This window comes from Micromonospora sp. AB353, from assembly GCF_049538395.1.
Lineage (GTDB): Bacteria > Actinomycetota > Actinomycetes > Mycobacteriales > Micromonosporaceae > Micromonospora > Micromonospora aurantiaca.
Genome location: NZ_JBMVFV010000009.1, coordinates 55382 through 111102 on the forward strand (window position 1 = coordinate 55382; position 55721 = coordinate 111102).

General features: G+C 73.3%; 53 protein-coding genes, 1 tRNA gene and 1 pseudogene (1 of these 55 cut by a window edge). 28 read left to right on the forward strand and 27 right to left on the reverse strand.

The window, feature by feature from the left end; genetic code table 11:
• The 4 genes from ACPCK6_RS06980 to ACPCK6_RS06995 form a co-directional block, all read left to right on the forward strand.
• Positions 1–887, forward strand: the 3' portion of a protein-coding gene (locus ACPCK6_RS06980) for a fumarate hydratase (protein WP_013288918.1). Its footprint begins 781 nt before the window's first position; 887 of the gene's 1668 nt are visible here — the last part of the coding sequence; its start codon lies beyond the left edge, outside the window; the stop codon is at positions 885–887.
• A gap of 249 nt (positions 888–1136) precedes the next feature.
• A complete protein-coding gene (locus ACPCK6_RS06985; RefSeq protein WP_423480667.1) occupies positions 1137–4112 on the forward strand; it encodes an AfsR/SARP family transcriptional regulator in 2976 nt (991 codons plus the stop codon).
• A gap of 53 nt (positions 4113–4165) precedes the next feature.
• Complete coding sequence (locus tag ACPCK6_RS06990) at positions 4166–5566, forward strand: class II fumarate hydratase (RefSeq protein WP_396880912.1); 1401 nt, start codon at positions 4166–4168, stop codon at positions 5564–5566.
• A gap of 54 nt (positions 5567–5620) precedes the next feature.
• Entirely contained in the window at positions 5621–6220 is a 600-nt protein-coding gene (locus ACPCK6_RS06995) for a GNAT family N-acetyltransferase (RefSeq protein ID WP_396880913.1), read from the forward strand.
• Here the strand turns inward: ACPCK6_RS06995 and ACPCK6_RS07000 are convergent.
• The gene (locus ACPCK6_RS07000) at positions 6184–6732 is read right to left on the reverse strand and encodes a CGNR zinc finger domain-containing protein (RefSeq protein ID WP_135242298.1); all 549 of its coding nucleotides are present in this window, start codon (positions 6730–6732) and stop codon (positions 6184–6186) included. The genes ACPCK6_RS06995 and ACPCK6_RS07000 overlap by 37 nt on opposite strands.
• 72 nt (positions 6733–6804) lie before the next feature.
• Between ACPCK6_RS07000 and ACPCK6_RS07005 the strand changes: the two genes are divergently transcribed.
• The 3 genes from ACPCK6_RS07005 (at position 6805) to ACPCK6_RS07015 (ending at position 10239) form a co-directional block, all read left to right on the forward strand.
• Entirely contained in the window at positions 6805–7767 is a 963-nt protein-coding gene (locus ACPCK6_RS07005; protein ID WP_423480668.1) for an EamA family transporter, read from the forward strand.
• Positions 7764–8462: an HAD family hydrolase gene (locus ACPCK6_RS07010; protein ID WP_396880915.1), complete on the forward strand. Its 699-nt coding sequence runs from the start codon at positions 7764–7766 to the stop codon at positions 8460–8462. Before ACPCK6_RS07005 ends, ACPCK6_RS07010 begins: the two co-directional genes overlap by 4 nt.
• Positions 8463–8550: 88 nt before the next feature.
• Complete coding sequence (locus ACPCK6_RS07015; RefSeq protein ID WP_396880916.1) at positions 8551–10239, forward strand: S8 family serine peptidase; 1689 nt, start codon at positions 8551–8553, stop codon at positions 10237–10239.
• A 110-nt stretch (positions 10240–10349) separates the two neighbouring features.
• On the opposite strand, the gene ACPCK6_RS07020 is transcribed toward ACPCK6_RS07015, so the two are convergent.
• Together ACPCK6_RS07020 and ACPCK6_RS07025 are read right to left on the reverse strand one after the other, a co-directional pair.
• Complete coding sequence (locus tag ACPCK6_RS07020; RefSeq protein WP_423480669.1) at positions 10350–11366, reverse strand: hypothetical protein; 1017 nt, start codon at positions 11364–11366, stop codon at positions 10350–10352.
• A 248-nt stretch (positions 11367–11614) separates the two neighbouring features.
• Positions 11615–12262, reverse strand: a complete 648-nt coding sequence (locus ACPCK6_RS07025; RefSeq protein ID WP_423480670.1) for an IclR family transcriptional regulator — start codon at positions 12260–12262, stop codon at positions 11615–11617.
• Between the two features lie 63 nt (positions 12263–12325).
• On the opposite strand from ACPCK6_RS07025, the gene cysS reads away from it, so the two are divergent.
• Positions 12326–13741 (forward strand): cysteine--tRNA ligase, encoded by a 1416-nt coding sequence (cysS, locus tag ACPCK6_RS07030; RefSeq protein ID WP_423480671.1) that lies wholly within the window; start codon positions 12326–12328, stop codon positions 13739–13741.
• Positions 13741–14862 (forward strand): 23S rRNA (guanosine(2251)-2'-O)-methyltransferase RlmB, encoded by a 1122-nt coding sequence (gene rlmB / locus ACPCK6_RS07035; RefSeq protein WP_396880920.1) that lies wholly within the window; start codon positions 13741–13743, stop codon positions 14860–14862. Before cysS ends, rlmB begins: the two co-directional genes overlap by 1 nt.
• A gap of 57 nt (positions 14863–14919) precedes the next feature.
• On the opposite strand, the gene ACPCK6_RS07040 is transcribed toward rlmB, so the two are convergent.
• Positions 14920–16011 carry an ABC transporter ATP-binding protein gene (locus tag ACPCK6_RS07040; protein ID WP_166457737.1) on the reverse strand — a complete coding sequence of 364 codons (1092 nt, stop codon included), beginning with the start codon at positions 16009–16011 and terminating at the stop codon, positions 14920–14922.
• Positions 16012–16375: 364 nt separating this feature from the next.
• On the opposite strand from ACPCK6_RS07040, the gene ACPCK6_RS07045 reads away from it, so the two are divergent.
• Positions 16376–16452: transfer RNA gene (locus ACPCK6_RS07045), tRNA-Thr, on the forward strand.
• Positions 16453–16537: 85 nt separating this feature from the next.
• Here the strand turns inward: ACPCK6_RS07045 and ACPCK6_RS07050 are convergent.
• A complete protein-coding gene (locus tag ACPCK6_RS07050; protein ID WP_396880921.1) occupies positions 16538–16924 on the reverse strand; it encodes a VOC family protein in 387 nt (128 codons plus the stop codon).
• Positions 16925–17017: 93 nt separating this feature from the next.
• Entirely contained in the window at positions 17018–17464 is a 447-nt protein-coding gene (locus ACPCK6_RS07055; protein WP_423480672.1) for a hypothetical protein, read from the reverse strand.
• A 126-nt stretch (positions 17465–17590) separates the two neighbouring features.
• On the opposite strand from ACPCK6_RS07055, the gene ACPCK6_RS07060 reads away from it, so the two are divergent.
• Both ACPCK6_RS07060 and ACPCK6_RS07065 read left to right on the forward strand, forming a co-directional pair.
• The gene (locus ACPCK6_RS07060; protein ID WP_423480673.1) at positions 17591–18091 is read left to right on the forward strand and encodes a GNAT family N-acetyltransferase; all 501 of its coding nucleotides are present in this window, start codon (positions 17591–17593) and stop codon (positions 18089–18091) included.
• Between the two features lie 38 nt (positions 18092–18129).
• Complete coding sequence (locus ACPCK6_RS07065) at positions 18130–18600, forward strand: helix-turn-helix domain-containing protein (protein WP_423480674.1); 471 nt, start codon at positions 18130–18132, stop codon at positions 18598–18600.
• On the opposite strand, the gene ACPCK6_RS07070 is transcribed toward ACPCK6_RS07065, so the two are convergent.
• Entirely contained in the window at positions 18569–20446 is a 1878-nt protein-coding gene (locus ACPCK6_RS07070; protein WP_423480675.1) for an asparagine synthetase B family protein, read from the reverse strand. The two genes, ACPCK6_RS07065 and ACPCK6_RS07070, sit on opposite strands and share 32 nt — an antisense overlap.
• A gap of 157 nt (positions 20447–20603) precedes the next feature.
• Between ACPCK6_RS07070 and ACPCK6_RS07075 the strand changes: the two genes are divergently transcribed.
• Both ACPCK6_RS07075 and ACPCK6_RS07080 read left to right on the forward strand, forming a co-directional pair.
• On the forward strand, positions 20604–21023 hold the full coding sequence (locus ACPCK6_RS07075; RefSeq protein ID WP_318335923.1) for a VOC family protein: 420 nt from the start codon (positions 20604–20606) through the stop codon (positions 21021–21023).
• A gap of 64 nt (positions 21024–21087) precedes the next feature.
• Positions 21088–21699 (forward strand): histidine phosphatase family protein, encoded by a 612-nt coding sequence (locus ACPCK6_RS07080; RefSeq protein ID WP_423480676.1) that lies wholly within the window; start codon positions 21088–21090, stop codon positions 21697–21699.
• Between the two features lie 8 nt (positions 21700–21707).
• On the opposite strand, the gene ACPCK6_RS07085 is transcribed toward ACPCK6_RS07080, so the two are convergent.
• Together ACPCK6_RS07085 and ACPCK6_RS07090 are read right to left on the reverse strand one after the other, a co-directional pair.
• Positions 21708–22364, reverse strand: a complete 657-nt coding sequence (locus tag ACPCK6_RS07085) for a type 1 glutamine amidotransferase domain-containing protein (protein ID WP_228532484.1) — start codon at positions 22362–22364, stop codon at positions 21708–21710.
• Positions 22365–22444: 80 nt separating this feature from the next.
• The gene (locus ACPCK6_RS07090) at positions 22445–22876 is read right to left on the reverse strand and encodes a hypothetical protein (RefSeq protein ID WP_423480677.1); all 432 of its coding nucleotides are present in this window, start codon (positions 22874–22876) and stop codon (positions 22445–22447) included.
• Between the two features lie 188 nt (positions 22877–23064).
• On the opposite strand from ACPCK6_RS07090, the gene ACPCK6_RS07095 reads away from it, so the two are divergent.
• The 3 genes from ACPCK6_RS07095 (at position 23065) to ACPCK6_RS07105 (ending at position 26978) form a co-directional block, all read left to right on the forward strand.
• Entirely contained in the window at positions 23065–25464 is a 2400-nt protein-coding gene (locus tag ACPCK6_RS07095) for a M4 family metallopeptidase (RefSeq protein ID WP_396880928.1), read from the forward strand.
• 75 nt (positions 25465–25539) lie between these two features.
• On the forward strand, positions 25540–26307 hold the full coding sequence (locus tag ACPCK6_RS07100; protein ID WP_423480678.1) for an enoyl-CoA hydratase/isomerase family protein: 768 nt from the start codon (positions 25540–25542) through the stop codon (positions 26305–26307).
• 59 nt (positions 26308–26366) lie between these two features.
• Positions 26367–26978 carry a hypothetical protein gene (locus ACPCK6_RS07105; RefSeq protein ID WP_423480679.1) on the forward strand — a complete coding sequence of 204 codons (612 nt, stop codon included), beginning with the start codon at positions 26367–26369 and terminating at the stop codon, positions 26976–26978.
• On the opposite strand, the gene ACPCK6_RS07110 is transcribed toward ACPCK6_RS07105, so the two are convergent.
• On the reverse strand, positions 26953–27504 hold the full coding sequence (locus tag ACPCK6_RS07110; protein ID WP_423480680.1) for a peroxiredoxin-like family protein: 552 nt from the start codon (positions 27502–27504) through the stop codon (positions 26953–26955). The two genes, ACPCK6_RS07105 and ACPCK6_RS07110, sit on opposite strands and share 26 nt — an antisense overlap.
• 69 nt (positions 27505–27573) lie before the next feature.
• On the opposite strand from ACPCK6_RS07110, the gene ACPCK6_RS07115 reads away from it, so the two are divergent.
• Positions 27574–28197, forward strand: coding sequence for a TetR/AcrR family transcriptional regulator (locus tag ACPCK6_RS07115; protein WP_423480681.1), 624 nt, complete (start codon positions 27574–27576; stop codon positions 28195–28197).
• A gap of 74 nt (positions 28198–28271) precedes the next feature.
• Here ACPCK6_RS07115 and ACPCK6_RS07120 read toward each other — a convergent pair whose 3' ends face one another.
• From ACPCK6_RS07120 to ACPCK6_RS07135, 4 genes are all read right to left on the reverse strand, one after another.
• Positions 28272–28712, reverse strand: a complete 441-nt coding sequence (locus ACPCK6_RS07120; protein ID WP_269697747.1) for an HNH endonuclease — start codon at positions 28710–28712, stop codon at positions 28272–28274.
• Positions 28713–28892: 180 nt separating this feature from the next.
• On the reverse strand, positions 28893–30035 hold the full coding sequence (locus ACPCK6_RS07125; RefSeq protein ID WP_423480682.1) for a hypothetical protein: 1143 nt from the start codon (positions 30033–30035) through the stop codon (positions 28893–28895).
• Between the two features lie 54 nt (positions 30036–30089).
• Positions 30090–31634 carry an FAD-dependent oxidoreductase gene (locus tag ACPCK6_RS07130; RefSeq protein WP_423480683.1) on the reverse strand — a complete coding sequence of 515 codons (1545 nt, stop codon included), beginning with the start codon at positions 31632–31634 and terminating at the stop codon, positions 30090–30092.
• 198 nt (positions 31635–31832) lie between these two features.
• Positions 31833–32312: an MSMEG_6728 family protein gene (locus tag ACPCK6_RS07135; protein ID WP_396880935.1), complete on the reverse strand. Its 480-nt coding sequence runs from the start codon at positions 32310–32312 to the stop codon at positions 31833–31835.
• 87 nt (positions 32313–32399) lie between these two features.
• Between ACPCK6_RS07135 and ACPCK6_RS07140 the strand changes: the two genes are divergently transcribed.
• Positions 32400–34184, forward strand: a complete 1785-nt coding sequence (locus tag ACPCK6_RS07140; RefSeq protein ID WP_423480684.1) for a potassium channel family protein — start codon at positions 32400–32402, stop codon at positions 34182–34184.
• A 92-nt stretch (positions 34185–34276) separates the two neighbouring features.
• On the opposite strand, the gene ACPCK6_RS07145 is transcribed toward ACPCK6_RS07140, so the two are convergent.
• From ACPCK6_RS07145 to ACPCK6_RS07155, 3 genes are all read right to left on the reverse strand, one after another.
• Positions 34277–35518, reverse strand: coding sequence for an APC family permease (locus ACPCK6_RS07145; protein WP_396880937.1), 1242 nt, complete (start codon positions 35516–35518; stop codon positions 34277–34279).
• 349 nt (positions 35519–35867) lie between these two features.
• Positions 35868–38420: a glycosyl hydrolase family 18 protein gene (locus tag ACPCK6_RS07150; RefSeq protein ID WP_423480685.1), complete on the reverse strand. Its 2553-nt coding sequence runs from the start codon at positions 38418–38420 to the stop codon at positions 35868–35870.
• 85 nt (positions 38421–38505) lie between these two features.
• On the reverse strand, positions 38506–39273 hold the full coding sequence (locus ACPCK6_RS07155; RefSeq protein ID WP_396880939.1) for a phosphatase PAP2 family protein: 768 nt from the start codon (positions 39271–39273) through the stop codon (positions 38506–38508).
• A 111-nt stretch (positions 39274–39384) separates the two neighbouring features.
• Here ACPCK6_RS07155 and ACPCK6_RS07160 point away from each other — a divergent pair, with 111 nt between their 5' ends.
• Positions 39385–40593 (forward strand): DUF4032 domain-containing protein, encoded by a 1209-nt coding sequence (locus tag ACPCK6_RS07160; RefSeq protein WP_318335909.1) that lies wholly within the window; start codon positions 39385–39387, stop codon positions 40591–40593.
• A gap of 12 nt (positions 40594–40605) precedes the next feature.
• Here ACPCK6_RS07160 and nagA read toward each other — a convergent pair whose 3' ends face one another.
• Genes nagA through ACPCK6_RS07175 form a run of 3 tightly spaced genes read right to left on the reverse strand, consistent with a single transcriptional unit; the run spans position 40606 to position 43570 of the window.
• Positions 40606–41715: an N-acetylglucosamine-6-phosphate deacetylase gene (gene nagA, locus ACPCK6_RS07165; protein ID WP_423480686.1), complete on the reverse strand. Its 1110-nt coding sequence runs from the start codon at positions 41713–41715 to the stop codon at positions 40606–40608.
• The gene (locus tag ACPCK6_RS07170; RefSeq protein WP_396880941.1) at positions 41712–42644 is read right to left on the reverse strand and encodes an ROK family protein; all 933 of its coding nucleotides are present in this window, start codon (positions 42642–42644) and stop codon (positions 41712–41714) included. The genes nagA and ACPCK6_RS07170 overlap by 4 nt, the downstream gene beginning before the upstream one ends.
• Complete coding sequence (locus ACPCK6_RS07175) at positions 42641–43570, reverse strand: SIS domain-containing protein (RefSeq protein WP_318335905.1); 930 nt, start codon at positions 43568–43570, stop codon at positions 42641–42643. Before ACPCK6_RS07175 ends, ACPCK6_RS07170 begins: the two co-directional genes overlap by 4 nt.
• Before the next feature lie 199 nt (positions 43571–43769).
• On the opposite strand from ACPCK6_RS07175, the gene ACPCK6_RS07180 reads away from it, so the two are divergent.
• From ACPCK6_RS07180 to ACPCK6_RS07195, 4 genes are all read left to right on the forward strand, one after another.
• On the forward strand, positions 43770–44555 hold the full coding sequence (locus ACPCK6_RS07180) for a DeoR/GlpR family DNA-binding transcription regulator (RefSeq protein ID WP_013288879.1): 786 nt from the start codon (positions 43770–43772) through the stop codon (positions 44553–44555).
• Positions 44556–44696: 141 nt separating this feature from the next.
• Positions 44697–45695 carry an ATP-binding cassette domain-containing protein gene (locus tag ACPCK6_RS07185; protein ID WP_423480687.1) on the forward strand — a complete coding sequence of 333 codons (999 nt, stop codon included), beginning with the start codon at positions 44697–44699 and terminating at the stop codon, positions 45693–45695.
• Entirely contained in the window at positions 45692–46705 is a 1014-nt protein-coding gene (locus ACPCK6_RS07190) for an ABC transporter permease subunit (RefSeq protein WP_396880943.1), read from the forward strand. Before ACPCK6_RS07185 ends, ACPCK6_RS07190 begins: the two co-directional genes overlap by 4 nt.
• Before the next feature lie 136 nt (positions 46706–46841).
• Positions 46842–47330: a DUF3263 domain-containing protein gene (locus ACPCK6_RS07195; protein WP_423480688.1), complete on the forward strand. Its 489-nt coding sequence runs from the start codon at positions 46842–46844 to the stop codon at positions 47328–47330.
• 6 nt (positions 47331–47336) lie between these two features.
• Here the strand turns inward: ACPCK6_RS07195 and ACPCK6_RS07200 are convergent, their stop codons facing one another.
• Positions 47337–47549 (reverse strand): hypothetical protein, encoded by a 213-nt coding sequence (locus tag ACPCK6_RS07200; RefSeq protein WP_013288875.1) that lies wholly within the window; start codon positions 47547–47549, stop codon positions 47337–47339.
• A gap of 151 nt (positions 47550–47700) precedes the next feature.
• Between ACPCK6_RS07200 and ACPCK6_RS07205 the strand changes: the two genes are divergently transcribed.
• The 4 genes from ACPCK6_RS07205 (at position 47701) to ACPCK6_RS07220 (ending at position 50903) form a co-directional block, all read left to right on the forward strand.
• Positions 47701–48603 carry a hypothetical protein gene (locus ACPCK6_RS07205; RefSeq protein WP_423480689.1) on the forward strand — a complete coding sequence of 301 codons (903 nt, stop codon included), beginning with the start codon at positions 47701–47703 and terminating at the stop codon, positions 48601–48603.
• Between the two features lie 150 nt (positions 48604–48753).
• A complete protein-coding gene (locus tag ACPCK6_RS07210) occupies positions 48754–49263 on the forward strand; it encodes a GNAT family N-acetyltransferase (protein WP_396880946.1) in 510 nt (169 codons plus the stop codon).
• 149 nt (positions 49264–49412) lie between these two features.
• Positions 49413–49868, forward strand: a complete 456-nt coding sequence (locus tag ACPCK6_RS07215; RefSeq protein ID WP_423480690.1) for a hypothetical protein — start codon at positions 49413–49415, stop codon at positions 49866–49868.
• 3 nt (positions 49869–49871) lie between these two features.
• Positions 49872–50903, forward strand: a complete 1032-nt coding sequence (locus ACPCK6_RS07220; RefSeq protein ID WP_423480691.1) for an SRPBCC family protein — start codon at positions 49872–49874, stop codon at positions 50901–50903.
• An 18-nt stretch (positions 50904–50921) separates the two neighbouring features.
• Here the strand turns inward: ACPCK6_RS07220 and ACPCK6_RS07225 are convergent, their stop codons facing one another.
• The 6 genes and pseudogenes from ACPCK6_RS07225 to ACPCK6_RS07250 all read right to left on the reverse strand — a co-directional run.
• Entirely contained in the window at positions 50922–53162 is a 2241-nt protein-coding gene (locus ACPCK6_RS07225) for an AAA family ATPase (protein ID WP_423480692.1), read from the reverse strand.
• Positions 53163–53198: 36 nt separating this feature from the next.
• A complete protein-coding gene (locus ACPCK6_RS07230; RefSeq protein WP_423480693.1) occupies positions 53199–53693 on the reverse strand; it encodes a hypothetical protein in 495 nt (164 codons plus the stop codon).
• A gap of 45 nt (positions 53694–53738) precedes the next feature.
• The gene (locus ACPCK6_RS07235; RefSeq protein WP_013288868.1) at positions 53739–54500 is read right to left on the reverse strand and encodes a GTP-binding protein; all 762 of its coding nucleotides are present in this window, start codon (positions 54498–54500) and stop codon (positions 53739–53741) included.
• On the reverse strand, positions 54478–54927 hold the full coding sequence (locus tag ACPCK6_RS07240; protein WP_018787957.1) for a DUF742 domain-containing protein: 450 nt from the start codon (positions 54925–54927) through the stop codon (positions 54478–54480). The genes ACPCK6_RS07235 and ACPCK6_RS07240 overlap by 23 nt, the downstream gene beginning before the upstream one ends.
• Positions 54924–55388 (reverse strand): roadblock/LC7 domain-containing protein, encoded by a 465-nt coding sequence (locus ACPCK6_RS07245; RefSeq protein ID WP_013288866.1) that lies wholly within the window; start codon positions 55386–55388, stop codon positions 54924–54926. The genes ACPCK6_RS07240 and ACPCK6_RS07245 overlap by 4 nt, the downstream gene beginning before the upstream one ends.
• A pseudogene (locus ACPCK6_RS07250) lies at positions 55385–55721 on the reverse strand (histidine kinase); the annotation flags it as partial. The gene ACPCK6_RS07245 and the pseudogene ACPCK6_RS07250, both read right to left, overlap by 4 nt.

The following is a 55721-nucleotide window of genomic DNA, read 5'->3' on the forward strand; positions in this document are numbered from 1 at the left end:
CGCTGCCCACCGAGGGCTCGATGAGCGCGCACGGCTTCCGTGACCTGGAGCTGGAGGCCGAGGTGCTGGAGCTGACCCGCAACTTCGGCATCGGCGCGCAGTTCGGCGGGCGCTACTTCTGCCACGACGTACGGGTGGTCCGGCTGCCCCGGCACGGCGCGTCCTGCCCGGTGGCGATCGCGGTCTCCTGCTCGGCCGACCGGCAGGCGGTGGCGAAGATCACCCCGTCGGGCGTCTGGCTGGAACGACTCGAAACCGACCCGGCACGCTACCTGCCCGACGTGACCGACGAGACGCTGGAGACCGAGGAGGTCGTCCGCGTCGACCTGAACCGGCCGATGGACGAGATCCGGGCCGAGCTGTCGAAGTATCCGGTGAAGACCCGGCTGTCGCTGACCGGCCCGCTCGTCGTGGCCCGGGACATCGCACACGCGAAGATCGCCGAGCGGCTGGACGCGGGTGAGCCGATGCCGCAGTACCTGCGCGACCACGCGGTCTACTACGCCGGCCCGGCGAAGACCCCCGAGGGTTACGCCTCCGGTTCGTTCGGCCCCACCACGGCGGGCCGGATGGACGCGTACGTGGAGAAGTTCCAGGCGGCCGGCGGCTCGATGGTGATGCTCGCGAAGGGCAACCGGTCCGCCCAGGTCACCCGCTCCTGCCAGGCCCACGGCGGGTTCTACCTCGGCTCGATCGGCGGCCCGGCGGCCCGCCTCGCGCAGGACTGCATCAAGCACGTCGAGGTGCTCGAATACGCCGAGCTGGGCATGGAGGCGGTCTGGAAGATCGAGGTGGAGGACTTCCCCGCCTTCATCGTCGTCGACGACAAGGGCAACGACTTCTTCGCCGAGGTCACCAAGCCGGTCCTCACCGTCGGCCGGCGCTGACGGCAGACGTACACCGAGGGGCGCCCGGTTTGGTCCGGGCGCCCCTCGGTGTGTTCGTCATGCATCGACATCGGTGCGCCTGCCCGGCAGGGTGGCCGGGCAGGCGCACCGCCCCCGTCGGATGTCGTCACCGACAACCCGCAACGAGTCTGTGTGCCGTCGCTATCGGATCGCTATCGCCTCTCCGCGCCGCTCGGTGACCACCGGGCTACGCTGCTGGAAGTTGCATGGCGGCAGGCGGGGGCGCGGATGCGATTCGGGATCTTGGGGCCTTTGCGGGTCGGCGGCGGCGAAGCCACAGTCACCGCGGGCCGGGATCGCACCGTGCTCGCCATGCTGTTGCTGCGCCCCGGCCGGGTGGTGCCGGTGGAGGACCTGGTCGACGCCGTCTGGGAGGAGCGTCCCCCGGCCACCGCGCGCACGCAGCTCCAGATCTGCGTCTCGCGGCTGCGGCAACGGTTCGCGGTGCTCGGGCTGCCGGCCGGGACGATCGTCACCGACCCGGCGGGCTACGGCATCCGGATCGAGCCGGACGACCTCGACGCCGACATGTTCGCCCGCGCCGTGGAGGCGGCGCGCAACGAGGCCGCCGCCGGCCGGCTGGCCGAGGCGCGCCGCCACTACCGGGCCGCCCTGGCGCTGTGGCGCGGTCCGGCGCTCGCCGGCATCCCGGCCCGGGTGGTACGACTGCGGGCCCAGGCGCTCGACGAGCAGCGGCTCGCCGTGCTGGAGGACTGCGTCGACGTCGAGCTGCGGCTGCGCCGGGGCACCGGACTGGTCGACGAGCTCACCGAGGCGGTCGAGCACAATCCGCTGCGGGAACGGCTGCGGGGTCAGTTGATGCGGGCTCTCTCGGCGGTCGGCCGGCAGGCGGACGCGCTCGCCGTCTACCGGGAGGGCCGGCGGATCTACGCCGAGGAGCTGGGCATCGAGCCCGGCGCGGCGTTGCAGGAGCTGCACCAGCGCGTGCTGGCCGGTGACGAGGCGGCGGGCGCGCGCCCCGCGGCCCCGGTACGCACGTTGCCCCGGGCCATCCGGGACTTCACCGGCCGTCAGCAGACCATGGCGCGGCTGGTCAAGGACATCGTCGAGGAGGGCACGCGGCTGTACCTGATCGACGGCATGGCCGGCAGCGGCAAGACGACCCTCGCCGTCCAGGTCGCTACCGGGTTGCGCGAGCGGTTCCCCGACGCGGAACTCTTCATCGACCTGCACGGGTACAGCGAGCGCAGCCCGCTGACCCCCGCGGCGGCCGCGGCCACCCTGCTGCGGCAGCTCGGCGTGCCGGCCGAGCGGGTGCCGGTCGACGCGGAGGACCGGCTGGCGATGTGGCGCTCCGAGCTGGCCGACCGGCGGGCCGTGGTGGTGCTCGACAACGCGGCGAGCGCCGCCCAGGCCGCGGCGCTGCTGCCCAGCGGTCCGGACAATCTCGTGCTGGTGACCAGCCGGCGGCGGCTGGCCGGGCTGGACGAGGGGCGACCTCACTCGCTGCCGGTCCTGGACCCGGACGAGGCCGTGGAACTGCTCGGCCGGATCGTCGGCGCCGACCGGGTGGACGCCGAGCCGGCCGCCGCCGCCGAGGTGGTCCGGCGGTGCGGGCATCTGCCGCTCGCCATCCGGCTGGCCGGTTCCCGGCTTGCGCACCGTCCGCACTGGCGGGTCGCCGACCTGGCACGGCGGCTGGCCGAGGCGCAGGACTCGCTGGCCGAGCTGGCGGTCGGCGAGCGGTCCGTCGGGGACGCCTTCACGCTCTCGTACGCGCAGGTCTCGGCACCGGCCCGGCGGCTGTTCCGGTTGCTCGGACTCCACCCCGGCGTACGGTTCGACAACCGGGTGGCGGCGGCGCTCGCCGACGTGCCTCTGCCGGAGGCGCAGGACCTGCTGGACGAGCTGGTGGACGTGCACCTGGCCGAGGAGACGGCACCGGGCCGCTACCGCCTCCACGACCTGCTCCGGGAGTACGCCCGGCGGTTGCTGGCCGAGACCGAGGGGCCGGACGAGCGACGGGCCGCGGCGGCGCACCTGCTCGACCATCACCTTCAGGTGGCGCTCGGCCTGGCGCTCGCCGCCGAGACGAAGCTGAGCGCGCTGAGCCAGGTCGCCTTCCCGCCGCCGCGGCGCCCCGATCTGCTGCCGGCCCCGGGCAGGCCGGGTCAGTCCTGGTTCGACGAGAACCGGGCGGCTCTCGTCGGACTGGTGCACCTGGCCGAGTCGGAGGGTCTTTCGGCGTACTGCTGGCAGCTGACCCGGGCGTGCTGGTGGTCCAACTTCGTCGGTGGTCACCTCGACGAGCTGGTCGAGACGCATGAGGTGGCGCTGCGCGCCGCCGTCGGGTCGGGGGACGAGGAGGCCGTGGCGATCACCATGAACTACCTCGCCTCGGCGAAGTTCCGGCTCGGGGACTTTCCGGAGGCGATCCGGTTCCTGGAGGCGGGCGTCGACAGGTACCGCCGGCTCGGTCTGCGCCGGGAGCAGGTCCAGGCGCTCTGCAACCTCGCCGCCGTGTGTTTCGGGACGGACGACGCGGAACGCTGCATCAGGTACGTCGACGAGGCGCTGCGGATCAGCCGCTACCCGGACGACGCGGCGACCATCTCCAGCCTGTTCAACATGCTGTCGGTCGCCGAGCTGTTCCGGGGCCGGTACGACCTGGCCCTCGAAGCGGCCCGCCGGCACATCCTCCTGGCGCGGGTGGCGGGGGATCCGCGGCACACCTCGAACGCGCTCGGCCACCTCGGCATGATCCGGCACCGCCTGGGCCAGACCGGGCCGGCCCGCCGACTGCTCCGGGCGGCCCTGCGCCTGAAGCGGAGCACCGCGAACCGGTTCGGTGAGGGGGAGATCCTCAACGAGATCGGCGTGATGGAGCGTGAGGCGGGCCGCCCGGCCGAGGCCGCCGCCCAGCACCGGGCCGCCCTGATCGCGATGACCGACGCGGGGGACCGGATCGGGCAGTGCGCCTCCCGGAACCTCCTGGCCCGCGCCCTGCACGATCTGGGCGATGTCGACGCCGCTGCCGACCTGTACCGCCGGGTGCTGGACGACGCCACGCGCCTGAGCCTGCGCTACGAGCAGGCCCGCGCGCTCGACGGCATGGCCCGCTGCCTGCGGCACACCGACGCCGACCAGGCCCGCCGGTACGCCGGGCGCGCGCTGGCGTTGTTCCGCCAGGTCGAGTCGCCGGACCAGCGGGAGACCGAGGAGTTGCTGGCCGAGCTTGGCTGAGGGCCGCGCCACTTTCCCTGCACACCGCCGGGAGGCGCGGCAGGATGGAACGCGTGACGACTCCAGAGGCGACCGGCTACCGGATCGAACGCGACTCGATGGGCGAGGTGGAGGTGCCCACCGAGGCGCTGTGGCGGGCGCAGACCCAGCGCGCGGTGCAGAACTTCCCGATCTCGGGGCGCGGGCTGGAACCGGCCCAGATCAAGGCCCTGGCGCAGATCAAGGGGGCGGCGGCCCTGGTCAACGGTGAGCTGGGGGTGATCGACGCGGACGTGGCGCAGGCGATCGCCACCGCCGCCGCGCATGTGGCCGAGGGCGGCTACGACGACCAGTTCCCGGTGGACGTGTTCCAGACCGGTTCCGGCACCTCGTCCAACATGAACACCAACGAGGTGATCGCCACCCTGGCGAGCCGCGAGCTGGGCCGTGACGTGCACCCGAACGACCACGTCAACGCGTCGCAGTCCAGCAACGACGTCTTCCCCACCTCGATCCACCTGGCCGCCACCCAGTTCGTGGTGGAGGATCTGATCCCCTCGCTGAAGCAGCTCGCGGGCGCGCTGGAGGAGAAGGCGGCCGAGTTCGAGACGGTGGTCAAGGCCGGGCGTACCCACCTGATGGACGCCACGCCGGTCACGCTCGGGCAGGAGTTCGGCGGCTACGCCGCGCAGGTCCGCTACGGCGTCGAGCGGCTGGAGTCGGCGCTGCCCCGGCTGGCCGAGCTGCCGCTGGGCGGCACCGCCGTCGGCACCGGCATCAACACGCCGCTGGGCTTCGCCGACCGGGTGATCGGCAAGCTGCGGGAGTCGACAGGGCTGCCGCTGACCGAGGCGCGTAACCACTTCGAGGCGCAGGGCGCCCGGGACGCGCTGGTGGAGACGTCCGGCCAGCTCCGTACCGTCGCGGTCGGCCTCTACAAGATCGCCAACGACGTGCGCTGGATGGGCTCCGGCCCCCGTGCCGGGCTGCGTGAGCTGCGCATCCCCGACCTCCAGCCGGGTTCGTCGATCATGCCGGGCAAGGTGAACCCGGTGGTGGCCGAGGCGATGCGGCAGGTCTGCGCCCAGGTGATCGGCAACGATGCGGCGGTGGCCTTCGCCGGGTCGCAGGGTGACTTCGAGCTGAACGTGATGCTCCCGGTGATGGGCCGCAACCTGCTGGAGTCGATCAAGCTGATCGCCGCGTCCAGCCGGCTGTTCGCCGAGCGGCTGGTGGCCGGCCTGGTCGCTGACGCCGAGGTCTGCCTGGCGTACGCGGAGGGCTCGCCGTCGATCGTCACCCCGCTCAACCGCCACCTCGGGTACGACGAGGCCGCCTCGATCGCCAAGGAGGCGCTGGCCAAGCAGGTGTCCATCCGCGAGGTGGTGATCGCCCGGGGCCACGTCGACTCGGGCACGCTCACCGAGACCCAGCTGGACGAGGCGCTGGACCTGCTCCGGATGACCCACCCCTGAGCCGGCGCCGGTAATTGCCTCGACCCGTCACAGGGGGCGCGGCATGATCCGACGGTGCGTGACGACGGCGGGGTGTTGCTGGAGACCGCGCGGCTGACGCTGCGCCGGTTCACGATGGACGACGTGGATCGGCTGGTGGCGCTGGACGCCGATCCGGAGGTCATGCGCTTCCTGACCGGCGGCGCGCCGACCCCGGCCGCGACGTTCCGGGACGAGGTGCTGCCCCGGGTGCTCGCGCAGTACGTCCGGCATCCCGGGCTCGGCCGCTGGGCGACGCTCGACCGGTTCACCGGCGAGTTCCTCGGCTGGCACTCGCTCGACCCGTCCGACGACGGCGCCGAGGCGGAGCTGGGCTACCGGCTGCGCCGCGCCACGTGGGGGCACGGGCTGGCCACCGAGGGCGCGCGGGCGCTGGTGCGGCACGCGTTCGACACGGTCGGCGTCCGCCGGGTGTGGGCCCAGACGATGGCGGTCAACGACCGCTCGCGGGCGGTCATGGCCCGCGCCGGGTTGCGCTACGTCCGCACGTTCCACCTGGCCTTCGACGACCCGATCCCGGGTACGGAGCACGGCGAGGTGGAGTACGAGCTGCGCCGCGACGCGTGGCCCGCGACGCGTCAGGAGTGGGACGCGGCGGCCCTGCGGGCGCGGTAGGCGCTCACCGCGGCGCGGTTGCCGCAGCCGGCGTCGCAGAACCGGCGGGACCGGTTCCGGGACAGGTCGACGAGCACGTTGTCGCAGTCCGGATGGTCGCAGTGCCGCAGCCGGCTCAGCTCGCCCATCCGGACCAGGTCGGCCATCGCCATCGCGGCCTCGACCGCCATCCGGGTCGCCAGCGGCGCGTCCCGCGGCACGGCGTGCAGGTGGTACGGCTCGTCGTCGTGCCGGACGAGTTGCGGCAGCGCATGCGACTCGCGCAGCAGCGCGTTGACGATCGCGACCACCTCGTCGGTGTCGCCGTACCAGATGCGGCGCAGCCGGGGCCGCAGCGCGCGGACCTGGCGCAGTTCGGCGTCGGTGTGCTCGTGCCGGCCGCTCCACCCGTGTGCGGTGAAGAAGGCGTCCAGGGCGGCCACGTCGGGCAGCCCCTCCCGGTCGTCGCCGGCGGTGTTCACCAGCGCGGCGACGCTGACCAGCGCGCATTCGGTGTCATGGGCGAAAAGCAACTTGACTCCTGTCGGAGGCTACGCCTAGCGTCATCAGCATAACCTTCCTTGACTCATGACCAGGAGATGCCGATGCGTGAACGGTCCGGCGTCGGGCTCGGCCTGGCACTGCTCTCCGCGATCACGTTCGCCACCTCGGGCACCTTCGCCCGCCCGCTGATCACCGGCGAGTGGTCGGCGGTCGCCGTGGTGATCGCCCGGGTCGGCATCGCCGCGTTGGTGCTCGCCGTCCCCGCCGTGCTGGCGCTGCGCGGCAGGTGGAGCGTGCTGCGCCGCAACGCGGGAACCGTGGTGCTGTTCGGGCTGCTCGGCGTGGCCACGGCGCAGGCGTGCTTCTTCAACGCGGTCCGCTACCTGCCGGTCGGCGTGGCGCTCCTGCTCGAGTACCTCGGCATCGTGCTCGTGGTCGGATGGATGTGGCTGGTCCACGGGCAGCGCCCCCGGCTGCTCACTGTGGCCGGCTCGGTCATCGCCCTGTGCGGGCTGGTGCTCGTCCTCGACCTCACCGGCGCCGGACGACTCGACCCGGTGGGCGTGCTCTGGGGCCTCGGCGCGGGCGTGGGGCTCGCCGGATACTTCGTCATCGCCGGCCGGATCGACGCGGGCCTGCCCTCGGTGGTGATGGCCAGCGGTGGCATGGCCGTCGGCGCGGTGGCGCTGCTCCTGCTCGGCGGCCTCGGCGCGCTGCCGCTCGCGGCCGGCACCGCCGACGTCACCTTCGGCGGGCACCGGGTGAGCTGGCTGGTGCCGATCGCCGGGCTGTCGCTCATCGCCGCCGTGGTCGCGTACCTCGCCGGTGTCGCCGGCACCCGGCTGCTCGGGGCACGGCTGTCCTCCTTCGTGGGCCTGACCGAGGTGATGTTCGCGGTGCTGATCGCCTGGCTGGTGCTCGACGAACTGCCCAGCCTGATCCAGCTGGCCGGCGGCGTGCTCATCCTCGGCGGCGTCGCGCTGGTCCGGGCCGACGAGCTGCGCGGCACACCATCGGTGCCGGAGACGGCGCAGGCCGAGCCGGTGCTGACCGGCGACCGATGAGCGGACCGCGCGGCACCGTCGTCTTCGACGCCGACGAGACACTCGTCGACCTGCGCCCGGCGGTCACCGGCGCGCTCGTCGCCGTACTCGAGGAGATGCGGCGGCGGACCCCGGCGGCGGCCGGAGTGGCGCTCGCGGACCTGGAGGGGGACTGGGGTGCGGTCTTCGGCGCGCTCAGCGCCGCCCCGGTGCAGGAGATCCGGCGGGCCGCGCTGGCCCGTTCGCTGGCCCGGGCGGGGCTGGAGGCGGACCTGGACGAGTTCGCGGCGTTGTTCTTCGCCCGCCGGTACGCGCTGAGCCGCCCCTTCCCGGACGTGCTGCCCGCGCTGGCGGCGCTGCGCCCGCACCACGTGCTGGGCTTCGCCACGAACGGCAACAGCCGCGCCGAACGCTGCGGCCTCCCCGGGCAGTTCGCCTTCGAGGTGTACGCGCACGAGGGTGGCCTGCCCAAGAAACCGGCGCCGGAGTTCTTCGCGGCGGTGGTGGCCGCGTCCGGGCTGCCCGCCGCGCGCATCGTCCACGTGGGCGACTCGCCGGAGCACGACGTGGCCGCCGCCCAGCGGGCCGGGCTGCGCGCGGTCTGGCTCAACCGGGCCGGGCTGCCCCGCCCGCGCGGCCTCGAACCGGACGCCGAGGTGTCCACGCTCGCCGGACTGTCCACGGTGCTCGCCACCCTGACGAGCGCGAATGCCTAGTTGCCGCCGATAACGGACGTCGATCTGGCGAAACCCGCTCCCGTGATGTGGGATGACACCACGTCCCTCAACGAGAGGATCTGATGTGGTGAGCAAGCGCTTCACCGTCGGCGCGGTCGCGGCTGCGGCCTCGCTGGCACTCACGGTGACCGGCCTGAGCATCCCGGCGAACGCCGCGCCGTCGGAGTTCCGGACCTTCACCGTGCTGGCCGAGAGCGGCGTCTCCAGCGACGCCGCGGTCGCCGCGATCACCGCCGCCGGTGGCAAGGTCGTCGCCCGCACCGACGACGTCGGCCTGTTCCAGGTCAGAAGCGACCGGGCGGACTTCGCCAGCCGGGCCACCGCGGCCGGCGCGCTGGTCGGCGCGGCCGAGGAGAAGGCGATCGGCCGCAAGCCGAAGCTGGACCGGGTCGAGCAGGAGCACCTGCTGGCCGCCGCGGCGACCAAGGGCAAGGCCGCCAAGGGCAACGGCAAGAAGATGGACCCGCTCGACGACAAGCTCTGGGGTCTGGACATGATCCGGGCCGACAAGGCCCGCAAGATCGAGCCGGGCGACCGCCGGGTCACCGTCGGCATCCTGGACACCGGCGTCGACGCCAGCCAGCCCGATCTGGCGCCGAACTTCAACTGGGCGCTGTCGCGCAACTTCGCCCCGGACATCCCCGAGGTCGACGGCCCGTGCGAGGTGGCGAGCTGCCTCGACCCGGTCGGCACCGACGACGGCGGGCACGGCACGCACGTGGCCGGCACCATCGGCGCCGCCGCCAACGGCTTCGGCCTGTCCGGCGTGGCCCCGAACGTCTCCCTGGTCGAGCTGAAGGGTGGCCAGGACAGCGGCTACTTCTTCCTCAACCCGGTGGTGAACGCCCTGGTGCACGCGGGCCGGTCCGGGCTGGACGTGGTGAACATGTCCTTCTACGTCGACCCGTGGCTCTACAACTGCACCGCCAACCCGGCCGACTCGCCGGAGGCGCAGGCCGAGCAGCGCACCGTCATCGAGGCCATGAAGCGGGCGCTCAACTTCGCGCACCGCAAGGGCGTCACGCTCGTCGGCTCGCTCGGTAACAACCACGAGGACCTGGGCGCGCCGCGCACCGACGTGAGCAGCCCGGACTACGGCGCCGACCCGTACCCGCGCCCGATCGACAACGCGACCTGCTGGGATCTGCCGGTCGAGGGCCCGCACGTGATCGGCGTGTCGGCGGTCGGCCCGTCCGGCAAGAAGTCGGACTACTCGAACTACGGCACCGAGCAGATCTCGGTGGCGGCTCCGGGTGGCTGGTTCCGCGACGGCTTCGGCACCGACACGTACCGCACCGACGCCAACATGATCCTCTCCACGTACCCGAAGAAGGTGCTCCAGGAGGAGGGGTCGGTCGACGAGAACGGCGACATCGTCGCCGGCTTCGAGAACTCGGTGTTCAAGCAGTGCACCGCCAAGGGTGAGTGTGGCTACTACACCTACCTCCAGGGCACGTCGATGGCGTCCCCGCACGTCTCGGGCGTGGCGGCGCTGATCGTCAGCAAGCACGGCAAGAAGGAGGGCCGCAACGGCTACGGCATGGCGCCGAACCTGGTCGAGCAGCACCTCTACCGGACGGCGGCCGAGCACGCCTGCCCGGAGCCGCGGCTGCAGAGCTACACCAACGAGGGCCGGAGCGCCGAGTTCGACGCGTACTGCGCGGGCTCGCTGAACTTCAACGGCTTCTACGGCTACGGCATCGTCGACGCCTACGCCGCGGTGAAGACCCCGGTCAAGCCCAACGTTCGACCGTAACCACCGTTTCCCCGAGGTGGCGGTGTCCGGAGTTCCCGGACGCCGCCATTTCGGCGTTCCGGTGACCTGCGCGGCTGGTGGCGTGGCGGCTGGTGGGGCGGCGGCCGGTGTCACGGCCGCCACCCCCGGGCCACCAGCGCGGCGCGGATCTCCCGCACCAGGGCGGGGAACTCCTTGCGCAGACGGCGGCCGGTCACGTGCAGCACCAGCCAGCCGGCCGCGACGAACTGGTTGAGCCGCCGCCGGTCGAGGTGCATCCGGTCCGCGTCGGAGTGCCACTGACCGTCGTACTCGACAGCGACCCGGAACTCCGGCCAGGCCAGGTCAGGGTGCAGGATCAGCCCGGTCGACACCCGCACCGGATACTGGGCCACCGCGCGAGGCAGGCCGGCGAGGACGAGACGGACCCGCAGGTGGGACTCGGGCGGGGACTGCGCCAGCCCGTCGGTCAGGCCGAACACCCAGGCTGCCCGCCGCCCACCGGGGCGACAGGCGTTCCGGGCCGCCTCGCTCGCCAGCGCCGACCGGTTCACCGAACCGGTACGCAGCAGCCCGTCGATGATGCCGACCGCCTCCACCGGATCGGCCCAGACCGCAGTCTCCCAAGCGCAGGCGGCCGGCTCGGTGCGTGGCGGAGGCCCGGTCAGGATCATCACCGCGCCGGGGGACGAGCGGTCCGCCGCCAGGGGTGCCGCGACGAATGACCTCGTGCCGGCGGGTGGGCGCGTGCCGGCGGATGCGGCGCTGCCGACGGGGACCAGGAGACCGCTGCGTGTGCTCGACATCGGGGCGTGGTGCACCCGGACACCCGGCTGGGAGTCGGCCCGGACCGTGGCCGGCAGCAGGACGTGCACGTCGTCGGTGAAGCCCGCGGCGTGCTCGACCCCGTGCAGGTAGGCCGCCGACGGACCGGCGATCGCCGCGCCGGGTGGCAGGCGCAGCAGCGCCGCGCGGCAGGCCAGCGCGTGGTCGCGGTCGAGCCGAGCGTCGGCGTAGACGTCCTGCCGGAGCCGGATCCAGGACGCGCCGCGCAGATGATGCCGGGACAGCAGCCCGCGCCGGATCGCTTCCGAGCCCCGGAAGACCTGCCAGGCCAACTCCGGTGGTCGATGAGGATGAGGTGGCATGTGACGAGCGTGGCGGCGCACGGGTCGAGATCGGTACCCCTGTGGACAGTCGCAGCCGTGCCGCCCTACGCGCCCTGTGGACAACCCCCGCACCACCTTGTCCGCGTGCTATAGCCCTTCGGCCCGCGCATGATCCACTCCATCTCGGGGACGTGGTGGTATCCGGGCCGTTTGATGCAGCCACCTCGCCGATCTGGCGTGAGGACCCGCGACGTGAGGACCCGCGAGGACCGGCGAGGGCACGCGGGTCAGGAGAACGCGGCAGCCACCGCCTCGGCGGCGGCGGTGACCTGGGCGCCGACATCCGCCACGTCGAGCGGGGTCAGCGACACCACCCCGACGCTGCCCTCCAGACCCGGCACACCGAGCACCGGCGCGGCCACGCCGTACGCGCCCGACTGAAGCTCGCCGCTGGTGCTCACCGGCCCCGGATCGCCGGCCCGCCCGGCCAGCACCGCCCGGCCGGCGGCCCCCCGCTCCAGCGGGTGCCGGGTACCGGTGCGGTACGCCACGTGGAACGACGTCCAGCTCGGCTCGACCACCGCGAGCGCCACCCCCTCGCCGCCCTCGACCACGGTCAGGTGGGCGGTCGCCCCGGTGTCCTCGGCGAGCCGGCGCAGCGCCGGCAGCGCCCCCTCGGCCAGCAGCGGCTGGGCGCGGCGGGCCAGGTGCAGCACGCCCACGCCGATGCGCAGGCGGCCCTCGCCGTCGCGCCGGAGCATTCCGTGGCCGGTCAGCGCGCCGACCAGGCGGTAGACGGCCGCCCGTCCGATGCCCAGCCGGTGCGCCGCCTCGGTGACGGTGAGCCCGCCCGGCGCGTCCGCGACCAGGTGCAGCAGCCGCAGGCCCCGGTCCAGGGTCTGTGCCGTCTCTCCCGTGCGTGCCGCCGTGTCCACAGCACGCAGCGTACGACCCGGCTCCGGCCAACCCGGAAATGTGCGGACGGCTACCCTTGTGAGGTGACGCTACGCCTGTATGACACCGCCACCCGATCGGTGCGGGACTTCGTCCCGCGGGAAGCCGGCAAGGTGGGGGTCTACCTGTGTGGTCTCACGCTCCAGGCCCCGCCGCACATCGGTCACCTTCGCTCCGGCGTCAACTACGACGTGCTGCGCCGCTGGCTGCTCCGCAAGGGCTTCGAGGTCACGTTCATCCGCAACCTGACCGACATCGACGACAAGGTCCTGGCCAAGGCGATGGAGCAGGACCGGCCGTTCTGGTCGATCGCGTACGCCAACGAGCAGATCCTCACCACCTCCTACCGGGCGTTGAACGTGCTCCCGCCGACCTACGAGCCGCGGGCCACCGGGCACATCCCGGAGATGCACGAGCTGATCGCCCGGCTGATCGAGACCGGCCACGCCTACCCGGCCACCGACGGCTCCGGCGACGTCTACTTCGACGTGGCCTCCTGGCCCGCGTACGGGTCGCTGTCCGGCCAGTCCCCGGCGGACATGCAACCTGCCGGCGACGCCCCCGACCGGGGCAAGCGGGATCCGCGTGACTTCGCGCTCTGGAAGGGCGCCAAGCCGGGCGAACCGGCCGATGCCTACTGGCCGTCGCCGTGGGGCCGCGGCCGCCCCGGCTGGCACATCGAGTGCTCGGCCATGTGCTGGCGCTACCTGGGCCCCGAGTTCGACATCCACGGCGGCGGGCTCGACCTGACGTTCCCGCACCACGAGAACGAGATCGCCCAGTCGCAGGCCGCCGACCTGCCGTTCGCCCGCTACTGGGTGCACCACGGCCTGCTCGGCATCGGCGGCACCAAGATGGGCAAGTCGCTCGGCAACACGCTCGACCTCGACTACGTGGCCTCGCTCGGGGTGCGCCCGGTGGAGCTGCGCTACTACTACGTCGCCGCGCACTACCGGTCCCGCATCGACTACTCCGAGGACGCGCTGCGCGAGGCCGCCGTGGCGTACCGGCGGATCGAAGGTTTCGTGCAACGGGCGGCCGAGCGGGTCGGCGCGGGCCGGCCCGGCGACCTGCCGCCCGCCTTCGTGGCCGCGATGGACGACGACCTCAACACGTCGGCGGCGCTCGCGGCGCTGCACGAGGTGGTCCGCGACGGCAACACCGCGCTCACCGCCGCGGACGATGTGACCGTCCGCACGACGCTCGCCGCCACCCGGGCGATGCTGGATATCCTCGGCGTCGACCCTCTGGACCCGGCCTGGACCGGCGGCGGCCGCACGGACGACCTGCGCGGCGTGGTGGACTCCCTGATCGCGCTGGCCCTGGAGCAGCGCGCGCAGGCCCGCGGCCGCAAGGACTGGGCCGCCGCCGACGCCGTACGCGACCAGCTCAAGCAGGCCGGCGTGGTCGTCGAGGACACCCCCCAGGGCCCGCGTTGGACTATTGGAGAGCAGGACTGATGGCCGGCAACTCGCAGCGCCGTGGCCGGCGACTGACGCCGAAGGCGGGCGCCCCCAAGGGCACCGGTGGCAAGAACAAGGACTCCCTCGCTGGGCGGGGCCGCACGCTGCCCGCCGACGAGCGGCCGTGGCACAAGGCGTACTCGGGCACCGAGAAGCTGCCCCAGCGCACCGCCTGGAAGCAGGACAAGGAGCGCCGCGCCGCCGCCGAGGAGGGTCGCGCACCCAAGATCGGTCAGCCCGGCACCAAGGACACCACCTGGGGCAAGGGCGGTGGCCGAGGCACGCCCACGACCAAGGGCCGGGGCGGCAAGGCGGCTGCCGGCCGTGGCGGTCCCCGGGTCGCGCCGGGCCGCAAGGCCAACCCGGCGAAGGACAGCCCGGAGCTGCTGGTCGGGCGCAACCCGGTGCTGGAGTCGCTGCGCACCCAGGTGCCCGCGACCGCGCTCTACACCGCGCAGGGCATCGACATCGACGACCGGGTCAAGGAGATCGTCCGCACCGCCGCCGACCGGGGCATCGCGATCCTCGAGGTCAGCCGCGCCGAGCTGGACCGGATGACCGGCGGGGTGCTGCACCAGGGTGTCGGCCTCCAGGTGCCGCCGTTCGCCTACGAGCCCTTCGACGACCTGGTCGCCGCCGCGCTGGAACAGGCCGCCCCGCTGCTCGTCGCGCTGGACGGCGTCACCGACCCGCGTAACCTCGGCGCGGTCATCCGGTCGGCCGCCGCGTTCGGCGCGCAGGGTGTCTTCGTACCCGAGAGGCGTGCCGCCGGGATCACCGCGACCGCCTGGCGGACCAGCGCCGGCGCGGCCGCGCGCGTGCCCGTCGCCCAGGTCACCAACCTGACCCGGTCGCTCAAGGCGTGCAAGGAGGCCGGCTTCGTCGTGGTCGGCCTGGACGCCGACGGACAGACCGACCTGTACGACCTGGAGGCAGCCGTCGGCCCGCTCGTCGTGGTGGTCGGCTCGGAGGGGCGCGGGCTGTCCCGCCTGGTCGGCGAGACCTGCGACCTGACCGTCAGCATCCCGATGGTCTCCGACGTGGAGTCGCTCAACGCCAGCGTGGCCGCTGCGGTCACGCTCGCCGAGGTCGCCCGCCGCCGGTCCGTCGAGGCCTGATCGAGAGCAACGAAAAGGGGCGGTCCGCCGTGGCGGGCCGCCCCTTTCTCGCGTACGTCAGATCCGCTGGCCGGTGGCGGCGTGGAAGACGTGGCTGCGGCCGGTACGCGGCTTGACGAACACGGTGTCGCCCATGTTCGGCATGCTGCGCCGGTCGGTGCGGACCACGAACCGCTCGTTGTGGCCCTCCAGCGCGGCGTGGCCGTAGACGTTGGCGTCGGAGCCGAGGTCCTCGACCAGCTCGACCACGACCGGCATGCCGCCCTCGGACGGGCTGACCAGGTCGCAGTCCTCCGGCCGGAAGCCGACGGTGACCTTGCCGTCGCCGCCCTCGGCGCTGGCCGCCTGGACCTGCTCGCGGGTCAGCGGCACGATCATCTCGGCGAACGCGCCGCCCTGCTCGGTCAGCTTCACCGTCTTGATGTTCATGGCGGGGGAGCCCATGAATCCGGCGACGAAGACGTTGGCCGGGGTGTCGTAGAGCGCCCGCGGGGTGTCCACCTGCTGGAGCACGCCGTCGAGCATGACCGCCACCCGGTGACCCATGGTCATGGCCTCGACCTGGTCGTGGGTGACGTAGACCGTGGTGACGCCCAGCTTCGCCTGCAGCGAGGCGATCTGGGTACGGGTCTGGACACGCAGCTTGGCGTCGAGGTTCGACAGCGGCTCGTCCATGAGGAAGACCTGCGGCTCGCGGACGATCGCGCGGCCCATGGCGACACGCTGGCGCTGACCGCCGGAGAGCGCCTTCGGCTTGCGGCTGAGGAACTCCTCCAGCTGGAGCAGCCCGGCCGCCTCCTTGACCCGCCGGTCGATCTCCGACTTCGAGGTCTTGCGCAGCTTGAGCGCGAACGCCATGTTCTCGTACACCGTCATGTGCGGGTAGAGGGCGTAGTTCTGGAAGACCATCGCGATGTCGCGGGCCTTCGGCGGGAGGTGGGTGACGTCCCGGTCGTCGATGTAGATCGCGCCGTCGTCGACGTCCTCCAGGCCGGCGAGCATCCGGAGGCTGGTGGACTTGCCGCAGCCGGACGGGCCGACCAGGACGAGGAACTCCCCGTCACCGATCTGGAGGTCGAGCTGGTTGACGGCGGGGCGCTCGGTGCCCGGATAGATCCGGGACGCCTTCGCGTAGGTGACCGTAGCCATGATGGAGCGCTTCCTTTCACCGGCAGGAACGTGCCGGACGATCCGAGTGAAGGAGCGACCGGCGCCCAAGGCACCGGCCAACGGGGTCGTCGCTCAGGCAGCCGAGGCCGGCCGGAGTGTCGTCCGTGTCACTGCACGGTAAACGGCTTTCGCGATCGTGCCAAGACGTGTCGCTCCGGGTGGGATGGACGGCATACGCATAACGGTCAGTCGGGCACGGCGAGGCATCAATCTCCCGCCTGGGAGCGCGTCCCGACGATGATCCATCGGTCGTACCGGTCGGGATGCCGACGTTTTCCGTGCTCGGGAGCCCTGCGAGGCGGGATTTCCGGGGCCCAGTCGCTATGCTGAGCGCGACGCACGCGCCCCTGTAGCTCAGCTGGCCAGAGCACTCGCCTTGTAAGCGAGATGTCGCCGGTTCGATCCCGGCCGGGGGCTCCATTTTCACAAGGCGTTCCGGGGGCGATGTCGCCACGGGACGCCGGGCTCCCGTCAGCAGCGACACGACGGCGTGCCGCACGAGCGGTCAGGCAGGCCCACGGCTGTCGGCACCTGCGGGCTCCCAGAGCTGGACCATGTTGCCCTCCGGGTCTCGAAGGCTCGCGAACCTGCCGTTCGGATACTCCTCGGGGTCCACCTCGACGTCGATTCCCGCACCGCGCAGTTGGTCCACCATCGCGTTCAGGTCCGCGACGCGGAAGTTGAGCGACCAGGAGTGCTCGGGGCCGCCGAAGTGCTCGGAGTCCGCCGGCATGGCCGCCAGGACGGTAGGGCCGGGCTGCTGCCACCAGGAGGACACGTCGTAGGACTCCGGTGCCAGATCCACCCCGAGATGGGTGGCGTACCAGTGGTTGATCCGGTCCGGGTCGTGGGCGCGGAAGAAGACGCCACCGATGCCCGTCACGCGTTCCATGATCTTCTCCCCACTGGGCGCTGTCAGGCTGAGCCTGCCGGATTCAGGCTAGAGGACCGAGAGGCACTCGCCACGGCGCTCGGCCACTAGTGGTCAGTCCCAGAAGTTGAACAGCAGCTCGCCGACGGTGGCCGGTGTCCAGTAGCCGATCTGGTCGTGTTCGGCGCGGTCGAGGGCGCTCAGGTCGGCCTGCGACAGCGGCATCCCTAGCCGATCGACGGTGAGGACCCTGGCGTCGGTCAGGGTGGCGAGGACAGCGGCGAGGCCGGGATGGTCGACGAACGTCACGGTGGCGTCGCCGCCGGCTCGCGGGCGGGCGAAGGCGATGAACGGCACGGTGACGTGCCGCAGCACCGCGACGTGGTGCCGGGCAGCGGCGATGTCGACGGTGTGGAAGCTGGGTGTGACGCCGGCGGGGGTCACGCCGGTGACGGTGGCACCGAGGGCGCGGGCGGCGTGGTGACAGACGGCGGTGAAGGCCCTGACGTCCGCTCGTCCGCCGGGTGCGTGGAAGCCGGTGGCCCCGGGCGGCAGTCTCATGGTCGGGCTCCCTGGTCGTCGCGGCCGGTGCAGGCTATCCGGCGCCGGCGTGGAGGCCCGGCCACCCGACCCCGCCCACGCCGGATATCGATTGCCTGCTCGGGATGCCTGCGCCACCCTCTCCGCATGCTTGAGACGCGCATCCTCGGCGAGGACGACTGGAAGGTGTGGCGGGAGCTGCGGCTCGCCGCGCTCACCGAGGCCGGGTACGCCTTCGGTGCCCAGCTGGCGGACTGGCAGGGCGACGGTGACCGCGAGGAACGCTGGCGCGGGCGGCTGGCCGTCCCCGGCTCGTACAACATCGTGGTGCTGCTCGACGGGCAACCGGTCGGGATGGCCAGCGGGATGCCGACCGAGCACGACGGGGTCGTCGAGCTGATCTCGATGTACGTGGCACCCGGGGGACGCGGCCGGGGCGTGGGCGACCACCTCGTCCGGGCGGTCGAGCAGTGGGCCCGGCTGGCAGGCGCGCGGACGCTGCGGCTCGCCGTGGCGGAGGGCAACCCGAACGCGTGGGGCCTGTACCTGCGCAACGGCTTCCGGGACACCGGCGACGTCGGCGGCCTGATGCCCGACGGCGTGCGCCGCGAGCACATCATGACCAAGATCCTCGCGAACGAGCCGTAGGGGCGGAAGGCGCGGGCCGCGCAGTAGGCTGACCAGCGATGAGTCGCGCCGTCGAGGAGTCCAACCGGGCGATGCTGCGCGGCCGGGACGCGATGGACCGGGCGTACGCGCAGCCGCTGGACATCCCCGCGCTGGCCCGGATCGCGTACGTCTCGGAGGCGCACTTCATCCGTACCTTCCGGGCCACGTTCGGCGAGACGCCGCACCGTTACCTGCAACGCCGCCGGGTGGAACGCGCCATGTACCTGCTGGCGCGCACCGACGAGCCGGTCACCGAGATCTGCCACCTGGTCGGCTTCGGCAGTCTGGGCACGTTCAGCCGGACGTTCCACGGCATCGTCGGTGAGTCGCCGTCGGCCTACCGGCGCCGCAAGACCATGCCCGCCGGCGTCCCGGGCTGCTTCACCAAGGCCTGGATGCGCCCGAGCAGCACGGCTGGCGAGCCGGCCACGGAGGGCAAGAAGCAAGCCGCCGTGCTCAGCGCCCCCGCACCTGCCGCCGCACGATGACCCAGAGCCGGTCGCCGAGCCGGGTCCGCCGTACCCAGCGCAAGCCGCCCAGCCGGCTCTTCGCCGGCGTACGCGGGCGCGGCGGCGCAATGACCCGCGCGTAGGTGGCGCCTGTCGGCGGCCTGGTGAAGGCGGGTTCCAGCCGTTCGGAGGCGACCGCCAGCGCGGTGAACTGGGCGAGCACCCGGGGATCGGGCCGGCCGCCTCGGGCGGCGGTACGCAGATCCCGCTCCACGACCGGCCGCCGGATCAGCTCGGTGAGCGGCCCGTGGACGGTGTCCAGCAGGTCGGCCACGGCGGCGACGCCGTCGCCCTCCCAGATCCGGGTGGCCCGGGACGGCCCGGTGGCGGCGCTGACGAACGGCACGTCCGCCCACTCCGGTACGAGCCGGGCGATCAGCGCGGTGTGCGGCAGCCGCGCCCGCTTCTCGGCCGTGGTGAACGCGAAGCTGGCCGCGACGAAGCCCGGCGCCAGGAACGGGGTGACCATCCCGGTGGTGTACGCGGAGGTGCACCACCGGCGCATCCGCTCGACCAGGTAGAGGTAGTCGATCAGGTGCTCGTCGCGGAGGCCGATGTCGCGGGCGTGGGCCAGCAGGGCGGTGACGCGGTCCCGTTCGGTGGCCAGTGCCTCCGGTGCCACCGCGGCGTTCGGCACGCCCGCCAGCAGCTTGGTCAGGCCCGCCTGCTCCGGGGTGGGCGCCGGGTCGGCGTCGGCCCGCGGATACCAGTAGCCGACGACCAGTTCGCCTGCCGCGCCGGTGAGGCTCGGCGCGCGTACCACCTCGGGCAGCCGGGTACGCACGGCCGGCCGGGCCAGGTAGTTCGACGGGAACTGGTGGTCGTGCAGCGCGGCGAGCCGTCGCGCCCGGTCCCGGAGGCCGACGCCGAGGACGGTGGCCGGGGGAGCGGCCGGTACCAGGCGGTGCGGCAGCTCCAGCCCGCGCCGGTCCCGCACGAGCCGGACCAGCTCGCGGGCCACGTCGCCCTCGGCGGCGGTGTCGTCGTTCGTGGCCAGGTTCGGCGTACGGCTGGCGGCGACGAGCGTCGCGGCGATGAGCCGGGAGTCCTTCCCGCCGGAGAGGCCGAGCATGACCTCGCCGTCGTGCAGCCGGTGCAGACCGGCGACGGCCCGGGTCAGCGCGTCGGCGGCCCGGTCCAGCCGTTCGCCGAGCGGCCGGTCCCGGTCGGCGAGGCCGCTGCGGACCACGTCGTCGGTGGCGTACCGGATCTCGCTGGTGAGCTGCCATCCGCCGTCGGCGCGGCGGCGGCCGGTGATCCGCTCGCCCGGCCGCAGCAGCCGGATGTCGGCGAGCGGGGAGAGGTCGCCGCCGAAGTGGCCGGTGAGCAGGTACGACGACCAGCCGGCCGGGTCGGGGCGGGCCTCGCCGTGCAGGAAGGCGGCGAGCAGGCCGGGCCGGGTGCACCAGGCGGTGACGCCGTCGGCGGTGCCGGTGAAGACGCGGGCCATGCCGAGCCAGTCCTGTTGCAGGGTGAGGCGGTCGTGGTCGAGGGCGAGCAGCGCGAACGGCGGTACGACGTCGCGGTGCACGTCCGCGCCGGTGAGCAGGTGGCGGGCGAGCGTCACCGGGTCGTCGTCGACGCCGACCGGGATGCCCACCGAGACGGCGGTGACGTCGTCGTCGCCGGCGACGGGCGGCCACCGGTAGCCGCCCGGGTCGGCCGGGTGCAGCACCAGCACACCCCAGTCGGTGCCGCCGATGTGCCGGCGGTGCCAGCTCTCCGGCACCAGCCCGGCGGCGGCGCTGTCGAACCGGGCGACGGCGGCGTCACCACGGGACTCCGGAAGGGCACTCGTGGCGGCCCAGGCCAACATCAACTGCATCGACTTCCCCCGATGTCGTCGCGAAGACGTTAACAGCGGGTGACGAGACGGTGTCCCCGTGTGGACAAACGACGCAAGCCGGACCGGGTGCCGGGGGCGGCAGGACTGCGTGTTTTGGATAAGCAGCAGGCCGGGGCGCTGCTCTAGCGTCGTCGGCATGACGATGACTTCGACTTCCCGCTCCCAGATCTACGTGCTCGACCAGGACGAGGCGCTCGACTTCTACGTCGGCAAGCTCGGCCTGGAGGTCAGCCTCGACCAGGATCTCGGTTTCATGCGCTGGCTCACCGTGCACGTGCCGGGCGACCCGGGCCGGGAGATCCTGCTGGAGAAGCCGGGCCCGCCGGCGCTGGACCCGAAGACCGCCGAGCAGGTCCGGGAACTGCTCACCAAGGGCGCCGCGGGCGGGTTCCTGTTCTTCACCACGGACGACGCGCACAAGACGTACGCGGACCTGGTCGCGAAGGGCGTCGAGGTGACCGACGAGCCGACCGACCAGCCGTACGGCATCGACTTCGGCATCCGCGACCCGTTCGGCAACCGCATCCGGATCGGGCAGATGCGCCAGGGGCAGTGAACGGCGGGCCATCCGGACGGCGGGCGGCGGGCTAGTCTCGCGGTCCCCGACCGTGGAGGTGCCGATGCCCAGCCGCCTGCTCTACCTGGTCCGTCACGGCGAGCAGGCCCGGCCGGAGGAGGAGGCGGACACCGGGCTGTCGGAGCGAGGGCGGCGGCAGGCGACGCTGCTGGGCGAGCGGCTGCGCGGCACGCGCTTCGCCGCCGTACACCATGGGTCGGCCCGCCGGGCCGCGGAGACCGCCGCCCTGGTCGCGGCGTCGCTGCCAGGTGTTCCGGTACGCGAGGACGACCGCGCCGGCGACCACATGCCGCACGACACCGACCCGGCCGGCCTGCCGGAGTCGTACGCGGCGTTCCTGGCCGGCTTCTCCGAGCGGGAGCGGCGCGACGGACCGCGCGTGACCGCGGAGGCGGTGGCGCGGTTCGCCGCCGCTCCCGCGGAGGGTGACGTACGCGAGCTGGTCGTCACCCACAACTTCCTGGTCGCGTGGCTGGTGCTGCACGCGGTGGACGCACCGGCGCGCCGGTGGATCGGGCTGAACCAGCAGAACTGCGGGCTGACGGTGATCCGCTACAGCTCGGGCGGCCGGCCGGCGCTCATCGCGTTCAACGACGTCGCCCACCTGCCGCCCGAGCTGCGTGCCACCGGTCTGCCCGACGACTACCGGATCTGATCCGGCGCTCAGGCGATCAGCTTCACCACGGCGTCGGCCACGGCGCGGGCGGACTGCGGGTTCTGGCCGGTCACCAGCCGCCCGTCGACCACCACGTGCTCGGTGAAGTCCGGCGCCGGTACGTGCTGCGCGCCCGCCTCGCCGAGCTTGTCGGCGAGCAGGAACGGCACCTCGTCGGTGAGGCCGACGGCCGCCTCCTCGCTGTTGGTGAACCCGGCCACCCGCTTGCCGGCGATCAGCCGGGAGCCGTCGGTGAGGGTGAGGTTCACCAGCGCCGACGGGCCGTGGCAGACGGCGGCCACCACGCCGCCGCGCTCGTACACCGAGCGGGCGATCCGGGCCAGGTCGGGGTCGTCGGGGAAGTCCCACATGGTGCCGTGGCCGCCGGCGAAGAGGATCACGTCGTACCCGGCCGGGTCGACGTCGGCGGCCTTCGGGGTGTCGGTGACGCCGGCGGTGGCGAGGAAGTCGTTCTGGGTGCTGTCGTTCTCGTCCCGCCCGTCGACGGGCGGCTCCCCGCCGGCCACGGAGACGAGGTCGACGTCGTACCCGGCGGCCCGGAACACCTCCCACGGCTCGGCGGCCTCGCCGACGTAGTAGCCGGTCGAGCGGCCGGTGCGGCCCAGCTCGGAATGACTGGTCAGAGCGATGAGTGCGCGAGTCATGCCTTCCATGCTGGCCCGGCCGCCGGCCCGCCGGCCATAGGCCGATGTCACAGCCGGAACGGGTTTGGAATCGGGCCGGGTCAGCCGGTGGCGCCGTTGAGCAGGTCCACCACCTGCGCGGTGACGGCCGGCGGCGTGGTCTCCGGCGGGCAGTCCACGTAGCCGACCTGGTTCGGCCCGATGGTGAGCCGGTAGGTGAACGCGTCGGCGCACATGGTCGGCGGGACGGTGGCGGCGGCCTCGGTGGCCAGCCGGGGGTCGGCCGCGAGTTGCCGCAGCCGGGTGAGCTTCTCCGCGCCGAGCTGTCCCTCGCGGGAGGCGCCGGCGCGGTCGGTCCTCGTCCAGTGGCCGTCCGGCCCGACCCGGACGGTGTCGGACAGCCCGGCGATGCCTCCCGACTTCTCGAGCACGACCTCGGAGACGAGCGGCGGGGGCCCGTCAGTGACGACGGGCGGCGCGTCGGTGCGGGCGCAGCCGGCGAGCGGGACGAGAAGGGCGGCGACGGCCGCCACGGCGGGGGCAGCTCTCATACCGGTTCGGACGCGCGACGGGACCACCCGGTTCCGGGTCACCGCTCCTCCTCCTCCGTTCGGTCAGTGTCTCCGGCGGGTTCTCGCCAGCCTCTTTCACGTTCTTCGATGTATCGCTATATCTACATCAGTGACTACCCCCGTCACAACTTCGCCTTCCAGGAGGGCCCGTGAAAAGATCCGTCGCCGCCGTCAGCGCAGCGCTGCTCACCAGCAGCGTGCTGGCCTGCGTCACCACCTCGGCGCAAGCGGCAGCGCCAACCGCCCCCAGCCCCGAGACCTCTGCCGCAGCCAAGGCCGCGAGCCTGCTGCGCGCCAACCCCGGCGTCGTCCAAGGCGCCGGCGGTGAGGCCTATCAGGCCGTCCGCACCAAGGTCGACCCCTCCGGGGCCGCGCATACCCGCTACAGCCGCACCTACCAGGGCCTGCGGGTGTACGGCGGTGACTTCGTCATCCACACCGCCCCGAACGGCACCCTGACCAGCGCCTCGGTCAGCCTCTCCGCTCCGCTGACCCTCAGCACCACCGCGAAGGTCGGCGCGGACGCGGCAAAGGCCAGCGCCCGCAAGACGTTCTCCGGGTCGCTCACCTCGGTCGGCGCGCCGGAGCTGTTCGTCGACGCCAGCAGCGGCAAGGGCCGCCTCGCCTGGGAGACCGTCGCGACCGGCTGGAAGGCGGACAAGCAGACGCCGTCGAAGCTGCACGTCATCACCGACGCCACCACCGGCAAGGTGATCGGCTCGTACGACGAGATCGAGTCGGTGGCCGGCACCGGCCAGGGCGTCTACACCGGCTCGGTCACCATCGACACCACGCTCTCCGGCAGCACGTACCAGATGATCGACCCGGTACGCGGCAACGGCCGTACCTGCGACATGAACAACGGAACCTCCACCTGCACCACGTTCACCGACGCGGACAACGCGTGGGGCAACGGCGCCACCTCGAACCGGCAGTCGGCCGCCGTGGACGCGCACTTCGGCGCCGCCAAGACGTTCGACTACTTCAAGAACGTGCACGGCCGCAACGGCATCTTCGGCAACGGCCAGGGTGTGCCGAGCCGGGTGCACTACGGCAACAACTACGTCAACGCGTTCTGGGACGGCTCCCAGATGACCTACGGCGACGGCTCGGGCAACTCCCGCCCGCTGGTCTCGCTGGACGTGGCCGGTCACGAGATGAGCCACGGCGTCACCGAGGCGCTGGCCGGGCTGGTCTACTCCGGTGAGTCCGGTGGCCTCAACGAGGCCACCAGCGACATCTTCGGCAACATGGTGGAGTTCTACGCCGCCGCGCCGAGCGACCCGGGTGACTACCAGGTCGGTGAGAAGATCAACATCAACGGCAACGGTACGCCGCTGCGGTACATGTACAACCCGTCGCTGGACGGCTCGTCCGACTCCTGCTGGTCCACCAGCACGAAGAACAAGGACGTGCACTACTCCTCCGGCGTCGGCAACCACTTCTTCTTCAACCTCGCCGAGGGCACCGGCGCCACCGCGTACGGCACCTCGCCGGTCTGCGGCTCGGCCCCGGCCGTGACCGGCATCGGCCGCGCCAAGGCGGAGAAGATCTGGTACCGGGCGCTCGACGTGTACTTCACCTCGAACACCTCGTACGTCAACACCAGCAACCCGGCCAACACCGCCCGCGCGTACACCCTGCGGGCCGCCACCGACCTGTACGGCAACTGCTCCACCGAGTACAAGACCGTCCAGGCCGCGTGGACCGCGGTGAACGTGGCCGGCAACGACGCGCCGTGCAGCTCGACCGGCAACGACTTCTCCGTCTCGCTCTCGCCGACCTCCGGGTCGGTCACCGCGGGCGGATCGGCCTCGGCCACCGTCGGCACGTCCACCACCAGCGGCACCGCGCAGACCGTGACGTTCTCCGCGTCCGGCCTGCCGACCGGCGCCACCGCGTCGTTCAGCCCCACCTCGGTGACCTCGGGCGGCTCGTCCACGCTCACCATCGCCACCAGCTCCAGCACCCCGGCCGGCACCTACTCGGTGACCGTCACCGGCAGCGCGGCGTCGGGCACGAAGACCGCCACGTACTCGCTGACCGTGAGCAGCGTCGGCGGCGGCTGCACCGGTGCCGGCCAGAAGCTCGGCAACCCCGGCTTCGAGTCCGGCAACACCGTCTGGGCCACCACGTCCGGCGTGATCGGCCAGTACGGCTCGCAGGGCCAGCCGACCCGCACCGGTACGTGGAACGCGTGGCTGAACGGCTACGGCAGCACCCGCACCGACACGCTGTCGCAGTCGGTGAGCCTGCCGAGCGGCTGCTCCGCGTACAGCCTTTCGTTCTGGCTGCACATCGACTCGGCCGAGAGCACCACCAGCGTCCAGTACGACAAGCTGAACGTGCAGGTGCTCAACTCGTCCGGCTCGGTGCTGGCCACGCTGGCGACCTACTCGAACCTGAACAAGGCCAGCGGCTACAGCCAGAAGTCGTTCAACCTGGCCGCGTACGCCGGGCAGACCGTCACGCTGAAGTTCACCGGCACCGAGGACAGCTCGCTGCAGACCTCGTTCGTGATCGACGACACCGCGCTCAACGTCTCCTGACCTGACCGCCGATCCCGGGGCCCGGCGGCCACCCCACGCGGGTGGCCGGCGGGCCCCGGCCGTTACGGTCGCACCATGTCCGACGCGGAACTGACAGTCACCCGGGACGGCCCGGTGGCCACTGTCGTCATCCACAACCCGGCCCGGCGCAACGCCATGACCCCGGCCATGTGGCGGCAGCTCCCGGTACTGCTCGACGGTCTGGAGGCGGACCCGGCGGTACGGGTGCTGGTGCTCACCGGTGCGGGCGGCACGTTCTGTGCCGGCGCCGACCTGGGCGACCTGGACGAGCTGCTGGCCGCCGGTGACGGCAGCATCGCGGTGGCCGCCGAGGAACGGCTCGCCGCGTTCGGCCGCCCCACTGTGGCCGCCATCGAGGGCGCCTGCGTGGGCGGCGGCTGCCAGCTCGCCGTCGCCTGCGACCTGCGGCTGGCCGCGGCGGACGCCCGGTTCGGCGTACCCCCGGCCCGGCTCGGCCTGGTCTACCCGGCGCCGACCACGCGGCGGCTGGCCGCGCTTGTCGGTCCGTCGGCGGCCAAGCACCTGCTGTTCACCAGCGAGCTGGTGAACGCCGAGCGGGCGCTGCGGATCGGCCTGGTGGACGAGGTGCTGCCGGCCGGCGAGCTGGCCGGGCGGGTGGCGGCGCTGACCGCCACCATCGCCGAGCGGTCCCGGCTCACCGTGACCGCCGCCAAGGAGATCGTGGACGGCCGTGCCGACGCCGACCGGCTCGCCTGGTGGCACGGCCAGGTGCGGGACAGCGGTGAGGCCCGCGAGGGCGTTGCGGCGATCAACGAGCGCCGCCCGCCGCGCTTCGGCTGGACCCCGCCGGCCGCCCGCTGACCGCCGTTTGCCCGGCACCCCTCGGCGGGTACGTCCCGATGGTCGAACGGGGGACCATCGTGGACGGTGATTCGGAACGTCGGGAGATCAAGCGGGGACGCCGTAGCGTGCGGCTGCTGCTGGTCGGCACGGTGCTGACATTCGCGCTGGCGTCGCTGCTGGTCGGGCTGATGGCGGACGGTGCGTTCCCGAGAAGCTGGCTGGAACGCGGCGACCCACCCGACTGGGTGGAGGTGACCGGCCTGGTCCTCGCGGTGCTGGGTATGGGGCTCGAAGTCGTCGCGCTGGTCCGCATGGTCCGCGGCGGTAGCTACCGGGCCGACCGCGAGTCGCGGCTCTGGGCGCTGAGCTTCCGCCGTCGCCGGGAACTGGCCCGGGCCGTCCGGCGCGGGGTCGTGGAATCCGCCGACGACCTGCCGTGGCTGCGCGTCACCGCCGCCCAGATGATCCGGCAACGGCGACTCGTGCCGTTGTTCGGGGGCCTGGTGACGATGAACCTCGGCCAGTTGCTGCTCAGCCTGGCGCCGATCTGGTTCGTCCTGTTCGGCGTCACCGGGGTGGCGTTCGGGCTCGCCTGCGGGCAGATCCTCCGGGACGCGCCGCGGGCCGAGACGTTCCTGCGGGAACACCCCGGCGATCCGGTGGTCACCGCGCCGACCGGCTCTGGCTGACCTGGGCCAGCAGGTCGTCCACCGACCACTGGTCGGAGGCGTGTTCGCCGTACTTCGCGGCGAGCACCCGCCCGTCCGGTGCGATCAGGAAGTCGGCCGGCAGGCCGAGCCGGCCGCCGTGCGGCGTGCGGGACGGCAGCTTCTCCCGGCCACGCAGGACGTGCCAGGTGCCGGTCACCACTGCTCGCAGGATCGGCAGCCAGGCGCGCGGGTCGAGCAGCGACCGCCGCGCCGACTCCACACCGAACTCCCGGTAGAGCCGCCGGTCCGGATCGGCCACCACGGCGAACGGCAGGTCGGCGACGTGCTCGCGCAACTCGTCGGCGGGGGAGTGGAAGAGCACCACCTCGCGTACGCCTGCCGCCTCGATCTCGGCGTGCCGGCGGACGATCGAGCGCAGGTGGAGGTTGCAGACCGGGCAGCCGGCGAAGCGCCGGAACTGGAGGTGGATCAGGCGGCCCGGATCCGGCAGGTCGATTCCGGTGCCGGTCACGCTGGTCAGGTGGCGGGGGGTGACGACGTCCATGCGCGCTCCCGTTGTAGGCGTACGACGTACTCCTACAACCGTAGGCGTATCTTGTACGCTGTCAAGGCCATGCCCCGTCCCCGTTCCCTGACCCCGGCCCAGCTCGCCGACGCGGCGCTCGCGGTGCTCGACCGGGACGGCCTCCCCGGCCTCACCATGCGTGCCGTCGGCGCGCAGCTCGGCACCAGCACGATGGGCCTCTACCGCTACGTCGCCGACCGCGACGAGTTGGAAGCGCTCGTCGTCGAGCGGGTCCTCGAACCGGTCGACACCCGCCCGCCGCCCGACGTCCCGTGGGCGGACGGCATCCGCGACCTGGCCGAGCGGGTACGCCGCGCGGTCGGTGTCCACCCGGCAGTGGTGCCGTTGCTCCCCGCGTACCGGCACCGCTCGCCGACGATCCTGCGCTGGGGCGAGGCGGTGCTCGCGATGCTGACAAGGGCCGGCTTCACTGGCACCGTACGGGTGATCGCGTTCCGCGCCCTGCTCGGCTACGTGGTCGGGGCGATCCAGATGGAGCACCTCGGCGCGCTGTCAGGCCCCGGAACGGCTGTCATCGCGGCGCTGCCCCGCGACGAGTTCCCCCTGCTCGCCGCGACCGCCCGTGAGGCCGGCGCGGTCGCACCGGAGGACGAGTTCGGCGGCGGGCTCGACCTCCTGCTCGACGGGCTGGCCCGGCGGCTCGACAGCTAGGCGCCCTGGTGGGACCGGCGGGCGCGGCGCCGGGGCATACCCCGACACCGCCCCCTGTGCCCGCCGGCCGTCGGTCACCGCGCCAGCGCGGCCCAGCTCGGCGTTACCGGCTCCCGCCGCAGCGGCATGCCCGCCTCGGCCGGGGTCCGGTCACCCTTGCGCTGGTTGCACGCGTAGCAGGCGGCGGTGGTGTTCCCCCAGGTGTTCCGGCCACCGCGCGAGCGGGGCAGGACGTGGTCGATCGTGCTCGCCGCGCCGTCGCAGTAGGCGCACTTCCGCCGGTCGCGCGCCAGCACCCCGGCCCGGGACCAGGCCGGGCCGGCGCTGAACCGCCAGCGGGTCACCACGTACCGGACGAGGCGGACCACCCGCGGCAGCGGGAAGACGCCGATCACCCGGTCGGGCTCGGCCTCGTGGATCTCGGCGACCCGGCGGCAGAGCATCCGGATCGCGTGTTTGACGGTGACCCGGTGCAGCGGGCCGAGGTCGGCGTTGATGACGAGGACGGCGTCCACCGGGCTCTCCCTTCACGATCGGCGGTACGGCGACGACGGGGACGCGCGAGGCGTGTCAGTCGTGCCCTCCGGGCCAGGGACCGTGTTCCCGGTAGCCGTCGCCGAGCAGCCACGACGTCATCGTGGTGGCGTATCGCAGCGACATCGACGGCTCCTGGAACGGTGGTTGACCTTGCGCGATCACGGTAGATCGATTCGGGAATCGCCTGCAACGTATTTCGATCCGTCGTCGGCGGGCCGCCGCTGCCGTCCGGCCCGCCCGGCACGTCTCGCGGCGATGAGCGGCCTGTCGATCCGGGCGGTCATCTGCACCACCAGCTCGCTGTCCAGCAGCGGGCGGTTCACCTCGGCCGCCACCGACAGCGTGGGTGTGGAGATCGACCGCCAGATCGCGGTGAGCCCGGCGCCGAGGCCGACGAGCGCCACCGCCGCCCGGGTGGTGGGGGAGCCCGCCGCGGCGGCGGCGCTCACCCCGACCACCGCCAGCAGCACGAGGAGCAGCGGTGCCAGCACCGGCCAGAAGATGCCCCGGGCGGCCTGCGCCACCAGCTTCCGGTCCCGGATGATGACGTTGCGGGCGACCACCGCCCAGTTCTCCTCGTCCAGCAGGTCACGCGGGTGCAGGCCGCCGGTCAGCACGTCCTGCCACAGGTCGCCCTGGTTGCGCAGCTCGCGTGCCAGCTCGGCGAGCCCGGCCTCGCCCGGGTCGCCCACCGTGGCGCGACCGACAGCAGTGGCCCAGGCGGCCAGTGAGCGGCGCACCACGGCGGCCGAGTACGGCGGCAGCACGCTCGCCAGCTCGTCCAGCCACCTGCTGATCTGGAGGTGCCGGCCACCGAAGCGCGCGGCGAGCTGGTCGGCGTCGCCGCGCCGGACGGTGTCGGCGAGCGAGCGTCCGAGCCGGTACGCCACCCCCACCCGGTGGTTCGTCGCCATCGTCCAGCGCAGCACGTCGATGTTGAGGTCGTCGAGCGCCCGCAGCAACGGTTCCCGGTCGGCTCCGGCTCCGGTGATGCGGCGGGCGGCGGCCGTGGACGGCACTGTACGGCCGAGCGGGGTCAGCGGCGCGATCTGGGCCAGCGCCACGTCCACGCCGTCGAGGTACATGCTGAGCCGGTGCCGCCCGGCCAGCTCGGTCAGGTTCGACAGCTTCGGCGGCGCCGGCACCTGCCGGTGCCCGTCCTCGGTCAGGTCGGCGGTCTGCGCGTGGTGGTAGGCGTCCGCCATGGACCAGCCGAGTCGCAGCGCGGTGACCACCGCGGTCCGTTCGTCCCGCGGTGTCCCGTGCTCCTCCTCGCGCCGCTCCCGTGTCGCGGTGCTCACCGCCCGACCTCCCGTGTCACCGGATCAGTCGAGCGTAGAGCCGTTTTTGTCCGCTTATAGCCGTTTCGATCCGGTCTTCCCCGCCAGCAGGCCGCGCGGCCGGATCGAGCGGACCGGCTCGGCCGCCGCCCCCTCGTCGCGCAGGATGTGGTTCGCCGCGATGATCCCGGTGGCCGCCGACCGTTCCATCAGCGCGCTCGGGAACTCGGTGCGGATGCCGTCCCCGGCCAGGTAGAGGCCCGGCGCGTCGGTGCGTACCCCCGGACGCCAGGCGTGGCTACCCGGCGTGAACGCCGGTGCCTGCGCCTCGACGCGGGCGCGCAGCTCGCGTACCCGCAGGTCGGCCACCTCCGGCCAGAGCGCGGTCAGCTCCCGCAGCATCCGCGCGGCCAGCTCGTCGGCCGGCACGTCCGGCTCGCAGGCGTACGCGTGCAGTTCCACCACCGAGCCGCCGGTCCGCTCGGCCCAGCGGCGCGGCTCGTCCTCCAGCCGGTGGTAGAGCGTCACCGAGTCCAGCGTGGGCTGCCGGGAGACGCCGCTGAACACCGCCCGGTCGGCCCGGACGTCCCCGTCCATCCAGTAACGCGCCACCGCGTACGGCGGCCCGGGCGTGCCGAAGGCGGGCATCCGCGCCACCAGCTCGGGTGCCGCCGCGACCAGGCCGGGCGAGGCGCCGACCAGCGCGGCGAGCGCCGGCGGGTCCACCGCCAGCACCACGTGCGGCGCCTCCCAGACGTCGCCGTCCGCGCCGGTCACCCGCCACCCCGCAGGGGTACGGTCCAGCCGCGCCGCCGCCGCGCCGGTCACCACCCGGCCGCCGTGCTTCTCCACGTACCGGGTCAGCGGCTCCCAGATCGCGGTGCCGTAGTCCCGGTCCGGGCAGTCGAAGGCCAGCCCCTCCGGGTTGCCGAGCAGGTAGAAGTGGAACTGCGCGATCATCTCGGCGGCCGACATCTCCGCCTCGTGGTTGAAGAACGAGTGGGAGAAGACCTCGAACAGCATGGCCCGCGCCCGGTCCGGCAGCCGCAGCGAGGTGAGCAACTCGTCGGCGGTCCGCTCGTCGAACTCCTCGTAGGTGCGTACCGGGTCGTAGGTGAGCAGCGGCAGCGCCGCGTCCCGGTCCATCGTGCGCAGGTCCGCCAGGCGCAGGCTCGGGCTGCGCAGCAGCAGCGCCAGTAGGTTCGCCGGCGGCGCGGGCGGCAGCTTGCCGAACTCCTCCGTGGGCCACTGCTCGGACAGGATCGGGTAGCCCGGGATCGGCTTGAGGAAGCCCAGCGCCGGGTCGACGCGGCGCAGGATCGACCGCCAGTTCCAGTACTGCCGGAAGAACGCGTGGAAGCCGTGCTCGTTGCGCTGGACGCCGTCGGACAGCTCCTCCGGCCAGGCGCCGAGCCGTCCGCCGAGGTGCGGCGCCGCCTCCAGCACCGTCACCGCCACGCCGCGCTCGGCCAGCACCACCGCCGCCGACATGCCGGCGATGCCGCCGCCGACCACCAGCGCCGGGACCGGTCGCGGCACACGGTCGGCGCCACCGCCGCCCGGGTCGACGAGGTGCTCGCGTACGCCGATCAGACGACCTACCACTTGCGACAGACTCACGGGGGCATCCTCCAGTCGGCGGTCCCCCCAGTCTGCCCGAGGTGAAAGGAAGGGGCCCCTTTTAACGCATACGGATGTGCGGGGCCCCTTCTTAACGCCGGGCGGTCCCCGCGCTGCGTGCGCCGCGGGGGTGGGCGGGGTGAGGTGTTAACAAGGGGCCCTTCCTCTACCGGAGGCGTTAACAAGGGGCCCTTCCTTTCACGGCAGGCAGCGGCGGGGGCGGTCGGACGGGGGCCAGACGTACTCCAGGTCGGGGGAGACGTCGGTGAACAACCGTGCATAGTGGGCGGGGTCCTTGCGCAGCAGCGACGAGCGGTGGCTGCGGTGCAGGTCGTCGCGGCCCAGCCAGGGCGGCAGCTCACCGGCGGCGGCCAGCTCGTCCTGGGTACGGATCAGCGTGATGCCGCAGGCGGCGGCGAGGTCGACGGCGAGCGTCCCGGCGCAGGTGTCGGCCCGGCCCGGCTCGCACCACACCGCGCACATGTCCAGCCCGTACCGGGTCAGCGCCTCCTCGTACCCGGCCCACATCTTCACCGCGGGGTGGTTGCGCCAGCCGTAGTCCGGCCGGGTCAGCCCGCGCAGCACCTGGATCGTCTCCACCCGCTGCTTGCCCAGCCGCTTCTGGTCCAGCGTGCGCGCGCTGGCCAGGAAGTCCGGATACGGCAGGAACGTCTGCATGCCGGTGCTCTACCCGTACCCGCCCCCGCCATGCGTCCATGATCGCCGGGGCTGCGCGGATCGCGAGCGGCTGACTACGATCCGGACATGGCCGAGCCTCTGCGCGACCGCGCGCGCCGCGCGACCGGCTGGCGGCTCCGGATGAACGGTGACGAACGCCCCCACTACGTGGTCTGCGGCTCCGACCCGCTCGCCTACTGGGTGGTCCGGTCGCTGCTCGCCACCGACAACGCCGACGGCCGGGTGCGGGTCACGCTCGTGGTGCCCGGTCGCCGCCGGTCCGAGGGCCCCGACGGCCGCGACGTGCCAGGGGTACGGGTGGTGACCGCCGAACGGCTCGACGAGGCCGCGTTCCGCCGGGCCGGGCTGGCCGGGGCGGCCGGGCTGGCCCTGTTGCACCAGGACGACGTGGGGAACATGCACGCCGCGCTCTGCGCCCAGGAGGTCGAGTCGCGGCTGCGACTTGTGGTGCGGATGTTCAACACCAACCTGGCGGACGGGCTGCGGCAGCTCTTCCCCGACTCGGCGGTGCTCTCCGACGCCTCGATGGCCGCGCCCGCCTTCGTGGCCGCCGCGCTGGGTGAGGTGGCGCCGACCCACTTCCGGCACGCGGGGCGCACGCTCTACGTGGCCCGCCGGGACGACGTACGCCCGCAGGACGTGGTCTGCGGCCTTGCCGTCACGACTGATCCGGATCTGGTCCGGGTGCTGCCCGCTGACGAGGCGGCGGCCGACGTGGTGCTGGCCGAGGCGACCGGGCGGCCGGCGGGCACCGAGGTCGCCGCGCGGCGGCTGGTCCGGGCGCGGCGGCGCCGGCAGCCGGTGGCGGTGCTGCTGCGCGCGGTCCGCCACTTCGCCACCCGCAAGATCGGCATCGCGGTGCTGGTGCTGCTCGGGGTGATCGCGGCGCTGGGCTGGCTCAACGCGCGGGCCGCCGACGTGAGCTGGAGCGAGGCGATCTACCTGACGCTGGTCACCACGCTCACCGGCCAGGATCCGGACGTCGGCAAGCCGGTCGCGGCCCAGGTGATGCAGGTCGTGCTCAACCTGGCCGGGCTGGCGCTGATCCCGCTGATCACGGCCGCGGTGGTCGACGGCGTCGTCAACGCCCGGCTGGCGTTGCACGCGGGCCGGGTCCAGCCGGACCGTTCCGGCCACGTGGTGATGGTCGGGCTGGGCAACATCGGCACCCGGGTGATGGCGCAGTTGCACGACTTCGGCGTCGAGGTGGTGGCGATCGACAAGAACCCGGACGCGCGCGGCGCCGCGCTGGCGCGCCGGCTGGGGGTGCCGCTGATCGTGGGCGACGCCGGCCGGGAGGAGACGCTCCGGTCCGCCTCGGTGGACACCTGCCAGGCGCTCGTGGTGGTGTCCACCGATGACGGGACGAACCTGCGAGCAGCGCTGATCGCCCGGTCCCTCGACCCGGACCTGCGCGTGGTGCTGCGGCTGTTCGACGGCGACTTCGCCGAGCGGATCCAGCAGGCGTTCGGCATCGGCATCTCGCGCAGCGTGTCCTATCTGGCCGCGCCGGCGTTCGCGGCGGCCCTGCTGGATCGCGCGGTGGTCGCCACCATCCCGGTCGACCGGCACGCGCTGCTGGTCACGGAGGTGCCGGTGGTGGCCGGTTCGCCGCTGGACGGGCGTCCGCTGAGCGCGGTGGCCCGGCCGGGCGAGGTGCGCCTGCTCGCGCACACCCGGCCGAACCAGAAGGCCGACTGGTCGGCCGATCCTCGCGTGGTGATCCAGGCCGGTGACCGGCTCACGGTGGTGGCCCGGCGGGCCGGGCTGACCGCGCTGCTCCGGGAGACCACGCCCGCGCCGCCGCCGGCGCCCACCGGTCCGCCCGCCGCGCGCCGCCCGCAGGAGTGACCGGACGCGCCGGCGGTCACTGCCGCTGGGCGCGTCGAGGGCCGCCGGGCGCGTCAAGGGCCGCCGGCCGCGCCTGGAGCGGCCGGGCCGCGTCAGGCAGGTCGGCGACGGCGGCGGACCGCGTATCCGAGCGCGCCGAGGGCGAGCACGCCGAACCCGGCGAGGACGCTGGGCAGCGGCAGGTTGACCGCCAGCACCAGGCAGCCGACGAGCCCGAGCGCGGCGAGCAGCCGTACCGGGAGGCGCCGGTCCGGGTCCGGGCCGAGCGTCAGCGCCGACGCGTTGGTGATCGCGTAGTAGACCAGCACCGTGCAGCTGGAGAAGCCGATCGCGCCCCGGACGTCGCCCACCGCGACGACGGCGATCACCACGGCAGCCACTGCCAGTTCGGCGCGGTGCGGCACCAGGTGGCGCGGGTGGACCGCCGCCAGCGCGCCCGGCAGATCGTGCCGCCGGGCCATCGCCAGCGTCGTGCGGCCGACGCCCGCCAGCAGCGACAGCAGTACGCCGGTCACCGCGACGGCGGCACCGGCCCGGACCAGCCAGGCCAGGCCCGGGTGCCCGGCGGCGGTCACCACCTCGACCAGCGGCGCGTCGGTGGACGCCAGCCGGTCGGCGCCGAGCACACCGAGCGCGACCACCGCGAGCGTCAGGTAGATCGCCAGTACCGCGCCGAGCGCCAGCGGCACCGCCCGGGGGATGGTGTGTTCCGGGTCGCGGACCTCCTCGCCCAGCGTGGCGATCCGCGCGTACCCGGCGAAGGCGAAGAACAGCAGGCCGGCGGCGGTCAGCACGCCGCCCACCCCGATGCCGGCGGGCGCGGTGAGCCGGTCGGCCGCCACCTGCGGCGCGCCGGTCACCGCCACCACGGCGAGCACCGCCAGCACCACCGCGACGAGGACCCGGGTGGCGGTGGCGGTCTTGCCGATGCCGCGCAGGTTCACCGCCGTCACCGCCACCACCGCGAGGACCGCGACGAGCCGCGCCCGCCCCGGCCACAGGTACGCCCCGACGGTCAGCGCCATGGCCGCGCAGCTCGCCGTCTTGCCGACCACGAATCCCCAGCCCGCGAGGAAACCGGCGAACGGGTGCAGTCGTTCCCGGCCGTAGACGTAGGTGCCGCCGGACTCGGGGTAGCGGGCGGCGAGCCGGGCCGAGCTGGTCGCGTTGCAGTAGGCGATGAAGCCGGCGACCGCCAGCGCGACCAGCAGGCCCGGACCGCCCGCTGCCGCCGCGGCCGGTGCGAAGACCACGAAGACGCCCGCGCCGAGCATCGAGCCCAGACCGACGACCACCGCATCGGGTACGCCGAGTCGGCGCGCCAACTGCTCCACACCGGCAGCCTAGGGCGTTCGGGTGAACGGAAGCTCCGGCAAGCAGACCCCCTGGTGGCGCACGTACGGGTTGCGGCGTGACGACCTGGTCCGGATACGCGCCGAGCACACCCGGCCCGGAGACGCGGAGAACGACACCCCCGCTGCTGCGGCAGGAGCGGGCGTCTGTCGACCCGGAGACCACCGGCGGGGTGTTCGTGGGGAGCACCCCGGAGAACGGTCGAGCTGCCGAAGGGCACCCGGATCCGCATCCAGGTGGCGCCGGCCGGTCCACACACCGGAGGCCCGGGTCCCCGGTGAACGGCCGGTGCCGCCGGCAGGATCCGCCGGCGGCACCGGGATCAGGGGTTCAGCAGGGCCCGTTGTCGGTCCACACGCCCTGGCTGTTGGTCCCCGGCACGTCTCCCTGGGTCCACCACCGGGAGGTCCACCGGTGTCCGCCGTAGGACACCACGGCACCTCCGGGGTACGCGGTGCCCGCGGCCCAGGCCGGCGCGGCACATGCACCGCCGGTGGGTGACGGCGAGCCGGTGGGCGTCGGGGTGGTGGTCGGCGTCGGGGAGCCCGTGCAGGCACCCTGGTCGGCCCAGACCGCGGCGCTGCCCGGCGTCTCGCCCTGGGTCCACCACTTCGCGCTCCAGGTCCGTCCGGCGTGCGAGACGGTCGCACCACCGGAGTACGCGGTGGCCGCCGACCAGGCCGGCGCGGTGCAGGTGCCCCCGCCGGGTGGGACGGAACCGGTCGGGCTGGGCGACGGCGTGACCACCTCGCCACCACGTGCCCAGTCCCCGGCCAGCGCGTACGTCTGGCCGCCGAAGGCGAGCGTGAAGTTGGCCGGGCCGGAGATCGGGAGCTGATAGTTGAGCGTCACCTCGGCGTACGAGCCGGGCGCGATCGCGGCCGGCACGGTGAGGCGTACCCGGTTGTGGTCGCCCTTCAGGCCGCCCACGTTGCTGCCGGTGTGGCCGGTGGTGACAGTGGTGAGCGCCCAGCCGGACTGCTGGCTGAGCGTGGCCGGGGTGGTGGTGGGATAGTCGAACTCCAGGTGCGCGCCGGCCGGGATCGGCGCGCCGGTGTTGTTGGTCAGCCGCAGCTCGGGGTTGATCGGGTAGTTGTTGTCGCCGAGCGCGAAACCACCCATGCCGACCGCCACGTCCAGCGTCCGGGTGGGCATGGTGATGCCCGCCTTGCGGGCGCCGTACGCCGGTGCGGCCTTCAGCCGGTCGTAGAGCAGCGTGGTCAGCGTGTCGCCCATGCCGTACTGGCCCGTGGCGGAGTCGTAGGCGTAGTCGCCGGCGAGCTCCCAGATCATCACGCCGCCGAGGCCCTTGGCCGCGACGTAGTCGGCCTTGGCGGCGAGCGACTGGTCGTCCTCGGTGGAGAGGAAGACCTTCTTCTCCGCGTTCCACAGCCAGGGCGCGACCAGCGCGGCCGAGTAGTGACGGGCGTAGCTGCCGCTGATCCGGTCGGTCGGGTCGGTGGCCGGGGTGAGGCCGTATCCGGCCAGGTAGTCGCCGGTGATGCCGGCCTGGAGGTTCTTCGCGTGCCACATCGGGTTGGCGCCGCCGGGCACCTCGTTGCCGGCGGCGTCGAGGTCGTGCCAGAGGTTGTCGATGCCGACCGCGCCGTTGCCGCAGGGGGTGGTGGAGCCGATCGAGCCGCCGGTGCCGGCCGGACACTTGGTCTGGTCGGGCAGTGCCGCCCGTCCCCACAGGCCGTTGGTGCCGCCGGTGACGCCCTGCCAGCCCCGGGTGTAGTAGGGCACGCCGATGTTCACCCTGCCGCTGGGCAGCGCGCCCCGGAAGTAGTGGTACGCCCAGTCGGTGTTCAGGTAGCCGATGCCGGAGTAGGCGCCGTACACGCCGCCCGCGGCCAGTTCGGCGTCGTCGCCGTTGTCGTAGAGCGCCGCGTTCGGTCCGACGAAGTGGTTCCACGCGCCGTGCAGGTCGTAGGACATCGCGTTGACGTAGTCGAGGTACTGCAACGCCTGGTAGGACTCCATCCCGCGCAGCAGCCAGCCGGACGCGGGCGCGGCCACGGTGAGCAGGTAGTGCCTGCCGTCTGTGGCGGCGGCCCGGTCGAGCTTCTCCCGCAGCGTGCGCATCAGCACCTGGTACGAGGCGTTGAGACCGGCCCGCTTGGCGTCGGCCTGGGCGAAGTCGAGCGGGTTGCCGGCCTTGTTGTTGGAGGTGGGGTACTCGTAGTCGATGTCCACCCCGTCGAAGCCGTACGTGCGCAGGAACGTCACCACCGAGTCGGCGAACGTGTTGATGCCGGCGGTGTTCACCGTGTTGGTGCCGGTGGTGGTCATCCGGTAGAAGCCGCCGGAGTCGATGCGGTTGCCGCTGTCGTCGATGAAGCCGCCGGTCTCGGCCCAGCCGCCGACGCTGATCAGCGTGCGGACTCCGGGGTTCTGCTTCTTGTACTTGTTGAGCAGGTTGAAGTGCCCGGTGTACGGCAGGGCCGGGTCCATCTCGGCACCGGCCACGCCGGGCCAGGTCATGTTCGTCGCCGGGTTGTTCGGGGCGCCGGGGTCGCCCACGGAGATGCGGTTGCCGCCGTCGACGTGGGCGAACGCGTAGTTGATGTGGGTGACCTTCTGCCAGGGGATCTGGTTCACCAGGTAGGCCGGGGCGCCGTTGCGGCCGGTCCGCCAGCTGGTGAAGTAGCCGATGATCCGGCGGGTGTGGTCCGCACCCATCTTCTCCCGGCCCGCGGTGTCGTAGACGGTGCAGTAGGGCACCGAGACCCCGGGCGTGCGGTAGAGCCCGTCGGGCCGGCAGGACTCGTCGTCGGCGGCCGCCGACCGGGCGTCCGGGGCGGCCACGACCACCGCCGTCATCGCGGTCAGCAGACCGGCGGCGCCGGCCGACAGCCAGCGGCTGATTCGTTTCGCCAGCACGCGCACCTCCTACATTTAACAAACTTAACTGTTAAGGTTGCTAAATGTATACCGGCGTCGATACGCCGAGACAAGAGGCGGACTGCTAGTCGAGATGCTCCGCCGGCCGGGCCCAGCCGTGGAGCCGCGCCGGCAGCGGCAGGCTGTTCCAGGGCACCCGGTGCAGCAGGCGGTCCAGCAGCAGGCCGAGCAGCAGCCCGGCGACCGAGTCGGTCAGCCAGTGCCAGCCCAGGTAGACGGTGGTGCAGAAGACCACCGCCGGGGGCACCACCCGGACCACTGTGACCAGCCGAGGCGGCACGGTACGGCCGAGCGTGCGCACGAGCGGGGCCAGCAGCAGGGCCAGGACGCCGTACCAGACGATGGAGTTGGCGACGTGCCCGGACGGGTACGACTGCGCGAAACGCACCGGCAGGTCGTGCTGGAACAGCGGCAGCGTCTGCTCGGGCGACAGGAACGGCTCCTTGACCGAGGCGCTCGGCGCCGGCCGGGCCGTCCACACCTTCAACGGGCCGACCGTGAAGAACGTGAGCACGAAACCGGCCACCGGCGGCAGCAGCGGCCGTACCGAGCGCAGCCGCCACGCCAGCAGAACGCCCAGCCCGGCCGCGAGCAGCGTCAGCGGCGTGCCCTGACCGAGCAGGTTCAGCGTCATCGCCACCCAGCGGGCGGCGGCCGGGCGGTTCTCGTCGGACCAGTCGGCGACCGCCCGGTCGAGGCCGAACAGGTGACCGGAGGCGAGCGCGACGGTCAGCGCCACCACTGCCGCGAGCAGCAGTCCGTCGAACCACCACCCGGCCGGCCGGACCGGCCGCAGCCGCAGGTCACCGCGTACCCCCGAGGTCTGACGCACGCGACCACGCTACCGGCCGCCGACGGCGGCCGGGCGGCGCGGGCATCGGCGGCTGTGTGCCCAACCACGAAGGGAAGCGCGGCGCGGGGGTCAGCGGTCACACTGGTTGCCGTGCGGATCACCTCGGCTCTCGTCGACCCGGCGCTGCTCGACCTCCCCTGGTCGACACCGCTGGAGCAGTGGCCTGCCGAACACCTGGTGGCGCTGCCGCAGGGCATCTCCCGGCACATCGTGCGGTTCGTCCGGCTCGGCGGGTACGTCTACGCGGTGAAGGAGACCGGCGAGCGGGTCGCCGAGCGCGAGTACGACCTGCTGCGGGCGCTGGAGCGGATCGACTTCCCGTCCGTCGAGGCGATCGCGATCGTCGCCGACCGGCAGACCGACGACGGGGAGCCGCTGGACCCGGTGCTCATCACCCGGCATCTCCAGTTCTCGCTGCCCTACCGGGCGCTGTTCTCCAACACGCTGCGCCCGGAGACGATGAACCGGCTGCTGGACGCGCTGGCCGCGCTGATCGTGCGGATGCACCTCACCGGGTTCTTCTGGGGCGACTGCTCGCTGTCCAACACGCTGTTCCGGCGCGACGCGGGCGCGTTCGCCGCCTACCTGGTCGACGCCGAGACCGGGGCGCTGTACCCGTCACTGTCGAACGGCCAGCGCGGCGAGGACCTGGAGATCGCCCGGGTCAACATCTTCGGCGAGGCGCTCGACCTCCAGGCCGCCGGCCTGCTGCACGAGTCGATCGACCCGGAGGTGGTCTGCGAGGAGGTCGTGCGGCGCTACGAGCGGCTCTGGCACGAGATCACCTACGAGCAGCAGGTCGAGCGCACGGCCCGGCACGACATCGAGGGGCGCATCCGCCGTCTCAACGAACTGGGCTTCGACGTGGCCGAGGTGGCCATGTCGACAGTCGACAACGGGCGCTACCTGGTCCGGCCGAAGGTGGTCGACGCCGGCTACCACACCCGGCGGCTGCTGCGCCTGACCGGTCTGGACGCCGAGGAGAACCAGGCCCGCAGGCTCCTCAACGACCTGGACGCCTACCGGCTGGAGAGCGACCTGACCGACGAGCAGCAGGCGGCGCACCGCTGGCTGACCGAGGTCTTCGAGCCGGTGGTCCGGGCGGTGCCGGCGCACCTGCGCCGCAAGCTGGAACCGCAGGAGTTGTTCGCCCAGATCATCGAGCACAAGTGGCTGCTCTCCGAGCAGGCCGGGCGCGACGTCGGGATGCGCCGGGCGGTGCAGTCGTACCTGGCCGACGTGCTGGTGCACCGCCCCGACGAGCAGGCGGTACTCGGCGTCGAGGTGCCCACCGTCTGACGCCCGGGCGGATCACTCCACCCAGTCGCCGCCGCGCATCACCCGCACCACGTCCAGGTCGTCGTCCAGCACCACCAGGTCGGCGCGCAGGCCGGTGCGCAGCGCGCCCACGCGGTCGCCCAGGCCGATCGCCCGGGCCGGCGTGGTGGCGACCATCCGGCAGGCGTCCGGCAGGGCCACGCCCGCGCCGACCGCGTGCCGCAGCGCCGCGTCCATGGTGAGCGTGCTGCCGGCGATCGCGCCGTCGCGGCTGAGCCGGGCGACCCCGCCGGACACGGTGACCGCCTGGCCGCCCAGCTCGTACTCGCCGTCCGGCATCCCGGCGGCGGCCATCGCGTCGGTGATCAGCGCGGCCCGCTCCGGCCCGGCCACCGAGGTGGCGAAGCCGAGCATGCCGTCGTGCAGGTGCACGCCGTCGGCGACCAGCTCGCACACCACGTTCGGGGCCTCCAGCAGCGCCACCACCGGGCCGGGCTCGCGGTGGTGCACCGGGCGCATCCCGTTGAACAGGTGGGTGCCGACCGTCGCGCCCGCCGCCACCGCCGCCCGGGTCTGCTCCCAGGTGGCGTCGGTGTGCCCGACCGCCGCGACCACGCCATGCGACACCAGCAGCTCGATCGCCTTGGTGGCGCCGTCACGCTCGGGAGCGATGGTGACCATGCGTACGGCGCCGCCGCCCAGCTCGATCAGCTCGGTCAGCTCGGCGGTCGACGGGTCGCGCAGGAACTCCGGGTTCTGCGCGCCGCAGCGGTCGGCGGACAGGTACGGGCCTTCGAAGTGGACGCCGGCGAGCACGCCGGACTCCACCAGCGGACGGTAGGCGGCGGTCGCGTCGCGCATCAGCTCGAACGGGGAACTGACCAGGCTCGCCAGCAGTGTGGTGGTGCCGTGCCCGAGGTGGAACGCGGCGGCCTGCCGGGCCGACTCCGCGTCGCCTGTGGTGAACGTGTGCCCGCCGCCGCCGTGGGTGTGCATGTCCACGAAGCCCGGCACGATCCAGTGGCCGTCGCGCACCGACGGATACTCGGCCACGGCGGTGATCCGCCCGTCCGCGATCTCCACGCAACCCTGCCGGATGACACCGGTCGGGGTCACCACCTTGCCGGTCACGCGCCGGGTCATCGACTCTCCTTCGCCAGGATGTCCAGGGCCAGCAGGGCGGCGCCCAGGCAGCCGGCCTCGTCACCGAGGTCGGCCGCGACCAGGCGCGGCTCGCGGTGGAACGTCAGCCGCTCCCGCAACGCCGTCCGCAGCGGGTCGAACAGCCGGGGACCGGCCTGGGCCAGCCCGCCGCCGACCACCACTGTCGACACATCGTAGAGCGCCTGCCCGGTGGCGAGTCCGTCGGCGAGCGCCTCGACCGCCTCCTGCCACACCTCCACGGCGAGCGGCTCACCGGCCGCCGCGCGGTCGGCCACCTGGGCGGCGGTGGTGGGCGCACCGGACAGCTCGGCGTACCGGCGCCCGATCGCCGACGCCGACGACACCGCCTCCAGACAGCCGGTCCGCCCGCATCCGCAGCGCGGGCCGCCGGGGCGTACCAGGATGTGGCCGATCTCCCCGGCGGCGCCGTGCGCGCCGGTGGCGGCCGACCCGTCGACCACGTGGGCGGCGGCGATGCCGGTGCCGATCGCGACGAACAGCACATGGCCGCCGTCCCGCCCGGCGCCGAGCCGGGCCTCGGCCAGGCCACCCGCCCGCACGTCGTGGCCGAGCGCCGCCGGCAGTCCCAGCCGCGTGCCCGCCAGCTCCCGCAGGGGTACGTCCCGGAAGCCCACGTTCGCCGACCAGACCGCGACGCCGCGCGCCTCGTCGACCACTCCGGGTACGGCGATGCCGCAGGCCACCGGCGTACGGCCGTCGGCGCGGGCCTTGCCGGCGAGCCCTTCGGCCACGTCGAGGATCGTGCCGACCACCGCCTCCGGGCCGCGCTCGGCACCGGTGGCGTGCCGTTCGGTGTGCACAGTCGTGCCGTCCGGCCGGACCAGGGCGCACTTCATCCCGGTGCCGCCCACGTCCAGCGCGACGACGACCTCGTCGCGTTCGCTCATGCCAGGACCACGGACCGGGTCAGGTGGCGGGGCGCGTCCGGGTCGAGACCGCGGCTGGTGGCGAGCGCGACCGCGAAGCGCTGGGCCAGGATCAGGTCGGCCATCGGGTCGACCGGGTTGCGGCCCGCCGACCAGCTCGTCAGCACCGTGCGCCAGCCGTGCGTGCGGCTGTGCACGAACGCGGCGCCGGTCGCGGCCACGTCCTCGGACAGGCCGTCCGGGATCTCGCCGAGCGCCCAGACCAGCCGGCCGGGCGCGGCGACCGAGATCGGGCCGTGCCGGTAGTCCATCGCCGGGTACGCCTCGGCCCAGAACGTGGCCGCCTCGCGGCACTTCAGCGCGGCCTCCTGGGCCAGCCCGACGGTCCAGCCGCGACCGAGGAAGGTGACCTGCTCGATGCCGGCCGGGTCGATCGGCAGCGGGGCGCGGACGGCGACCTCGGCGTCGGCGGCCAGCCGCCCGAGGTCCTCGCCGAGGTGGGCGCGCAGCAGCGCGAGCGCGGTGGTGGCGAAGCGGGTCTGCACCACCGACCGCTCGTCGGCGAAGGGCAGCGCGACTGTGGCGTCGGCGAGCGCGACGGCGGCCGAGTCCGGGTCGCCGACCAGGACCGTGGTGGGGATCCGCCCGCGCAGCGCGGTGAGCAGGTCGAGCACCTCGGTGGTGGTGCCGGAGCGGGTGATCGCGATGAGCCGGTCGTAGTGGCGGCCGGCCGGGAACTCGCTGGCCTGGAAGGCGTCGGTCTCGCCCTGGCCGGCGGCCTCGCGCAGCCCGGCGTACGCCATCGCCATGAACCACGACGTGCCGCAACCGACCACGGCGACCCGCTCGCCGGGGCGCGGCAGGTGCTCGGCGACGGTCGGGGCGAGTCGCGCCGCCTCCCGCCAGCAGTCGGGCTGGCTCGCGATCTCCGCGTGCACGTACGCCATGACAACTCCTCCCCAGGGGAGACCTTGCGCAATACGGCGCGATACGGCCGCCTTTCGCGCGTCATTCTGCGCGAAACCTGGTGGTCGTGGCAACCGTCTCCCTGTTCGCGCAGAGCAGGGTTTTGCGCGGACCCATTTTCGCGCACTAGTGTGCACGCAACCGATCACCGTTCACGCACAGTCTGGGGAGGGCCCCGCGGTGGACCGCTACGCGCGCTGGAACGCGCTGCTGGAGATGCTGACCGACAGCGGCCGCGTCAGCGTCGAGGAGGCGGCCGGGCGGCTCGACGTCTCCCAGGCCACCATCCGGCGCGACTTCGACCAGCTGGCCCAGCAGCAGATGATCACCCGTACCCGGGGTGGCGCGGTCGCCAACGGCGTCTCCTATGACCTGCCGCTGCGCTACAAGACCGCGAAACACTCGGCCGAGAAGCAGCGGATCGGCACCGCCGCCGCCGCGCTCGTGTCGCCGGGCACCGTCGTCGGTCTCAACGGCGGCACCACGAGCACCGAGGTGGCGCGGGCGCTCGCCGTCCGCCCGGATCTCAACACCAGCGCCGAGGGCGCCCAGCTCACAGTGGTCACGAACGCGCTGAACATCGCCAACGAGCTGCTGGTGCGCTCGCGGATGAAGGTGGTGGTGGCCGGCGGCGTGGTCCGGCCGAAGTCGTTCGAGCTGGTCGGCCCGCTCGGCGGGGCGCTGCTGCGCGAGGTCACGCTGGACGTGGCGCTGCTCGGCGTGGACGCGATCGACCCGCAGCTCGGCGCCGCCGCGCACCACGAGGGCGAGGCGGCCATGAACAGCCTCATGGTGGCCCGGGCCAAGCGGGTCGTCGTGATAGCCGACTCGTCGAAGCTCGGCGGGCACGCGTTCGCCCGGATCTGCCCGGTGGACCGGGTCGAGACGCTGGTGACCGACTCCGGCGCGTCGCCGGACGTGGTGGCGGCGTTCCGTGAGGCGGGCGTCCACGTCGTCTGCGCCTGACGCGCAAGGAAGGGCCCCTTCTTAACGCCTGCGGTAGAGGAGGGGCCCCTTTTAACGCGCCGACACTGCATACCGGGTATTGCCTTCCGGTGCATACCGCGTATGGTGTCGCTGACGCCTACTTATCGGGGGAGGTCAGCTGTGTCGGCTGTCCTGGAGATCGAAGGTCTCCGCAAGACGTACCGGAGCCGGAAACGCGGGGTTCGCCACGCGCTCGACGGCTTCGACATGCGAGTGGAAGCCGGTCAGGTGCACGGCTTCCTCGGCCCGAACGGTTCGGGCAAGACCACCACGCTGCGGACGCTGCTCGGCCTGATCAAGCCGAACGGCGGCCGGATGGCCATCCTCGGCCAGGAGTTGCCGCACGCGCTGCCGGCGGTCGCCGGTCAGGTGGGCGCCATCGTGGAGAGTCCGCAGTTCTTCCCGCACTTCACCGCCCGGGACACGCTCGGCCTGCTCGCCCAGGCCGGTGAGCTGCCCAAGCAGCGCGTGGACGAGGTGCTGGAGCTGGTCGGGCTGCGCGACCGGGCCGGCGAGCGGGTCAAGACCTACTCGCTCGGCATGAAGCAGCGCCTCGCGGTCGCCTCCGCGCTGCTCAAGAACCCCAAGCTGCTGATCCTCGACGAGCCGGCGAACGGCCTCGACCCGGGCGGCATCCGGGAGATGCGCGGGCTGATGCGGGAGCTGTCCGAGGCCGGGATGACAGTGGTGCTCTCCAGCCACATCCTGGGCGAGATCCAGCTCATCTGCGACTCGGTCACCATCATCTCGCTCGGCCGCCGGGTCGCGTTCGGGCCTGTCGACCAGGTGCTCGCCGCCCACTCCCAGGGCGCCGTGCGGGTACGCCTGGAGGCGGTCGACGACCTGCCGCAGGCCGCCGACGCGCTCACCCGGGCCGGGGTCCACGTGGCCGCCGAGCCGGACCACCTGATGCTGTCCGGCGTGGACAAGCCGGCCACCGTCAGCCGGTTGCTCGCCGAGCAGGGCCTGTACGTCAGCGAGCTCACCCCGGTCGCTGTCGACCTGGAGAGCGTCTTCCTCGAACTGACCGCCACCGCGCCGGTCCCCGGCCAGCACCGTCAGGTCGATCAGTCCGCCAAGGTCGACCAGACCGGCACCGCAGGAGGTTGGGGCGCATGAGCCTGTTCGTCACCGAGCTGCGCCGGCTCGGCAAGCGCCGGGTGACCCGGCTGATGCTCGTGCTGCTGGTGCTCGGCCTGGCCACCGTCGCGACCGCGTTCAGCTTCTCCAGCGAGAAGCTCTCGCCCGTCGTGGTGGCCGAGGCCGAGGCCAAGGCGAACAACGACTACCAGTCCGCGATGACGGACTGGAAGCGCACCATCGCGGAGTGCGAGGCGGCTCAGGCGCGCGGCGAGAAGACCGAGGAACGGTACGGCCCGAACTGCGGCAAGGACTACCAGCCGCAGCCCGACATGTTCGAGGCGAAGTGGTACCTGCCGTACCAGTTCGACTTCCGGGCCGAGTTCCCCCTGTTCATCGCCGTGTTCGCCGCCTCCGTGGCGCTGTTCGGCTTCATCGTCGGCGCCTCCTTCGTGGGCGCCGAGTGGAACACCGGCGGAATGATGAACCTGCTGCTCTGGCGGCCGAAACGGCTGACCGTGCTGGGCACGAAGCTGGCCGCCCTGCTCACCACCGTGTTCGGTTTGACAGTGGTGCTCGGCGCGCTCTGGACGGCGGCGTTCTGGCTGATCGCCAGCCAGCGCGGCAGCACCGCGAAGATGACCGCCGGAGTGTGGCAGTCGATCGGGCTGGACGGTCTGCGGGCGCTGGGGATGACGCTGCTCGTGGCGGCGGTCGGGTTCGCGCTGGCTTCGCTCGGCCGGCACACGGCGATGGCGCTCGGCGCGGCGGTGGGCATCTTCGCGGTGAGCGAGATCGGCATCCGGATCGCGGTGGCGGTGCTCGGCGTCCAGTTCGGTGACCGGTACGTGCTGTCCACGTACGCCCAGTCGTGGTTCCTGAAGCAGGCGGAGCTGTTCGACTACGACACCTGCCAGTTCTCCCAGGGCGCCTGCGAGCCTGCGACGTACGTCGTCACCTGGCAGCAGTCGGCGGTGGTGTTCGGCGTGGCGCTGGTGGGTGCGGTGGTGGCCGCGTTCTGGGCGATGCGGCGTCGGGACATCGCCTGACCTGGTCCGCGCCGCCGGCTCCCCCCGGCGGCGCGGACCCCGCGTCCGATGCGGCCGGGGGCGGCCCTGGTTACGCTGGGGCTCCCCCGGCCGGCGCGCTCCGCGTGCCGGTCACCCGCCGTCGGAGAGGAGCGCCATGTCCGCCGACGCCTCGCAGCGGGCCGCCGTCGACCGGTCCGGCCCGGCAGCGGGTACGCGCCACGCGGGCGGGACCGTTCCGCCGCCGCGCACCGCTCCGCCCGTCGAGTCCACGGCACCCTCGGAGCCGTCGGAGTCCGCTCGGCCCGCCGAACCTGTCACGGCCGTGCCCGCCTCGCCGCCCGTCGAGTCCGCCGCGCCCGTCGAGCAGGCCGGTCCGGATGCGGCGGACGCGGCCGGTGCGGGCCCGACGCCGGCCGGCCTCACCGAGCGGGAGCAGCGGATCCTCGCCTTCGAGGCGCAGTGGTGGAAGCACGCCGGCGCCAAGGAGCAGGCCATCCGGGACACCTTCGGGCTCTCCGCGACCCGCTACTACCAACTCCTCAACGCCCTGCTCGACCACCCGGCCGCGCTCGCCTCCGAGCCGGTGCTGATCGGCCGGCTGCGCCGGCTGCGGTCGTCGCGCGCCCGCAACCGGCGTCGTTGACCGGCGTCACTTCTCGTACGTGCGCAGCCCGTTGCCGATGGCGAAGAACGTGGGCGCCCACTCGCCGATGAAGATGCCCCAGCGGTCCGCCCGCGCCACCCCGGCGCGCTCCATGTGCTTGGAGAGGAACCAGCTGGTGACCGAGAGGCCGATGCTGACGAATCCGGCGAGGTAGGCGTGCTCCGCCCGGATGCCGCCCTCGTGCAACCGCTCCAACATCTCGTACCCCCTGTCACCGGGACCGACCCGGTCGCGTTCGACGCTACCGAAGGTGCGGGGAAGATGACGCACGGTTACCACGATCGGGGTCGGCGGCGGATGACCCGGCGCGGTCCGGGTAGGCGGCCGGAGACGAGAACGGAGGCCGACGATGGGGGCACCAGACCGCAGGTACGCGATCGGCAGCAGCCCGGCCCGCCCGGCCGCGCAGGCGCCGGTGATGCGGGTGCGTTCCGCCTCCGACCCGGCCCCCGGCCGGCCGGAGAACGAGGACGTGGTCTTCCGGTTCGGCCCGCTCGTGGGCGTCCTCGACGGGGCCACGGTGCCCGAGGGCTTCGACACCGGCTGCGCGCACGGCCCCGCCTGGTACGTCCGCCACCTGGCTGCCCGGATCGGCCTGGCGGTCGCGGCCCGTCCCGCCGCCACGCTGATGAGCAGCCTCGCGGCGGCGATCCTCGCGGTACGGGCCGACCACGGCGGGACGTGCGACCTCGACCATCCCGGCACCCCGTCGTCCACCGTCTGCCTGCTGCGGGCCGGCGGCGACCGGGTCGACTACCTGGTGCTCTGCGACAGCCCGCTGGTGCTCGACACCGACCGCGGGATCGAGGTGGTCACCGACGACCGGCTCGCGGACGCGGTGGCGGACCTGCGTCGCAGCGCCGCCGCGCTGCCCGACGGCGAGACCGACCCGGCGACCCGGTTCCGGCGCGCGACGACTGTGCAGCGGACCCGGATGAACCGCACCCACGGCTACTGGGCGGCGGCGAGCGACCCGGATGCGGCGTACCACGCGCTGACCGGGACGCTTCCGCTGCGCGGTCCGGGTGCGCTGCGGCGGGCCGCGCTGCTCAGCGACGGCGCTTCCTGCGCTGTCGACCAGTTCGGCCTGTTCGACTGGGCCGGGCTGCTGGAGGTGCTGACGGTGGAGGGCCCGGACGGGCTGATCGACCGGGTCCGGGTGGCCGAGCGGGACCACCCGGACCGGCTGCGGCGACGCAAGCGCACCGACGACGCGTCGGCCGTGCTCTGCGAGTTCGACAGCTGGCCGTGACCACGCTCACGCCGGAACGTCCGGTCGGATGACAACGCAGCGTGAGGCGGGAACACCCCCGGGGTACGACCGGACGAGGCGGTCGGCCATAGCGGCAATCCCTCCCCAAAGGGGTGGACGGCCCGGACCACGCGCGGCAGACTGCGCGACGTGACGGGTGCTGTACGGCTGGAGCCGGTGGACGAACGGAACCTGGAACCGTTGCTCTCCGTAGCGGCGGCTGAGGCGGAACCGGAGGACGTCATGCCTCCGGTGGACGCCCCGGCGGGCTGGTCGCTGGCCCGCCGTGACGCGTTCCGCGAGTTCCACCGCGCCAGCCTCGGCGGCCTGAACGGCCCGACCGGCACGGCCATGTACGCGATCGTCTCCGGCGGTGAGGTCGTCGGCATGGTGCGGATGACCCGCCGGGACGAGCCGGGGACCGTGGAGACCGGCATGTGGCTCGGCCGGTCGGCGCGGGGCCGGGGCCTCGGTGCCGCCGCGCTGCGGCAGCTGCTGCACGCCGCCGCCGCGGCCGGGATGCACACGGTGGTCGCGGACACCACGCCGGACAACGCGGGCGCGATCTCGGTGCTGCGCAAGTGCGGCGCGGAACTGCGTACGGAGGACGGCAGACTGCACGCCCGGATGTCCCTGGACTCGGCCCTGCCGATCCGCTGACCCGTTTCGTTCCCCGATCACGTTTCTCCTGCTCAGAGCTGTATCGGTGGTCGGTTTCGTGCTCCTGCGGAAGTGTTTTGCCGAGGGGGTGACGGGTACTGCCCGCGTCTCCGGGGCCCGACTTCCCCGGGGAGCGCGGAGGAGAGCGGATGAAGAGCGGATCACGTGTGGCGTTCGCCGTCGGGTTCGGTTACCTGCTGGGTCGCCGGAAGAAGATGCGTACCGCGTTGACGCTCGCGGCGGCGGTCGCCGCCGGGCGGGCCAGCCGGCGCCCGGGTGGCCTGAAGCAGCTCGGCGCGGACCTGATGGCCGCGAACCCGCAGCTGCGCAACCTCGGCGGGCTGGCACCGCCGCTGGTGGCCGCGGGCCGGGCGGCCGCGACCGCCGCCGCCGGCAACGGCATCGACGCGATCGGCGGGCGACTGCGCGAGGGCGCCGGCGCGTTGCGCCGCAAGACCGGCGCGGGCCGGCCCGACGCCGAGCGTGCCGCGCCGCACGGGAACGGTGCCAAGCCGGGCGCCGAGCGTTCCGCGCCGGATGAGGAGCAGGAGCTGGACGACCAGCCCGCCGCGCCGGTGCCGGCCCGAGCCGATCGGGGGCGGTGAGCCGTGGCGACGGGCAGCCTGGCCGATCGGGCCCGCGACCAGATCGGCGGCGAGCTGCACAATCTCGCCACCGCCCTCGGCGAACGGGCCGTGCAGGTGGTCACCGACCGGGTCACCGACGCCACCGGACGCCTGAGCGAGTACGCGAAGCGGGGCGGCGACCCGGGCCTGGTCGCCGCCGCCACCGGTGCGCAACGGCTCGCCGAGGGTGCCTCGCCGATGACTGCCATGGTCAAGGCCGGCCTGGCCGGCGGTAAGGAGAAGCTGATGGCGGCGTTCGGTCGCAGGCGTGGCCGGGACGGCGGCCAGAAGCTCAAGGTCACGAACATCGTCGAAACGGTCGAGGTCGGCGTGCCGGTCCGGGTCGCCTACAACCAGTGGACGACGTTCGGCGACTTCCCGAGCTTCATGAAGAAGGTCGAGCAGGCCGACTGCGGCGCCGACGAGAGGATGACCTGGAAGGCGCAGGTGCTCTGGTCGCACCGGAGCTGGGAGTCGACGATCGTCCGGCAGATCCCGGACCGGCTCATCCACTGGCGGTCGAAGGGCGAGAAGGGCTCGGTCGACGGCACGGTCAGCTTCCACGAGGTCGGCCCGGAGCTGACCCGCATCCTGGTCGTGCTGGAGTACCACCCGCAGGGTTTCTTCGAGCACACCGGCAACCTGTGGCGGGCCCAGGGCCGCCGGGTCCGGCTGGAGCTGAAGCACTTCGTCCGGCACGTGATGACCCGGACCGTGCTCGACCCGGACGCGGTCGAGGGCTGGCGCGGCGAGATCGAGGACTCCCAGGTGGTCAAGGACCACGAGACCGCGCTGCGGGAGGAACGGGGGAACGCCGGGCCGGCGGACGACGAGTACGCCGCCTACGACGAGGGCAACGACTTCGACGACGACGAGTACGCCGGCGAGCCGGTCCTGACCGAGCCGGAGCGAGCCCGCAGCCGGACGGCACGCGGGCAGGGCGAACCCGAGCGCCGCCGCCGTGTCCCGCAGCGGCCCCGCCGCCCGGCCGTCCGCCGCCGCGACGAGCGGTGACCGGAGGCGGCCGGTCCGTCAGGACCGGCCGGCGGCGTACGACTCCAGGTGCGCGAGCTGCACCGGGTCCAGGGACGGGCGGACGCGGTTCCGGGCCGCCTCGACGTGCGCGGCCGTCACGGTGCTCGCCTGCAGCGACTCCCGCATGGCTGCCAGCGCCGCCTCCCGGACCAGCGCGGCGCAGTCGGCGGCGGAGAAGCCGTCCAGCTCGGCGCCGAGCGCGTCGAGGTCCACGTCCGGCGCGAGCGGGACGTCCCGGGCCGAGGCGCGGAGGATCTCCGTGCGGGCCGGACCGTCCGGCGGCGGCACGTAGACCAGCCGTTCCAGCCGGCCGGGACGCAGCAGCGCCGGGTCGACCAGCTCGGGGCGGTTCGTGGCGCCGACCACCACCACGTTGCGCAGCGCCTCCACCCCGTCCAGTTCGGTCAGCAGCGCCGCCACCACCCGGTCGGTCGTACCGCCGTCGGTGGCCTGCCCGCGTACCGGGGCCAGCGCGTCCACCTCGTCGAGGAACACCAGCGTGGGCGCGGCCTGGCGGGCGCGGCGGAACAGCTCCCGGACCGCCCGCTCGCTCTCACCCACCCACTTCGAGAGCAGCTCCGCGCCCTTCACCGACAGCACGTTCGCCCGCCCGGAGCCGGCCAGCGCGGTCACCAGATAGGTCTTGCCGCAGCCGGGCGGACCGTAGAGCAGCACCCCGCGCGGCGGCGTCACGCCCAGCCGGGCGAACGTGTCCGGGTAGGTGAGCGGCCACAGCACCGACTCGGTGAGCGTCTGCTTGACCTCGTGCAGCCCGCCCACGTCGTCCAGCGTCACCGACGCCAGCTCCAGCGTGGACACGGACATCGTGGTCGGCCGGACCACCTCCAGCGCGGCGGTGAAGTCGGCCATCGCCACCGTCGGCGTCTCCGCCGTCTTCTGGCGCAGCGCCGCGCGTACCCCGGCTTCGCGGACCAGCGCCGCCAGGTCCGCCGCGACGAAACCGGGGGTACGGCCGGCCACCTCGTCCAGCCGGACGTCACCGGCGAGCGGCACCTCACGGGTCAGCACCGTCAACTGTTCCCGGCGCAGCGCCGCGTCGGGCAGCGGCACGGTGATCCGCAGCGCGAGCAGGTCCGGGCCGCGCAGCGCCGGATCGACCGCCTCGGGGCGTCCGCTGGTGCACACCACTGCGGCACCGGCCCGCAGCGTCTCGGCCACCACCTGCCGGAACACGGTGGCCAGCGGGCCCGGCTCGTCGGCCGGGGCGATCGACTCCACGTCGGTGACAAGCAGCACGGCGGGACCACCGGCGCGTACCGCCGAGGCCGCCTCGCGCAGCCGGCGGGCCGCCGCGTCGTTGCTGAGCGCGGCCAGCTCCGGCGCCCAGAGCGGCCGTACGCCCGCGCCGACCTTGGCGGCGACGGCACGCACCAGCGCCGACTTGCCCGAGCCCGCCGGGCCCTCCACGAGCACACCGAGCGAGACGGTGGTGCCGAGCCGGCCCAACACCTCACGGTGGTGGAAGCCCAGGTCCAGCAGCTCCGTCAGCTCCTCGGCCTGGGCGCGCAGGCCGGGCAGCTCGTCCACGTCGGGCGCGTCCTCCGGGCCGAGCAGATCCCCGTCGGGATCCGTCCCGGGCGGCGTGGCGGGGGCGGAGACGCGTGCGGTGGAGGCGGAGGACGCCGGGCCGGAGCCGCGGGTGGCGGAACCGTGTTCCCAGCCCACCACCGTGTCCATGGTGACGAGCGCGCCGACCGCCGGTTCGGCCGACACGACGGTGAGCAGCGTGCTCGTCCAGGCGTACCCGACGGAACTCGCCAGACTGCGCCGCGCGGCCTCGATCAGGCCGCGCACGGCGGCGTCCGGCAGCACGTCCTGCGGCAGCAGCGAGACGTCGTCCCCGGCGGTGACCACCTTGCCGAGCAGCGCGAGCCGCAGCATCTCCGGCGGGACCGCGGCGACCACAGCGGCCGGGCCGGACACGGTGAGCCGGCGTGCCGGGGCCACCGGCAGCGGGCTCACCGTGACCTGGCCGCCGGCCCGCAGGCCGAGATTGCCCAGCAGCAGGTCGTCGGCGTGCAGCAGGGCGCCGCTGGTGCTCGGCTCGGCGGCGGCAGCGATGCCGGCGGTGACCCGGCGGCCGGTCAGGCGGACCGGGTCGCCGGGGCGCAGCGCCAACGCGGTGAGCACCTCGGGATGCAGGCGCACCACGCCGCGGCGGGCGTCGAGCGCGGCCGGCCGCAGCGTCGCGGTCAGGGTCAGGTCGGGTTCGGCCACCCGCCGACAGTAGCCGCCCCGATCATCGGGTGCCGGTCAGCGCGGGCCCGGATCGTCCAGCAGCGAGGGGTCGCGCCGGATCATCTCGGCCAGCCGGGCCGCCGGGTCGGACTCCAGCGGATCGTGGCCAGGCGCCGGCACCGTCTTCACCGACATTGGCCACGCCGGCGGCGGCGCGGGCGGCGCCGCCGGCCCCACCGTCACCGCCGTGCCGGACCAGGAAACCCGCAGCGGGTACGCCTGCTCGCCCAGTTCCACCCGCAGCGTCACGGCCAGCCCCGGGTGCTCGGCCACCACCCGCCGGACCGCCTCGGCGACCTCCTCGACCGGGTCACGCCGCGCCGGCGTCTCACCACCGCGCAGCCGGTACGCGCCGTGCCCCGCCCGCCCGTCGCCCGGCTCGTCCGCCGCCTCCGCGGGTACGTCCCGCTCGGGCGTCCCGGCCGGCTCGCCGGGCATCGGTGCCCGGCGGCGTAGCGCTTCCTCGCGCCGTGCCATCCGGGCCAGTGTCTCGTCCAGATCACCTCTCATGGCGTCCACCCCTTCGCCAGACAACGGATCGAAACGACTGCCGGTTCAGCCTGCCCGGGATCGGGTGGCCCGGTCCAGCGCGCGGTCCAGGACGACGAGCAGGGCGTCCCGCACCGAGAGGCGGTCCCGGGCGTCGAACTGCACCAGCGGCACGTGCTCACCGATCGCCAGCGCCCAGCGGATCGACGGCAGGTCCAGGGCCAGCCGGCCGTCGAAGGCGTTGACGCCCACCGCGAACGGCAGCCCGGACCGCTCGAAGAAGTCGATCGCCGGGTAGCAGTCGTCGAGCCGGGCGCTGTCCACCACCACGAGCGCGCCGAGCGCGCCCCGGGCCAGGTCGTCCCACATGAACCCGAAGCGCGCCTGTCCGGGCGTACCGAAGAGGTAGAGCTTCAGGCTGCGGTCGATGGTCACGCAGCCGAAGTCCATGGCCACTGTGGTGGTGGTCTTGCCGGCGACCCCGCCCGGGTCGTCGATGCCGATGCCGGCGGTGGTCATCTCCGCCTCGGTGGTCAGCGGCGCGATCTCGGAGATCGCACCGACTGTGGTGGTCTTGCCGACCCCGAATCCGCCAGCGATGAGGATCTTGACCGGGATCGGCGGCCGGGGCGCCGGCACCCGGCTGACGATCGGGGCCGGCTCGGCCGGCGGCACACCCGGCGGCAGGTACGGCAGCGGCGGCGTGGGCGGGGGCGGCGTGGCCCGGCCGATCAGCGGCGCCGGGCCGCCGTAGCGGCTCGGGGCGCTGTTCGCGGCCGGCCCGCCCGTGGCGGCCGCCGGCCATTCAGGAGATCGCACGAAGTCCATCAATCACTCGCAGGATGATGTCGGGATCGAGGGCGTCGTCGACGTCCGCGACGTGCACGTCGAGATGGCCAGCGGCCCGGAGGTCGCCGACCAGCACCCGGGTCACCCCGAAGTGCATCCGGGTCCGGGCGGAGATCTCGGCCACCGAGACGGGCTCGGCGCAGATCGCGACGATCGCCGCCAGCTCCGGGGCCAACCGGGCGGTCACCGCCCACGAGGTGCTGCCCGGACGAGCGGTGACCTGGGTCTCCAGGCCGATCGCCGGGTCACCGTCCACCCGTCCGGAGGTCAGCACGAAGGGGCGTGGGCCGGTCGGCTCCCCGTCGCCCGCGTCCGGCTCCGGCACCGGAGCGGACGCGTTCAGGAAGGGGCGGATCCGGACGCCGGGCTCCGGCTCCGGGTCCGCGCCGGCGGCCCCTGGGATCATTGCTGTACGGCGTTCTTCAGCTCGGCGATCAGACGCGGACTCAGAGCCCCGCCGGCGCGTCCGGCGAACAGCGTCATCTCGTACGCCACGGTGCCCAGGTTCGCCGTGCGGTCGGCGACGACGCCGAGGACCGAGCCGCTGCTGATCGCGCTGATCAGCAGGTATCCCTCGGCCATGTCGACGATCACCCGGTTGAGCGCGCCGAGCGCGTACCAGCTCGCGGCGCCCCCGGCGAGGCTGGTCATGCCGGAGACCACGGCGGCGAGCCGTTCCGCGTTGGACCGGTCCTTGATCGCGGACATGGCCATCAGCAGCCCGTCCGAGGAGACCGCGATCGCCTCCATCACCCCGGCGGTGCTGGAGGTGAACGAGTCGAGCAGCCAGTTGAAGGTGCGTGCCTCGGGACTGAGGTCGCCGGTGGTGCTCTGTTCGACGTTCTCGTGGAGGAAGGGGCTGGTCACCGTGATGGGTCCTCTTCGTAGCGGCGGTCGGTACTGACTTCGCGCAGAGCACGGGCGACGCCCGCCTCGAATTCGCTGATCCGGTTGCGGACCTCGACGGGATCGCCGGGGTCGGAACTGGTGGGGGGCGCGGACTGTGCCGGGGAGACGGACAGGTTCGCGCCGGGCACCCGGCGGCTGAGCCGGGGCCGTTCCGTCGCCGGGGGCGTGGGATCGACAGCGCCCTCGGCCCGCCGTACCCCGTCCTGGAACGCCTCGACCAGGGCCCGGACGCTCGACGGATCCGCCGGGACGCCGATCAGCGGACCGCCGGTGGCCGGTCCGGCCGGTCCG

Bases quoted from the DNA above. Each gene is read 5' to 3' on its own strand.
- ACPCK6_RS07135 (WP_396880935.1), bottom strand. From the start codon at position 32,312: ATGCAGACGTTCCTGCCGTATCCGGACTTCCTGGCCAGCGCGCGCACG.
- ACPCK6_RS07100 (WP_423480678.1), top strand. From the start codon at position 25,540: ATGTCCGACGCGGAACTGACAGTCACCCGGGACGGCCCGGTGGCCACT.
- nagA (WP_423480686.1), bottom strand. From the start codon at position 41,715: ATGACCCGGCGCGTGACCGGCAAGGTGGTGACCCCGACCGGTGTCATC.
- ACPCK6_RS07205 (WP_423480689.1), top strand. From the start codon at position 47,701: ATGGGGGCACCAGACCGCAGGTACGCGATCGGCAGCAGCCCGGCCCGC.
- ACPCK6_RS07050 (WP_396880921.1), bottom strand. From the start codon at position 16,924: ATGGAACGCGTGACGGGCATCGGTGGCGTCTTCTTCCGCGCCCACGAC.
- ACPCK6_RS07005 (WP_423480668.1), top strand. From the start codon at position 6,805: ATGCGTGAACGGTCCGGCGTCGGGCTCGGCCTGGCACTGCTCTCCGCG.
- ACPCK6_RS07200 (WP_013288875.1), bottom strand. From the start codon at position 47,549: ATGTTGGAGCGGTTGCACGAGGGCGGCATCCGGGCGGAGCACGCCTAC.
- ACPCK6_RS07075 (WP_318335923.1), top strand. From the start codon at position 20,604: ATGACGATGACTTCGACTTCCCGCTCCCAGATCTACGTGCTCGACCAG.
- rlmB (WP_396880920.1), top strand. From the start codon at position 13,741: ATGGCCGGCAACTCGCAGCGCCGTGGCCGGCGACTGACGCCGAAGGCG.
- ACPCK6_RS07170 (WP_396880941.1), bottom strand. From the start codon at position 42,644: ATGAGCGAACGCGACGAGGTCGTCGTCGCGCTGGACGTGGGCGGCACC.
- ACPCK6_RS07195 (WP_423480688.1), top strand. From the start codon at position 46,842: ATGTCCGCCGACGCCTCGCAGCGGGCCGCCGTCGACCGGTCCGGCCCG.
- ACPCK6_RS07040 (WP_166457737.1), bottom strand. From the start codon at position 16,011: ATGGCTACGGTCACCTACGCGAAGGCGTCCCGGATCTATCCGGGCACC.
- ACPCK6_RS07055 (WP_423480672.1), bottom strand. From the start codon at position 17,464: ATGAGACTGCCGCCCGGGGCCACCGGCTTCCACGCACCCGGCGGACGA.
- ACPCK6_RS07085 (WP_228532484.1), bottom strand. From the start codon at position 22,364: ATGACTCGCGCACTCATCGCTCTGACCAGTCATTCCGAGCTGGGCCGC.
- ACPCK6_RS07240 (WP_018787957.1), bottom strand. From the start codon at position 54,927: ATGATCCCAGGGGCCGCCGGCGCGGACCCGGAGCCGGAGCCCGGCGTC.
- ACPCK6_RS07175 (WP_318335905.1), bottom strand. From the start codon at position 43,570: ATGGCGTACGTGCACGCGGAGATCGCGAGCCAGCCCGACTGCTGGCGG.
- ACPCK6_RS07140 (WP_423480684.1), top strand. From the start codon at position 32,400: ATGGCCGAGCCTCTGCGCGACCGCGCGCGCCGCGCGACCGGCTGGCGG.
- ACPCK6_RS07235 (WP_013288868.1), bottom strand. From the start codon at position 54,500: ATGGACTTCGTGCGATCTCCTGAATGGCCGGCGGCCGCCACGGGCGGG.
- ACPCK6_RS07065 (WP_423480674.1), top strand. From the start codon at position 18,130: ATGAGTCGCGCCGTCGAGGAGTCCAACCGGGCGATGCTGCGCGGCCGG.
- ACPCK6_RS06985 (WP_423480667.1), top strand. From the start codon at position 1,137: ATGCGATTCGGGATCTTGGGGCCTTTGCGGGTCGGCGGCGGCGAAGCC.
- ACPCK6_RS07215 (WP_423480690.1), top strand. From the start codon at position 49,413: ATGAAGAGCGGATCACGTGTGGCGTTCGCCGTCGGGTTCGGTTACCTG.
- ACPCK6_RS07190 (WP_396880943.1), top strand. From the start codon at position 45,692: ATGAGCCTGTTCGTCACCGAGCTGCGCCGGCTCGGCAAGCGCCGGGTG.
- ACPCK6_RS07060 (WP_423480673.1), top strand. From the start codon at position 17,591: ATGCTTGAGACGCGCATCCTCGGCGAGGACGACTGGAAGGTGTGGCGG.
- ACPCK6_RS07070 (WP_423480675.1), bottom strand. From the start codon at position 20,446: ATGCAGTTGATGTTGGCCTGGGCCGCCACGAGTGCCCTTCCGGAGTCC.
- ACPCK6_RS07115 (WP_423480681.1), top strand. From the start codon at position 27,574: ATGCCCCGTCCCCGTTCCCTGACCCCGGCCCAGCTCGCCGACGCGGCG.
- ACPCK6_RS07080 (WP_423480676.1), top strand. From the start codon at position 21,088: ATGCCCAGCCGCCTGCTCTACCTGGTCCGTCACGGCGAGCAGGCCCGG.
- ACPCK6_RS07110 (WP_423480680.1), bottom strand. From the start codon at position 27,504: ATGGACGTCGTCACCCCCCGCCACCTGACCAGCGTGACCGGCACCGGA.
- ACPCK6_RS07020 (WP_423480669.1), bottom strand. From the start codon at position 11,366: ATGCCACCTCATCCTCATCGACCACCGGAGTTGGCCTGGCAGGTCTTC.
- ACPCK6_RS07230 (WP_423480693.1), bottom strand. From the start codon at position 53,693: ATGAGAGGTGATCTGGACGAGACACTGGCCCGGATGGCACGGCGCGAG.
- ACPCK6_RS07010 (WP_396880915.1), top strand. From the start codon at position 7,764: ATGAGCGGACCGCGCGGCACCGTCGTCTTCGACGCCGACGAGACACTC.